This is a genomic window from Sphingomonas sp. PAMC 26617, assembly GCF_000242835.1.
Taxonomy (GTDB): domain Bacteria; phylum Pseudomonadota; class Alphaproteobacteria; order Sphingomonadales; family Sphingomonadaceae; genus Sphingomonas.
Window position 1 is genome coordinate 3,679,811 of record NZ_JH594425.1, and the last position, 54,959, is coordinate 3,734,769.

Annotated in this window: 57 protein-coding genes and 2 tRNA genes (1 of these 59 cut by a window edge); 27 read left to right on the top strand and 32 right to left on the bottom strand. The window is 66.8% G+C overall.

All coding sequences use genetic code 11. The annotated features are described in order from the left end of the window. Positions 1-55: 55 nt before the first annotated feature. From RH91_RS16145 to RH91_RS16160, 4 genes are all read right to left on the bottom strand, one after another. Complete coding sequence (locus RH91_RS16145) at positions 56-1,456, bottom strand: sensor histidine kinase (protein ID WP_010164011.1); 1,401 nt, start codon at positions 1,454-1,456, stop codon at positions 56-58. Continuing rightward, positions 1,453-2,577, bottom strand: a complete 1,125-nt coding sequence (locus RH91_RS16150) for a DUF2336 domain-containing protein (RefSeq protein ID WP_232283538.1) — start codon at positions 2,575-2,577, stop codon at positions 1,453-1,455. The genes RH91_RS16145 and RH91_RS16150 overlap by 4 nt, the downstream gene beginning before the upstream one ends. Positions 2,578-2,633: 56 nt before the next feature. Next, positions 2,634-3,794, bottom strand: coding sequence for a hypothetical protein (locus RH91_RS16155; RefSeq protein ID WP_010164013.1), 1,161 nt, complete (start codon positions 3,792-3,794; stop codon positions 2,634-2,636). 191 nt (positions 3,795-3,985) lie between these two features. Continuing rightward, on the bottom strand, positions 3,986-4,279 hold the full coding sequence (locus tag RH91_RS16160) for a hypothetical protein (protein WP_010164014.1): 294 nt from the start codon (positions 4,277-4,279) through the stop codon (positions 3,986-3,988). Between the two features lie 83 nt (positions 4,280-4,362). Here RH91_RS16160 and RH91_RS16165 point away from each other — a divergent pair, with 83 nt between their 5' ends. Then, on the top strand, positions 4,363-6,690 hold the full coding sequence (locus RH91_RS16165; RefSeq protein WP_010164015.1) for a hypothetical protein: 2,328 nt from the start codon (positions 4,363-4,365) through the stop codon (positions 6,688-6,690). A gap of 40 nt (positions 6,691-6,730) precedes the next feature. Here the strand turns inward: RH91_RS16165 and RH91_RS16170 are convergent, their stop codons facing one another. The 7 genes from RH91_RS16170 to RH91_RS16200 all read right to left on the bottom strand — a co-directional run bounded on the left by RH91_RS16170 (position 6,731) and on the right by RH91_RS16200 (position 12,146). Next, a complete protein-coding gene (locus tag RH91_RS16170) occupies positions 6,731-7,117 on the bottom strand; it encodes an Hpt domain-containing protein (RefSeq protein WP_010164017.1) in 387 nt (128 codons plus the stop codon). A gap of 263 nt (positions 7,118-7,380) precedes the next feature. Further along, positions 7,381-7,722 carry a hypothetical protein gene (locus tag RH91_RS16175; RefSeq protein ID WP_010164019.1) on the bottom strand — a complete coding sequence of 114 codons (342 nt, stop codon included), beginning with the start codon at positions 7,720-7,722 and terminating at the stop codon, positions 7,381-7,383. A 76-nt stretch (positions 7,723-7,798) separates the two neighbouring features. Continuing rightward, positions 7,799-8,617, bottom strand: a complete 819-nt coding sequence (locus RH91_RS16180; RefSeq protein WP_010164020.1) for an SDR family NAD(P)-dependent oxidoreductase — start codon at positions 8,615-8,617, stop codon at positions 7,799-7,801. After that, entirely contained in the window at positions 8,614-9,600 is a 987-nt protein-coding gene (locus RH91_RS16185; RefSeq protein WP_010164021.1) for an aldo/keto reductase, read from the bottom strand. The genes RH91_RS16180 and RH91_RS16185 overlap by 4 nt, the downstream gene beginning before the upstream one ends. Positions 9,601-9,811: 211 nt before the next feature. Further along, positions 9,812-10,087: a hypothetical protein gene (locus tag RH91_RS16190; protein ID WP_010164022.1), complete on the bottom strand. Its 276-nt coding sequence runs from the start codon at positions 10,085-10,087 to the stop codon at positions 9,812-9,814. Positions 10,088-10,176: 89 nt separating this feature from the next. Continuing rightward, positions 10,177-11,037, bottom strand: a complete 861-nt coding sequence (gene fghA, locus RH91_RS16195; protein WP_010164023.1) for an S-formylglutathione hydrolase — start codon at positions 11,035-11,037, stop codon at positions 10,177-10,179. Beyond that, positions 11,037-12,146 carry an S-(hydroxymethyl)glutathione dehydrogenase/class III alcohol dehydrogenase gene (locus RH91_RS16200; protein WP_010164026.1) on the bottom strand — a complete coding sequence of 370 codons (1,110 nt, stop codon included), beginning with the start codon at positions 12,144-12,146 and terminating at the stop codon, positions 11,037-11,039. Before RH91_RS16200 ends, fghA begins: the two co-directional genes overlap by 1 nt. A gap of 465 nt (positions 12,147-12,611) precedes the next feature. On the opposite strand from RH91_RS16200, the gene RH91_RS16205 reads away from it, so the two are divergent. Together RH91_RS16205 and RH91_RS16210 are read left to right on the top strand one after the other, a co-directional pair. Then, complete coding sequence (locus RH91_RS16205) at positions 12,612-14,366, top strand: ABC transporter permease (RefSeq protein WP_010164027.1); 1,755 nt, start codon at positions 12,612-12,614, stop codon at positions 14,364-14,366. A 34-nt stretch (positions 14,367-14,400) separates the two neighbouring features. Continuing rightward, entirely contained in the window at positions 14,401-15,720 is a 1,320-nt protein-coding gene (locus tag RH91_RS16210) for an ABC transporter ATP-binding protein (RefSeq protein ID WP_010164028.1), read from the top strand. Between the two features lie 10 nt (positions 15,721-15,730). Here RH91_RS16210 and RH91_RS16215 read toward each other — a convergent pair whose 3' ends face one another. The 5 genes from RH91_RS16215 to RH91_RS16235 all read right to left on the bottom strand — a co-directional run bounded on the left by RH91_RS16215 (position 15,731) and on the right by RH91_RS16235 (position 19,838). After that, positions 15,731-16,954 carry a glycosyltransferase family 4 protein gene (locus RH91_RS16215; RefSeq protein WP_010164029.1) on the bottom strand — a complete coding sequence of 408 codons (1,224 nt, stop codon included), beginning with the start codon at positions 16,952-16,954 and terminating at the stop codon, positions 15,731-15,733. Continuing rightward, entirely contained in the window at positions 16,951-17,997 is a 1,047-nt protein-coding gene (locus tag RH91_RS16220; RefSeq protein WP_010164030.1) for a Gfo/Idh/MocA family protein, read from the bottom strand. The genes RH91_RS16215 and RH91_RS16220 overlap by 4 nt, the downstream gene beginning before the upstream one ends. Positions 17,998-18,000: 3 nt before the next feature. Then, positions 18,001-19,140 (bottom strand): Gfo/Idh/MocA family protein, encoded by a 1,140-nt coding sequence (locus RH91_RS16225; protein ID WP_010164031.1) that lies wholly within the window; start codon positions 19,138-19,140, stop codon positions 18,001-18,003. 147 nt (positions 19,141-19,287) lie between these two features. Then, a tRNA-Ala gene (locus tag RH91_RS16230) sits at positions 19,288-19,363 on the bottom strand. A 157-nt stretch (positions 19,364-19,520) separates the two neighbouring features. Continuing rightward, on the bottom strand, positions 19,521-19,838 hold the full coding sequence (locus RH91_RS16235) for a TIGR02300 family protein (RefSeq protein WP_010217256.1): 318 nt from the start codon (positions 19,836-19,838) through the stop codon (positions 19,521-19,523). Positions 19,839-19,946: 108 nt separating this feature from the next. Here RH91_RS16235 and aroA point away from each other — a divergent pair, with 108 nt between their 5' ends. From aroA to RH91_RS16275, 8 genes are all read left to right on the top strand, one after another. Then, entirely contained in the window at positions 19,947-21,284 is a 1,338-nt protein-coding gene (gene aroA / locus RH91_RS16240; protein ID WP_010164034.1) for a 3-phosphoshikimate 1-carboxyvinyltransferase, read from the top strand. After that, positions 21,281-21,538, top strand: coding sequence for a CBU_0592 family membrane protein (locus RH91_RS16245; protein ID WP_010164036.1), 258 nt, complete (start codon positions 21,281-21,283; stop codon positions 21,536-21,538). The genes aroA and RH91_RS16245 overlap by 4 nt, the downstream gene beginning before the upstream one ends. After that, a complete protein-coding gene (gene cmk / locus RH91_RS16250) occupies positions 21,535-22,155 on the top strand; it encodes a (d)CMP kinase (protein WP_010164038.1) in 621 nt (206 codons plus the stop codon). Before RH91_RS16245 ends, cmk begins: the two co-directional genes overlap by 4 nt. Before the next feature lie 245 nt (positions 22,156-22,400). Further along, positions 22,401-24,128, top strand: a complete 1,728-nt coding sequence (rpsA, locus tag RH91_RS16255) for a 30S ribosomal protein S1 (RefSeq protein WP_010164039.1) — start codon at positions 22,401-22,403, stop codon at positions 24,126-24,128. A gap of 153 nt (positions 24,129-24,281) precedes the next feature. Next, positions 24,282-24,563, top strand: a complete 282-nt coding sequence (ihfB, locus tag RH91_RS16260) for an integration host factor subunit beta (RefSeq protein ID WP_010164040.1) — start codon at positions 24,282-24,284, stop codon at positions 24,561-24,563. 82 nt (positions 24,564-24,645) lie between these two features. Next, a tRNA-Leu gene (locus RH91_RS16265) sits at positions 24,646-24,728 on the top strand. A 105-nt stretch (positions 24,729-24,833) separates the two neighbouring features. Next, positions 24,834-26,309: an ABC transporter substrate-binding protein gene (locus RH91_RS16270; protein ID WP_029623987.1), complete on the top strand. Its 1,476-nt coding sequence runs from the start codon at positions 24,834-24,836 to the stop codon at positions 26,307-26,309. Between the two features lie 27 nt (positions 26,310-26,336). After that, the gene (locus RH91_RS16275) at positions 26,337-26,747 is read left to right on the top strand and encodes a DUF4112 domain-containing protein (protein WP_010164042.1); all 411 of its coding nucleotides are present in this window, start codon (positions 26,337-26,339) and stop codon (positions 26,745-26,747) included. Between the two features lie 15 nt (positions 26,748-26,762). Here the strand turns inward: RH91_RS16275 and RH91_RS16280 are convergent, their stop codons facing one another. The 3 genes from RH91_RS16280 to nadC form a co-directional block, all read right to left on the bottom strand. Continuing rightward, positions 26,763-27,470, bottom strand: coding sequence for a ribonuclease T2 (locus RH91_RS16280; protein WP_010164043.1), 708 nt, complete (start codon positions 27,468-27,470; stop codon positions 26,763-26,765). Continuing rightward, positions 27,467-27,892 carry a hypothetical protein gene (locus RH91_RS16285; protein ID WP_010164044.1) on the bottom strand — a complete coding sequence of 142 codons (426 nt, stop codon included), beginning with the start codon at positions 27,890-27,892 and terminating at the stop codon, positions 27,467-27,469. The genes RH91_RS16280 and RH91_RS16285 overlap by 4 nt, the downstream gene beginning before the upstream one ends. A gap of 75 nt (positions 27,893-27,967) precedes the next feature. After that, a complete protein-coding gene (nadC, locus tag RH91_RS16290) occupies positions 27,968-28,831 on the bottom strand; it encodes a carboxylating nicotinate-nucleotide diphosphorylase (RefSeq protein WP_010164046.1) in 864 nt (287 codons plus the stop codon). A 432-nt stretch (positions 28,832-29,263) separates the two neighbouring features. On the opposite strand from nadC, the gene RH91_RS16295 reads away from it, so the two are divergent. Next, positions 29,264-29,992: a Crp/Fnr family transcriptional regulator gene (locus RH91_RS16295; RefSeq protein WP_010164048.1), complete on the top strand. Its 729-nt coding sequence runs from the start codon at positions 29,264-29,266 to the stop codon at positions 29,990-29,992. Here RH91_RS16295 and RH91_RS16300 read toward each other — a convergent pair. The 7 genes from RH91_RS16300 to RH91_RS16330 form a co-directional block, all read right to left on the bottom strand. Beyond that, positions 29,958-30,254, bottom strand: a complete 297-nt coding sequence (locus RH91_RS16300) for a DUF6894 family protein (protein WP_232283540.1) — start codon at positions 30,252-30,254, stop codon at positions 29,958-29,960. The two genes, RH91_RS16295 and RH91_RS16300, sit on opposite strands and share 35 nt — an antisense overlap. Before the next feature lie 45 nt (positions 30,255-30,299). Further along, complete coding sequence (nadA, locus tag RH91_RS16305) at positions 30,300-31,310, bottom strand: quinolinate synthase NadA (protein ID WP_010164050.1); 1,011 nt, start codon at positions 31,308-31,310, stop codon at positions 30,300-30,302. 52 nt (positions 31,311-31,362) lie between these two features. Further along, positions 31,363-32,082: a hypothetical protein gene (locus RH91_RS16310; RefSeq protein WP_010164051.1), complete on the bottom strand. Its 720-nt coding sequence runs from the start codon at positions 32,080-32,082 to the stop codon at positions 31,363-31,365. A gap of 98 nt (positions 32,083-32,180) precedes the next feature. Further along, positions 32,181-32,864, bottom strand: a complete 684-nt coding sequence (locus tag RH91_RS16315; RefSeq protein ID WP_029623989.1) for a DUF4230 domain-containing protein — start codon at positions 32,862-32,864, stop codon at positions 32,181-32,183. Next, positions 32,861-33,718, bottom strand: a complete 858-nt coding sequence (locus RH91_RS16320; RefSeq protein ID WP_010164053.1) for an MBL fold metallo-hydrolase — start codon at positions 33,716-33,718, stop codon at positions 32,861-32,863. Before RH91_RS16320 ends, RH91_RS16315 begins: the two co-directional genes overlap by 4 nt. 64 nt (positions 33,719-33,782) lie before the next feature. Further along, a complete protein-coding gene (locus RH91_RS16325; RefSeq protein ID WP_010164054.1) occupies positions 33,783-35,540 on the bottom strand; it encodes a M56 family metallopeptidase in 1,758 nt (585 codons plus the stop codon). Further along, entirely contained in the window at positions 35,537-35,905 is a 369-nt protein-coding gene (locus RH91_RS16330) for a BlaI/MecI/CopY family transcriptional regulator (protein ID WP_010164056.1), read from the bottom strand. The genes RH91_RS16325 and RH91_RS16330 overlap by 4 nt, the downstream gene beginning before the upstream one ends. Positions 35,906-36,025: 120 nt before the next feature. Between RH91_RS16330 and RH91_RS16335 the strand changes: the two genes are divergently transcribed. From RH91_RS16335 to RH91_RS16380, 10 genes are all read left to right on the top strand, one after another. Then, positions 36,026-36,934, top strand: a complete 909-nt coding sequence (locus RH91_RS16335; RefSeq protein WP_010164058.1) for an SMP-30/gluconolactonase/LRE family protein — start codon at positions 36,026-36,028, stop codon at positions 36,932-36,934. A gap of 24 nt (positions 36,935-36,958) precedes the next feature. After that, positions 36,959-37,651 (top strand): VIT1/CCC1 transporter family protein, encoded by a 693-nt coding sequence (locus RH91_RS16340; protein ID WP_010164060.1) that lies wholly within the window; start codon positions 36,959-36,961, stop codon positions 37,649-37,651. A gap of 70 nt (positions 37,652-37,721) precedes the next feature. Beyond that, positions 37,722-38,423: a CoA transferase subunit A gene (locus RH91_RS16345; protein WP_010164061.1), complete on the top strand. Its 702-nt coding sequence runs from the start codon at positions 37,722-37,724 to the stop codon at positions 38,421-38,423. Positions 38,424-38,572: 149 nt separating this feature from the next. Then, positions 38,573-39,448, top strand: coding sequence for a 5'-nucleotidase, lipoprotein e(P4) family (locus RH91_RS16350; RefSeq protein ID WP_010164062.1), 876 nt, complete (start codon positions 38,573-38,575; stop codon positions 39,446-39,448). Next, the gene (locus RH91_RS16355; RefSeq protein WP_010164063.1) at positions 39,448-40,083 is read left to right on the top strand and encodes a 3-oxoacid CoA-transferase subunit B; all 636 of its coding nucleotides are present in this window, start codon (positions 39,448-39,450) and stop codon (positions 40,081-40,083) included. Before RH91_RS16350 ends, RH91_RS16355 begins: the two co-directional genes overlap by 1 nt. Continuing rightward, on the top strand, positions 40,080-40,967 hold the full coding sequence (locus RH91_RS16360) for an alpha/beta hydrolase (RefSeq protein ID WP_010164064.1): 888 nt from the start codon (positions 40,080-40,082) through the stop codon (positions 40,965-40,967). Before RH91_RS16355 ends, RH91_RS16360 begins: the two co-directional genes overlap by 4 nt. A gap of 91 nt (positions 40,968-41,058) precedes the next feature. Next, complete coding sequence (locus RH91_RS16365) at positions 41,059-41,904, top strand: c-type cytochrome (RefSeq protein WP_010164065.1); 846 nt, start codon at positions 41,059-41,061, stop codon at positions 41,902-41,904. 49 nt (positions 41,905-41,953) lie between these two features. Then, positions 41,954-43,405 carry a 3-isopropylmalate dehydratase large subunit gene (leuC, locus tag RH91_RS16370; RefSeq protein ID WP_010164066.1) on the top strand — a complete coding sequence of 484 codons (1,452 nt, stop codon included), beginning with the start codon at positions 41,954-41,956 and terminating at the stop codon, positions 43,403-43,405. Between the two features lie 133 nt (positions 43,406-43,538). Next, complete coding sequence (gene leuD, locus RH91_RS16375; protein WP_029623992.1) at positions 43,539-44,168, top strand: 3-isopropylmalate dehydratase small subunit; 630 nt, start codon at positions 43,539-43,541, stop codon at positions 44,166-44,168. Beyond that, on the top strand, positions 44,131-45,132 hold the full coding sequence (locus tag RH91_RS16380) for an NADPH:quinone oxidoreductase family protein (RefSeq protein ID WP_029623994.1): 1,002 nt from the start codon (positions 44,131-44,133) through the stop codon (positions 45,130-45,132). The genes leuD and RH91_RS16380 overlap by 38 nt, the downstream gene beginning before the upstream one ends. Before the next feature lie 63 nt (positions 45,133-45,195). Here the strand turns inward: RH91_RS16380 and RH91_RS16385 are convergent, their stop codons facing one another. Then, positions 45,196-46,644, bottom strand: coding sequence for an Nramp family divalent metal transporter (locus RH91_RS16385; protein ID WP_010164072.1), 1,449 nt, complete (start codon positions 46,642-46,644; stop codon positions 45,196-45,198). 146 nt (positions 46,645-46,790) lie between these two features. Between RH91_RS16385 and RH91_RS16390 the strand changes: the two genes are divergently transcribed. From RH91_RS16390 to RH91_RS16405, 4 genes are all read left to right on the top strand, one after another. Beyond that, entirely contained in the window at positions 46,791-47,114 is a 324-nt protein-coding gene (locus RH91_RS16390) for a DUF1476 domain-containing protein (protein WP_010164073.1), read from the top strand. After that, the gene (locus RH91_RS16395) at positions 47,114-47,353 is read left to right on the top strand and encodes a BolA/IbaG family iron-sulfur metabolism protein (RefSeq protein WP_010164074.1); all 240 of its coding nucleotides are present in this window, start codon (positions 47,114-47,116) and stop codon (positions 47,351-47,353) included. Before RH91_RS16390 ends, RH91_RS16395 begins: the two co-directional genes overlap by 1 nt. A 5-nt stretch (positions 47,354-47,358) precedes the next feature. Beyond that, complete coding sequence (gene grxD, locus RH91_RS16400; RefSeq protein WP_010164075.1) at positions 47,359-47,691, top strand: Grx4 family monothiol glutaredoxin; 333 nt, start codon at positions 47,359-47,361, stop codon at positions 47,689-47,691. 223 nt (positions 47,692-47,914) lie between these two features. Continuing rightward, positions 47,915-49,552, top strand: a complete 1,638-nt coding sequence (locus RH91_RS16405) for a thiamine pyrophosphate-binding protein (RefSeq protein WP_010164076.1) — start codon at positions 47,915-47,917, stop codon at positions 49,550-49,552. A 52-nt stretch (positions 49,553-49,604) separates the two neighbouring features. Here RH91_RS16405 and RH91_RS16410 read toward each other — a convergent pair whose 3' ends face one another. Beyond that, a complete protein-coding gene (locus RH91_RS16410; RefSeq protein ID WP_010164077.1) occupies positions 49,605-49,775 on the bottom strand; it encodes a CsbD family protein in 171 nt (56 codons plus the stop codon). A 95-nt stretch (positions 49,776-49,870) separates the two neighbouring features. Here RH91_RS16410 and RH91_RS16415 point away from each other — a divergent pair, with 95 nt between their 5' ends. After that, positions 49,871-50,422 carry a class I SAM-dependent methyltransferase gene (locus RH91_RS16415; RefSeq protein WP_010164078.1) on the top strand — a complete coding sequence of 184 codons (552 nt, stop codon included), beginning with the start codon at positions 49,871-49,873 and terminating at the stop codon, positions 50,420-50,422. A gap of 6 nt (positions 50,423-50,428) precedes the next feature. Here RH91_RS16415 and RH91_RS16420 read toward each other — a convergent pair whose 3' ends face one another. The 4 genes in view from RH91_RS16420 to ilvD are tightly spaced (at most 52 nt apart) and all read right to left on the bottom strand, a layout consistent with a single transcriptional unit that may run on beyond the window. Then, the gene (locus RH91_RS16420; protein WP_029623997.1) at positions 50,429-51,610 is read right to left on the bottom strand and encodes a class I SAM-dependent RNA methyltransferase; all 1,182 of its coding nucleotides are present in this window, start codon (positions 51,608-51,610) and stop codon (positions 50,429-50,431) included. Further along, positions 51,607-53,034, bottom strand: a complete 1,428-nt coding sequence (locus RH91_RS16425; RefSeq protein ID WP_010164081.1) for a bifunctional ADP-dependent NAD(P)H-hydrate dehydratase/NAD(P)H-hydrate epimerase — start codon at positions 53,032-53,034, stop codon at positions 51,607-51,609. The genes RH91_RS16420 and RH91_RS16425 overlap by 4 nt, the downstream gene beginning before the upstream one ends. Then, the gene (locus tag RH91_RS16430; RefSeq protein WP_232283541.1) at positions 53,031-53,336 is read right to left on the bottom strand and encodes a hypothetical protein; all 306 of its coding nucleotides are present in this window, start codon (positions 53,334-53,336) and stop codon (positions 53,031-53,033) included. Before RH91_RS16430 ends, RH91_RS16425 begins: the two co-directional genes overlap by 4 nt. A gap of 52 nt (positions 53,337-53,388) precedes the next feature. Then, positions 53,389-54,959: the 3' portion of a dihydroxy-acid dehydratase gene (gene ilvD / locus RH91_RS16435; RefSeq protein ID WP_010164085.1), read on the bottom strand. It continues 151 nt past the right edge of the window; the window shows 1,571 of its 1,722 coding nt (coding positions 152-1,722); its start codon lies off the right edge, out of view; its stop codon occupies positions 53,389-53,391.

Genomic DNA, 54,959 nt, shown 5'->3' on the forward strand with positions numbered 1-54,959 from the left:
GGGAAAGGTACGCGAAGCGTGGCGCTCGTCAATTGTCGTTTATGTCATCCCGTCGTCATCCGCGCAGCGGGAGCGAGAAGATGAAGCGCGCGCCCTGCCCCGGCGCGCTGTCGACGGTAACGTCCCCACCCATTGCGCGCGCGAGCCGTCGCGCGATGTAGAGGCCTAGCCCCGAACCGCCCGCCTCATTCTGGTCGACTCGCTCGAACTTCCCGAAAATTCGCGTCTGATCGGCAAGCGCGATTCCCTTGCCCTGATCGGCGACGATGATCGCGGCAAACTGCCCCGCGCGCTCGGCGCGGATCCATACCATCCCGTCGATCGGGGAATAGCGCACCGCATTGGCGATCAGGTTGACCAGAACCTGTAATGCGCGCCTGAATTCGCCAGTCGCCGGCAGGATTTCACCGAATGCAGGCTTGTCGATCCTGACCCGCGCGACGGTCGCACGGATCTGGAGCAGCCCTGCCGCGCGCCGCGCCACGTCGGTGAGGTCGATCGGCTCGCGCGCCACAAAAAAGTCGGGCCGTTCGATCGCCTGCAGGTCGACCAGATCGTCGACCAGGCCCATCAGGTGCCGCCCTGCGCTCGCGATGTCGGCAGCATACTCTGCATAGTCCTGTTTGAGCGGTCCGTCTGACTGGGCGTGGATGCTGTCGGCGTTGGCGATGATCCGGTCGAGCGGGGCGCGCAAGGTCTGGTCGAGCCTCGCCGCAAAGGCGGTCGCGACCGCATCGAGATCGGGGGTTGGCGGCTCGGTCGGTTTGGCAGCACCCAGTGCCGATGACCCGATCGCGTGCGCCGCACCAATGAAGCCGACGAACGCTCCCGCCGAATCGATCCGTGGCGCGGCGGACAACAGGACCGGCTGCCCGGTGGCGCGCAGCGTCGCCCGTTGATCCTCGAAGGGACGCCGCTGCGCTAGGCCGGTCAGGATCGGGAAGGTGCCGGCATCATCCTCGCCCAGCAGGAACATCCGGGTCAGCGGCAGGCCGAGCAACGCGGTGTCCACCGCGCCCGGCATACTGTCGGACGCTGCCAGAAAAGTCAGCGCCAGCGTCGAATCGGTCTCCCACATCCAGTCCGCTGCGCTGCGCAGGAAGTCCCCCGCGGTGCCCTCCGCCGTTCCCGCGGGCTGCCACGACGGCCGTTGCCGCCAGCCGCTGACGGTCAGCGCGACGCCGTCGGCCCCGGGGTTCACCAAGGTCGGCTCGGCGCGAACCCAGAGGTCGAGATCGTCCCCGCCGTCGGCGACCACGACGTTGCGCGAAACCCCGATCCCCAACCGCTTCGCCAACCGCGCGATCGTCCCGAGTTGCGGGACTGCGAGCATTTGTCCGATCGTGCCACCCGCGCGATTGTTCAGGTCCAGCAACCGTGGGTCGGCCGCGACCAGCCGGCCCTCCCGATCGAGCGTTGCGCGCGCGGGCAGCAGCGCCGCCGCGTCCGCCATCATGCCGTCCAGTCCCACGTCAGCGCCGAACGCTGCTGGCTGCGGGCAAACGCGGTCAGGGCCGCGCGATAGTCGCGGTGCAGCAGCAGCGGCGCCAACGCCTGCCGTGCGGCAAGCGGATCGATCGCGACGATCGTGTCGAGCATTTCGGCGAAACCATCGAGATCGCGCCGCGGGTCAGCCTCTCCCAGCGAGAAACCAATCCGCGCGATCGTGGCGCGATCGAGATCGAGCGCGCGCAACAGCAGCCACAGCCGCTCGCCGTTCGGATCGAGCACGATATCGCGCGTATCCGCGTGTTCCAGCCCGAGCCCTTGCGCGATGACCGCGATGAACAACGCGAGGCGGCGGTCGAACAGCGCCTCGACCAGCAACGTGGCGCGTTCGCCCGGACTGGGATCAAGCGCTGCGGCAAGACGCAAGGCCACCGCTTCCAGACGCTCCCCTTCGTCGTGCGTCGCAATGCTGCGCATCGCCGCTTCCGCAAGCGCGCGATCGAGTGCCGGCAGCGCCGCACCGGCCGCCTTCGCAAACTGGTCCCGCACTGCGGCTGCGCTCATCCAGACAAGCCGGCGATGCACCTCGACGGGAAGGTCGCTCGCGAGGGGGGCTCCGACCGGGCCGCCGATGCGGCGTCGACTTTCCGCGCCGAGCAACGCCGCCGCACTTTTGCCCACGACCGGATCGGCATGGTACAGCAGACGGGGGAGCAGACTGGACGCATCAGGATCTTCCCGCGCCATCGCTGGCAACGCTTCGGCGATCACATCCTGCCGCACGCGTCCGACGATCTCGCGCATCAGCTGCGCGTCGCGGAGCAAGCCGGCTGAAGCGAGCGCTCTGCCGGTTTCGCCACCGCCCGACACGGCTAGCCGTTCGGCGAGCGCGCTTTCGTCGCGCGCGGTTAGCAGCCGCGCGGCATGCCGTCGCACCGTCGCCGCGATCCCGTTCGCCAGATCGTCGAGCAAGAGCGTGACCCCGAGGCGGGTCCGGTCGTCGAGCCGCGCGGCATCGGGCAAGAACACATCGTCGATCGCGACCTGCAACGCCTCGTCCGCCCGCACGTCTGCGCTCGTCGCCCGAGCGAGCAACGCCGTCATCCCCCCCTGGGCCCTGTCCTCCATCTCACGATCGTTGATCGGCATTGGCTGGGCTTAGGGACTTTGTCGCTGAAGCGGGACTACGGCTTTTGCCGAAAAGCCTCGATCGCTGCCCCAAGTGTCCCAGCAGCGTACAGTGCAGCCGCCGCGAGCCCGATCAACGGCCAGCCCACGAGGACGAACGGCAGCAGAATCACCAGGTAGGAGACCGGGCTCGCCCACCAGCGGCGCAGCAGCGCCGGCAGCGCGGCGCGCTCCAGCAGCGCGCCTGCGACGACTAGCGCCCCCGCGAGCGCGCCCCCCGCAACCGGATCGGCGCGGACGCCGATCGCAAGGACGGCCAGCGCGACAAACCCGGACCGGGCATGCCCCGCAACCTCCGCAAGCCGCGTCTCCTCGCGGACCCAGGCCAGCGCGGCAGCAACGCTCGCCGAGACGATCGCAAGCCCGGCAACGCCGATCCCGATGACCGGATGCTTCGCGAGGATCGTCGCCAGGGCAACGGCCGCGAGGAGTCCGGCGACCGCCAGCGGCGCGAGCGTCGACACGAGGCGTGCCATCAGCGGCGGCAGGGCGAACCGAACCACCGGTGCAAGCAGGAAGCGCTCTGCCCAGCGGACGGGCTTGGCGACCAACGCCGCGACCGTGCTCGTCCCGCGCCGCGTCAGCGCGTCGGCGCTGCGTTCGATCGCGTGCTTGGGCGCGTCGCGCGGGTCGAGCCGGACCTGTTCCGCCCCGGCCTGTGCCGCAACCCGCAGCAAGGTCGATTGAAAATCATAGTCACGGGGCATCGCCGCGACTTCCGCGACGCGCTTGCATTCCAGCAGGGCCAGCCCGGCCCATGCCGCCTTCGACCCGACCCGTTCGTAGCGCTGGTCGTCGGGATCGCAGACGACGATCGTATCGTGCGGCGCGGCGGCGAGGCTCTGGACGATGTCGCCGCTCGTCACGACGCCATCCGCGACGATCATCACGCGCGCGAGCGGATGGAGCTTGGCGACCGCATCCTGCGCGCTGCGGACCGCATCGACCGACCCGCCGCGCTTGCCGATCCGGCCGATCACGCCAAGCAGCTCGGGCGTCATCCGCGCGACGACCAGAATGATCTGTGTCGCGCCGGCGGCCGCGAGCAGCCGCGCCTGGAACTCGACCAGCGTCAAGCCGCCGAACGGCAGCGTCGCCGCCAGCGTCCCCGGACGGTCGTCGGCGTCGTCGGTCGCGAAAATCAGTCCTGCCAGCATGGCCGGGCTGTTACGGGGTTCGGCGGTGCTTGGCAAAGGGGTGTAATACGGAGGGCCGACGCCCGTCTTCGAGGCACTCCGCGATCACGCCGGTTTTGCGCGATCCTTTCCGACCAGCGTCGTCCGGGGCCTGGCCCGTGGTAACGGAGCGCGAGCCTGCGCCGCGACCACCCCAAAGCTTTCGCCCACGATCAGAGCCGGTCGACCGCGCGCCGCAACCGTCGCATCAACGCGGGATCGTGGGCGTCGCTTTCCGCCGCTTCGGTCGCGATCGCCATCAGGCGGACCGCGCCGAAACTGGCCGCCAGCCCGCGCAACCGCCATGCGGCCTTCTCCCATTCCGCTTCGCCGGAGGCACTCTCCAACCCATGCAGCCCGCGCCGCACGCTTTCCAGGAAGGCTACGCGCAATTCCGCGATCAGCATGGGCTCGTCGCCTACCGCAGCCGCGAGCGCCGCATCGATTGCACCGGGTTCATACACCATATCGCACCCTCTACCGGGCAAGGACTTAAGGCAAAGTTTCGCTATTCGCTTTGCCTCCGGGCTTTTCGTGATAAACGAACCTGATGAACGGGGGTTCTCGCATCATCGATCTTCGGCCCAATGGTCGCCCGAAACCCGGCGACGCGCCGCGCGGGGATCTGCTGCCCGATCCGCAAGCCCTGTCGTCCGATGCGGAAACCATGCCCATGCAGACTCTCTCCCACCCCGACGACTTTACCGACGAGGAAGTGCCGCGCCGGCCTTTCCCATGGCTCATCGTGGTCGGCGTGGTGCTGTCGCTGGGCTGGATCGGTGTGATGACGGCGCTGTGCTGGTCGAGCCTGCTCGACGCCAGGCCCATCGAAGTCGTACTTTTCCTTGGCGCACTCTGTGTGCCGCCTACGCTCGTCGGCATTCTCTTGCTGCTCGCGCTGCGCACCAGCACCGCCGAAGCACGCCGCTTTGGACGGACCGCACAGGCGATGCGCGCCGAGGCCGCCAATCTCGAACGCACGGTCAACCGGCTCTCGACGCGGATCGACGATCACCGGATCCAGCTGACCGAGCAGACCGAATGGCTCGGCACGCTCGGCGATACCGCGGTGGCGCGGCTCGCAGGGGTCGGCAACGGCCTGCGCGACCATATTGCCTCGGCGGATTCGCACGCGACAACGCTCGCCAAGGCTGCCGAAAATGCGCAGACCCGGCTCGACGTCCTGCTCGCGCTGCTACCGCGCGCGCATGGCGAAACCGATGCGCTCGCGCAGGTGCTCAAGGCGACCGGGATCACCGCGAGCGAACATGCCGCAGCGCTCGATGCGCAATTGTCCGCGCTCGCCGAACGCGGTCGTGAAGCCGACGCGGTCGCCAATGGCGCTGCGCAGAAGCTCGCTGCGCACATCACGCGGATGGAAGCGACCAGCGAAACCGCCGGCGCGCGGCTCGAACAGGTGACGGGCGACATGTCGCTTGCGGTCGACGGGCTCCTCAACCGCACCGCCGACGCGATCGACGAATCCCGCCGCGGCATCGCGGCGCAGGGCGATGCGCTGCTCGCGATGCTCGGCACGAACCAGGCCGCGCTCGAGCGCGTCGCGCATGACAGCGCCGATGGCCTCGCATCGCGGATCCACGAGATCGAATCGCTGATCGAACACGTTGCCGCGCGGCTCGATGCCCAGCGCGGCACGGGTGGCGAAATCTTTGCCGAGCTCGACCACGGCATCGCGCACGTCTCCGGTCGGTTCGATGCGCTGCACGCACAAGGCATCGATCGCAGCCAGGCGTTGGCCGCATCGATCGGCGCGCTCGGCGGCTCGGCGCACGCGATGACCGAAGCCTTGCGGCTCGGCGATACCGTTGCCACCACCGCGATCGAGACGACCGAGCGACTGCTGCTCGCGCTCGACGCCGCCGCGCGTGAGATCGACGAGACGCTGCCCGATGCGCTCACACGGCTCGACACCAAGGTCGCCGATACGCGCCGCCACGTCGGTGCGACCAAGCCCGAACTGCTCGCGCTGGTCACCGCCGCGGAAAGTACGCACGATGCGATCGAGGCGATCGCGCATGTCGTCGCCAATCAGCGCGACACGGTCGACAAGCTCGCCGGCACGCTGATCGACACGCTCAGCGACGGCAAGCTCAAGGCGGATGCGCTGGGGCAGATGGTCGACGACACGATCGGGCAGACCAACCGCTTTGCCGACGAAGCCGCACCGCGGCTGGTCGAAGCGCTGCTCCGCGTCCGCGATACCGCGAGCGCCGCCGCCGATCGCGCGCGCGAAACGCTGGCGAGCGTCATCCCCGACGCGGCGCTGGCGTTTGAGCAGCATAGCGCCGCCGCGGTCGAACGCGCCGCCACGCGCGCGGTGCAGCAACAGCTCGCCGCCATCGCCGACGCCGCCGACGCCGCTGCCGATACGGCCGCGCGCGCGTCGGAGCGGCTGGAACATCGGGTCGCGGCCCTGTCCGATGCGTCCGCGATCCTCGAGACGCGGTTCGAGGACGACCGGCTCGAGCGCGAGGCAGCTGACCAGAATTCGATGGCACGCCGTGTGTCGTTGCTGATCGAGGCGCTCAACTCGGCATCGATCGACATCGCCAAGACCTTTGCGGCGGATGTCTCCGACAGCGCCTGGTCCGCCTATCTCAAGGGCGATCGCGGTGTCTTCACCCGGCGCGCGGTCCGGCTGCTCGATTCGACCGAAGCGCGCGAGATCGTCCATCTCTATGACGAAGATGACGGGTTCCGCGAGCATGTGAACCGCTACATTCACGACTTCGAATCGATGTTGCGCGCCATCCTGTCGGGCCGCGACGGGTCGCCGCTCGGCGTCACCCTGTTGTCGTCGGATATGGGGAAGCTCTACGTCGCGCTGGCGCAGGCGATCGAGCGCCTGCGGACCTGAACGCGGACACGTCCGCTTGATCCAAGACCGGCGGACTTGGTCAGCCGATCCGACGGCCGAAGCCCTGACGGCGCTGGACCACGGGATTGCCTTCAGCCTCGAGGATCGTCAGCGTCCGCTGGAACAACCCCCGCAACGCGGCGACTTCCGCGATGGCTTCGTCCGGCGTATCGCGGCTTTCGACGCAATCGCGGGCGACGACTTCGATCTTTTCGGCCAGCGCCCCGAGCGGCTCGGCACCGAACTGACGCGCCTCGCCTTTCAACGTGTGCGCTGGAATCACCAACGCCGCGGCATTCTGGGCGCGCATCGCGGCCTCGATCGCGGCGACCGACTTGACGCCGTCCTCCCGGAAATACCCGAGGATGCGGACAAATCCGGTACCAAGCTCGCTTCGCGCCTTCGCGAAGGCGACCCAGTCGATCAAGTCTCTGTCGTCGAGTGACACCGTCGTCTCCCCCGGACACGTCCACCGCGGACGTGTAGGTCATGCGTTCGATGTAGCGAGATACCGTAAACGAGGCGTTGACGCCGGTGCAGATTATTGACGCTCGCGCCTGTTTCCCGTTGAACTGCCACGAATAATCTCACGAGAGAGGATCGCCAGAAACGCGAGGGCCCCGCCCCCGAGGATCGGGAGCGGGGCCATTATTCGGTCCCGAACTGGCTTACGCCAGCGCGGTTTTCCGGTCAGCAACCGTTCTTGCGGTTCTGCGCAGCGTCATGCTTCTTGTCGAGGTGACGCCCGAGCAGCGCACCGCCGACACCGCCTGCGACCGTCCCGAGCGTACCGCCGCCAAGCACGTTGCCGAGGACCGCGCCACCGGCACCACCCGCGATCGTTCCGGTCGTGCCGCTGCTGCGCTTGCAGTCCTGATACCGGCGCGAGTCACGGCCACGGTAGTTGCGATCACGATAATCGCGGTCCCGATAGCCATCACGGTAACCGTCGCGGTCACGATCCTGCGCTGCGAGAACCGGACCGGGGAGCGCCACTGCTGCTACCATCACTGCCATCAAAAACTTCTTCATGAGCTTTTCCTCTGTCTCAAAACCTGTGGCCGGATAACTGTCCAGCCTTCCAAAAGTTCATTTGGACGCTGCTCGCTTAATCCGCCATGTATCGGTCAAACCGCTCGCGCCACGCCGGATGCCAGCGGGACAGTGCCGGACGGTTTTCCACCAGATCCCCCGCCGCCCACAGCATGCGCTTGCGATCCTGCTCGGGCGTCGTCTCGTTATCGGGGCACAGCAGATAGAAATCTCCCGCCGCAATCCCGTCGAGCATGAAGGCGACGACCTGATCGGCCGACCATGCACCCGCCGGCTGCTCGGTTGCGCCACGCGCGGTCATGCCGGTGAAGGTGTAGCCAGGGATCAGCAGGTGCGCGGTGATACGGTCGCCGCTTTCCTGCCGCAACGTATGGGCGAGTCCCTCGGTCAGCGCTTTCACGCCTGCCTTGCTGACGTTGTACGCGGTGTTTCCGGGCGGCTGGGTGATTCCCTGCTTCGACCCGGTATTGATGACGAGCCCGGGCTGGCCGTGCGCGATCATCGCGGGGACGAAGCTCTGCACCCCATGGACGACGCCCATCAGGTTGACGCCGAGCACCTGCTCCCACGCCGCCGGATCCGCGAGCACGTCGCCACCGGCGCCGACCCCGGCGTTGTTCATCAGGACCGATACCGCGCCATGCCGCTCCGCGATCGTGTCGGCGAGCGTGGTCATCGCCGCCCGATCGGCGACGTCGGTCGCCATCGCGACCGCGCCGTCGATCGCGGCCGCCGCTTCGTCCAGAGCGGCACCCGGCCGATCGACGATCACGACGCGGAGGCCAAGCCCTGCGAACGCTTTCGCCGCCGCAAGCCCGATGCCGCTCGCCCCGCCCGTGATGACCGCGAGATTGCTTGCAGAAAGCGCGCTCACAGGTTGAGTGCCGCCATCTGCGGCGCGGCGTAGCGCGTTCCCGTCGCCGCGCCGGGCGGGAGGATCGCATCGATCCGCGCCAGATCGTCCGCGCTCAGCTCGACGTCGAGCGCATCCAGATTCTGCTCGAGATACGTCCGCCGCTTGGTGCCGGGAATCGGCACGATATCGTCGCCCTGCGCGAGGACCCAGGCGAGCGCCAGCTGCGCCGGCGTGCAGCCCTTGTCGCGCGCCATGTCGGCAATCGCATCTGCCAACGCGAGGTTCTTGGCGAACGCCTCGCCGTGGAAGCGCGGGTGATTGCGGCGCGTATCGCCCTCGGGGAGGTCGTCCGGGGTCTTGAACTGGCCGGTCAGGAAACCGCGTCCAAGCGGCGAATAGGGAACGAACCCGATCCCGAGTTCGCGCACCGTCGGCAGCAAGGTTTCTTCGGGATCACGCGTCCACAGCGAATATTCGGTCTGGAGCGCGCTGATCGGGTGGACCGCATGCGCGCGGCGGATCGTCTCGGGCGCGGCTTCCGACAGGCCGAGATACTTGACCTTCCCTTCCTTCACCAGGTCGGCCATTGCGCCGACGGTCTCCTCGATCGGCACGTCGGGGTCGACACGATGCTGGTAATACAGGTCGAACAGGTCAAGCCCGGTGCGCTTCAGGCTCGCATCGCACGCCTGGCGGACGTATTCCGGGCGGCCGTTGATCCCCTGGAAGCTGCCGTCCGCACCGCGCACGTTGCCGAACTTGGTCGCGACCTTGATCCATTCGCGCCGGTCGCGGACGACCCGACCGATGAGTTCCTCGTTACGCCCGACGCCGTACATGTCGGCGGTGTCGAGGAAATCGACCCCAAGGTCGATCGCGCGGTTGATCGTCGCGGCGGATTCGACGTCATCCTGCGCGCCGTAAAAGTCCGACATGCCCATGCAGCCGAGCCCGAGCGCGGACACTTCCAGGCCTTGTGATCCGAGTTTGCGCATTTCCATCAGCGATCTCCTTGGCTGGGCATCAAGCGCCCACGCCGTCGACCGTCCAATGTTCCGCCCAGCAAAGGGTTGCAGGATGTGTTGGGGCCTTTCGTAGCCCCTCCCCTTCAGGGGAGGGGTTGGGGTGGGGCAGTCCAGCAGTGCATTACTCTCTGCGAGGCACTTCCCCACCCCCAACCCCTCCCCTGAAGGGGAGGGGCTTAAAGTTGTATCACCCCTCCACGACGCCCCGGTCAGTCGCAACAACCTCGACAATGTCCAGCGCAAACCCCCGCCACCCGCGCATCTTAGACGCCTCTCCGGCGGCCGCAGTCTTGCGCTTCGCCTCGACAAGCGACTTGGTGTGCCCCCAGAAAACCTCGCTCTTGCCGTTTTCGAGCGTCGCGACGATCCGCCAGTAATGCGTGAAGCCGCTGGTCGTCGGCCCGATCGTCTTGACGTAGCCATCGGGGAGCGTTGCGGTGAGGTACGTGCGCTTCTTGGCCATGAACTACTCGCCTAGACCTCTTGATGTTTCCCCGCGAAGGCGGGGATCCAGAGTTACAAACGGACCGCTCAGGAACCCTGGGCTCCCGCCTACGCGAGAGAACCAAAGCGCAGCCGCTCCGCATGCCAGGCGACATGGTCAGCCATGAAGGTCGAGATGAAATAATAGCTGTGGTCATACCCCGGCTGCATCCGCAACGTCAGGTCGATCCCCGCCTCCTCGCACGCCGCCCGCAGCAATTCCGGGCGAAGCTGTTCTGCGATGAAATTGTCCGCCTCCCCCTGATCGACGAGCAGCGCCGGCACCCGCGCGCCATCTTCGATCAAAGCGACCGCATCGTGCCGCCGCCACGCAGCCCGGTCATCCCCGAGATACCCGCCGAGCGCCTTCTGCCCCCACGGCACCTGCGACGGCGCGACGATCGGCGCGAAGGCCGACACGCCCGCAAAACGATCCGGGAAGGTCAGCCCGATCGTCAGCGCGCCGTGGCCGCCCATCGAATGCCCCATGATCCCCTGCCGCGTCATATCCGCCGCGAACGTCTCGCCGATCAGCGCCGGAAGTTCCTCGGTGACATAAGTCCACATCCGGTAATGCTCCGCGAACGGCGCCTCGGTCGCATCGATATAGAAGCCCGCGCCCAGCCCGAAGTCATACGCCCCGTCCAAATCGTCCGCCACGCCCTCCCCGCGCGGACTGGTATCGGGCGCGACGAGCATCATGCGGTGCTTCGCGCAAGCCGCGCGGAATTCGCCCTTTTCGGTTACGTTCGCCTGGGTGCAGGTCAGCCCCGAGAGGAACCACAGCACCGGCAGCGTTTCGCCCTCGGCATGGTCAGGGACGAACACCGAGAAGGTCATCTCGGTCCCCGTTGCGGTCGAGGCGTGGCTGTAGACGCCCTGCACCCCACCATGCGCCTTGACCGCGGAAACGGTTTTCACCGCCGCCATCAGAACAGCACAACGCTGCGGATGCTTTCGCCCGAATGCATCAGGTCGAAGCCCTTGTTGATCTCGTCGAGCGTCAGGACGTGCGTGATCATCGGGTCGATCTCGATCATCCCGTTCATGTACCAGTCGACGATCTTCGGAACGTCGGTCCGCCCCTTGGCGCCGCCAAACGCGGTCCCGCGCCAGTTGCGCCCGGTGACGAGCTGGAACGGCCGCGTGCTGATTTCCTTGCCCGCTTCCGCGACGCCGATGACGATCGACGTGCCCCAGCCGCGATGGCATGCCTCCAAAGCCTGCCGCATCACGGTCGTGTTGCCGGTGCAATCGAACGTATAGTCCGCACCGCCATCGGTCAGCGCGACCAGATGCGCGACGAGGTCGCCGCTGACGTCCTTGGGGTTGACGAAGTCGGTCATGCCGAAGCGCCGGCCCCATTCCTCGCGATCCGGGTTGATGTCGACGCCGACGATCTTCGCCGCGTCCGCGAGCCGTGCGCCCTGGAGCACGTTGAGCCCGATCCCGCCGAGCCCGAACACGATCACCGTATCGCCGACCTCGACCTTGGCGGTGTTGACCACCGCGCCGACGCCCGTCGTCACGCCGCAGCCGATGTAGCAGCTCGTCTTGAACGGCGCGTCCTCGCGGATCTTCGCGACCGCGATTTCGGGGAGGACGGTGAAGTTCGAAAAGGTCGAGCAGCCCATGTAATGGTAGATCGGCTGGCCCTTGTAGCTGAAGCGCGTCGTGCCGTCGGGCATCAGCCCCTTCCCCTGCGTCGCGCGGATCGCGGTGCACAGGTTGGTCTTGCCGCTGAGGCACGACTTACACTGGCGGCATTCCGGCGTGTAGAGCGGGATGACATGGTCGCCCGGCTTGACCGAGGTGACGCCCGGCCCGACTTCGCGGACGATTCCTGCGCCCTCATGCCCCAGCACGCTCGGGAACAGCCCCTCGCTGTCGAGCCCGTCGAGCGTATAGGCATCGGTATGGCAGATGCCGGTCGCCATGATCTCGACCAGCACTTCGCCCGCCTTGGGCCCTTCCAGGTCGAGCTCGACGATCTCGAGCGGCTTCTTGGCTTCGAAGGCTACGGCGGCGCGGGTCTTCATGGCATACTCCGGTGTCTTGGCGTGCCGCTTATAGGGGAGCGGGGCGTGCCATAAAGCGCGGAGTTGGGCTGGGGTTGCAACCTTCCTCTGCGGCGCTTCCCGATCTGCCTTTCTATCCCCTTCCCCGGCGAAGGCCGGGGCCCAGAAGCGGGCCATCGGCACTTCACGTGCTGCGCTTAGTTACCGCGACCTCCACTCCTGGGCCCCGGCCTCCGCCGGGGAAGCAGAGACAGAAACAGAAGCGCAAGCAGGCAACCCGAGCCTTGTATCATTTGACAACCCTCCGCCCCCGTCCCTATCGGCGCAGACCGGCCGAAGGGCCGTAGATCAGGACTCGAAACAGCAAATGCCAAGCGACAGTAGTCGAATGTACGCGCCGTCGGAGGCGTTCGGCCGAGCCTGATACGATCAGTCTCGCCCCGGGCGTCGTCGACGGCGTCCGAACGAGGTGAGACCATGCGTGAAATGCCCCAGATTGCCCGGGCCAACACCGCCTGGATCGGCCGTCCCTTCTCGCGCTACTGGCGCGCGACGACGCCGAGCTGGGCCGATGCGATTGCGTTCCTGTTGCTGGCAGCCCTTGCGGTGCTCGTCGCCAAGGGCGCGGCGGGGGTCGCGCAGCCGCTGTCCGAGCTCAACATCGATCCCGTCGCGCTCGACCCGTGGAACCTGCCCGGCTATGCGCTGCGCACCACGCTGCGCATGTTCGCCGCACTCGGCGCGTCGCTTCTGTTCACCTTCGTCGTCGCGACGCTCGCCGCCAAGAGCAAGCGCGCCGAGATGATCATCGTCCCCGCGCTCGACATCCTCCAATCGGTGCCGATCCTCGGGTTCCTGACCTTCACCGTCACCTTCTTCATGGGGCTGTTCCCGGGGCAGCAGCTCGGCGTCGAACTCGCGGCGATCTTCGCGATCTTCACCAGCCAGGCGTGGAACATGGCGTTCAGCTTCTACCAGTCGCTGCGTTCGGTCCCGAGCGATCTGGCCGAGGTGTCGCAAGGCTTCGCTTTGTCACCGTGGCGCCGGTTCCTGCGGCTCGAGCTGCCCCTCGCGACGCCGTCGCTGGTGTGGAACGCGATGATGTCGATGTCGGGCGGCTGGTTCTTCGTGGTCGCGTCGGAAGCGATCAGCGTCGGCAATACGCGGATCATGCTGCCGGGGATCGGCTCGTGGCTCGCGCTCGCGATCGACCGGCAGGATTTCCGCGCGGTCGGCTGGGCGGTGGCGGCGATGGCGGTGGTGATCCTGCTGTACGACCAGCTCGTCTTCCGTCCGGTCGTTGCCTGGGCGGACCGCTTCCGCTTCGAACAGACCGCGTCGCAGGATGCGCCGGGGAGCTGGGCGTATGACGTGTTCCGCAAGGCGCGGCTGCTGCCGGTGCTGTTCGCGCCGCTGACGGGGCTGGTGCGGCTGCTGAGCGCGCTCGACCGCGCGCCGACGCGCGCACAGCGCAGCGTTCGCGCCACCCCGCGCAGTCCGGTCGGGCAAGCGGTATGGATCGCGGTCGTCGCGGTCACGCTCGCCGCCGCGGCGTGGCTCGTGCTCGGCTATGTCGCGCGGCATCTGGCGTGGCAGGATGCGTTCACCGCGTTCGGGCTAGGGATGATCACCATGGCGCGTGTCCTCGTGCTGATCGCGCTGGCGAGCCTGGTGTGGGTGCCGATCGGCGTGTGGATCGGCTTGCGCCCGCGCTGGGCCGAGCGGCTCCAGCCGGTCGCGCAATTCCTCGCCGCCTTTCCCGCCAACGTGCTGTTCCCGTTCGCGGTGATCGCAATCGTCCACTGGCACCTGAACGTCGACGTCTGGCTGTCGCCGCTGATGGTTCTCGGCACGCAGTGGTACATCCTGTTCAACGTCATCGCCGGCGCGAGCGCGATCCCCAACGATCTGCGCGAGGCGGCGGGGATGTTCGGCGTGCGGCGCTGGCAATGGTGGCGGCAGCTCGGCATCCCCGGGATCTTCCCGTATTATGTCACCGGCGCGCTGACCGCCTCGGGCGGATCGTGGAACGCGAGCATCGTCGCCGAAGCGGTCTCGTGGGGGAGCGAACGGCTCGAGGCGCACGGGCTCGGCAGCTATATCGCCAAGGCCACCACCGCGGGCGATTTCCCGCGCGTGACGCTCGGCATCGCGGTGATGTCGGTCTTCGTGATCGGCTTCAACCGGCTGCTGTGGCGCCCACTCTACGCCTATGCCGACCGCCGCCTGCGCCTCGCCTGACACCGTTTCCCGCGTATTCTAGGAGCCGATCACCATGGCCACCCTCGCCTCGCTTGCCCCCGCCCGCCCTCTCGTCGAAATCGAGCATCTGACGCATCGCTACGGCAAGGGCGGGACAAGCGGCGCGCTGCTCGTGCTCGACGATGTCGCGCTGACGTTGGTGGAGAATGAAGTCGTCGGGCTGCTCGGCCGCTCGGGCTCGGGCAAGTCGACCCTGCTGCGCTCGATCGCGGGGCTGATCCAGCCCGATGAGGGAGCGATCGCGTTCGTTCCGGACGAAGCTGGCGAAGCCCCGAGCGTCAGCATGGTGTTCCAGACCTTCGCGCTGTTCCCGTGGCTGACGGTGCTGCAGAACGTCGAACTCGGCCTAGAGGCGCAGCGCGTGCCCGCGGAGGAACGCCGCACCCGCGCGCTTGCCGCGATCGACCTGATCGGGCTCGACGGGTTTGAGAACGCGTATCCCAAGGAATTGTCGGGCGGGATGCGCCAACGCGTGGGCCTCGCGCGCGCGATCGTCGTCAATCCGTCGCTGTTGCTGATGGACGAGCCCTTCTCCGCACTCGACGTGCTGACCGCGGAGACGCTGCGCACCGACCTGCTCGACCTGTGGGCGGAGGGGCGGATGCCGATCAAGGCGATCCTGATCGTCACGCACAATATCGAGGAGGCGGTGCTGATGTGCGACCGTATCCTCGTCTTCTCGTCCAACCCCGGCCGCGTCGCCGCCGAGATCACGGTCGACCTGCCGCAACCGCGCGACAGGCTCGACCCGGCGTTCCGTGCGCTGGTCGACGACATTTACGCGCGCATGACCGCGCGGCCCGCGCCCGAGCCAGCGCATGACGGCGTGTTCCCCGGCTCCGGGATCCAGATGGTCCTGCCCCGCGTGTCGACCAACGCGCTGGCCGGGCTGATGGAGGAAGTCGACTCTGCGCCGTTCGATGGCCGCGCGGCGCTGCCCGATCTCGCGGACCAGCTCCAGCTCGAGATCGACGAGCTGTTCCCCATGGCGGAAACGCTTCAATTGCTCCGCTTCGCCGATCTGCAGGGCGCGGACATCCAGCTTACCGCCGCCGCTCGCCGCTATGTCGAGGCGGACGTCGACGACCGCAAGGCGATGTTCGCCCGCGCGTTGCTCGCGCACGTGCCGCTCGCGCAGCACATCCGCCGTATCCTCGACGAACGCGCGGGGCATGTCGCACCCGCACGGCGGTTCCGCGATGAACTGGAGGATCACATGTCCCCAGACTATGCCGACGAGACGCTCCGCACGGTGACGCACTGGGGCCGCTATGCCGAGGTCTTCGCCTATGACGAGGACGACGATCGCTTCTCGCTGGAAGACGCGGTGTAAGCGCCGTGCTTCAGGTGGTCGGGGCGGCGGGCGCGGGCAATTGCGCCACTGCCTGGAAATTCTGCTGCAATGCCTGCGCGGACTTGGTCGCATCGTGCCGCGCCTCGATCCGTCGACGGCCTTCCGCGCCCAGCGCCATCAACGCCTCGGGCGAGGACCGCAGCGCCGATCGAAGCGCGTCGGCGATCGCTTCGACCGACCCCGACGGGAAGATCCAGCCGCATCCGCCGTCGACCAGTTCGGGGATTCCCGCGATCGTCGTCGTCAACACCGGGCGTCCCAGCGCGAACGACTCCATCAACACGATCGGCAGCCCCTCGGCGTAGCTCGGCAGCAACAGCGCCGAGGACCGCGCGATCGCGCTGCGCACGCCAGCCGCATCTGCCCAGCCGAGAATGCGGACATGGTCCTGCACGCCGTGCCGCGCGATCTCGGCTTCGATTTTCGGACGATCTTCGCCGTCGCCGATCAGGTCGACCATGACGTGGGGGAATTCCTCGCGGACCAGCGCGACTGCGGCCGGAATCAGCGTCTGCGCCTTGTTCGGGCAGAGCCGCCCGACGCACACGAAGCGGCCGGCCTCGCCGGGTTCGCGTAACGGCGTGAATCGGGTCAGATCGATGCCGCACGGGATGATCTCGACCTTGTCGGCATCCCGAGCCGCTTCTTCCAGGATACGGCCACGGCAATAGCGCGTGATCGCGACCGTGAAGGCGGAGTCCGCAACCTTCCGGCCAAGCGCATTCTGTTTTGGCTCGACCAGTTCGTCGGGGCCGTGGACGGTGAAGCTATACGTCGGCCCGCCCAGATGCCGCGCGAGTAGCGCGACCGTCGTGGCATTGGTCGAGAAATGGGTGTGGACATGGTCGATGCCGAGCGCGCGGGCGCGCCGCCGCAGGTAGATCGCCTGCAGCAGGTAATTGACGTTCTTCGCCAGCCCGCCGCTCGACTGCCCAAGCACGTGGCGAAACACGGGCAACGCTCGCATCATCCCCGGAAGATTGACCAGCGGCTCGAGCAGCGCCGCGCCGATGAGCCGAGCGACGTTCCCGGTCAGCAGATATTCGGTCCGATGTTGTTCCGCGATATCGTCCGGATCGAGCAACTGCCCTTCCCAATGCCGCACCGCGAATCGCTTCACCGGCTGGCCGAGCGCCTCGAGCTGTTCGATCTCGCCCCGGATGAACGTCGTGCTCGTCATCGGATAGGAATTGAGCAGATAGGCAAGCTTCATCGACGATCGTCCCGGGCCGCGTCCAATACCCGCATCACGTCCAGCGACAGCTGCAACGGCAGGACCGGGCTCTCCTGTGCACCGGCGCGGTAAAGATCCCGGAAATGCTCGAGTTCGGGGACGTACGGGCTACGCCCGAACGGAACGAAGCGGTTTTTCCGTAGTCGCGCCAGACTGGCGAGACGCCGCACCAACGGGCGCTCCTTGAGCGCGTTGCGAGTCCCGGCCGACGCCGCAGGGCGCTCCGGCAGGCCGGCGGTTTCCGCCATGACCTGCTCGGCCGACAGTAACGGTGCCGACACCGTCACCGCGCCGCGGTCGCCCGAGATCGTCATGCTGTTGCCAAGCAACGTCGTCAGCGAGGCGGCAAGCTGGGACGTCGCGCCCCCGGCATGCGTCAGCAGCAGCGCCGCCTCGGTATCGATCCCGGCGGCATCGCGCGTGATCGTTGCGCGGCTATGCTCGATCGGGCCGAGCGCAAGCCGGGCGAGCGTGACCAGATAGATCGCGCGATCGAGCAGCACGCCGCCACCGGCTTCGGCATACAGGCCCGGATGGCTGGTCGCCGAGGCGGGATAGCCGAAACTGGCGGAGAGATGCCGTACCGTTCCAAGGCCACCCGACGCTGCCTGGTCGAGCGCAACGCGAACGGCCGGCAGGAACGGCGTAGCGACCGCCTCCATGAACAGCTTCCCGGTCCGTCGGGCCGCCGCAGCCACCCGCTCGGCCTCTCGCACATCGACCGCGAACGGCTTCTCGCCGAGCACCGCCTTGCCCGCTTCTAGCGCGCGGATCGCGACATCGGCATGGTCCGCGGTGCTGTTGCCGATATAGACCATGTCCACCGCCGGATCTGCGAGCACGGCGTCGAGCGTGCCGTACGCGGTCGCCACCCCCAACGAATCCGCAACCATTCGCGCGCGTTCGGCGGTGCGGGAGCAGACCCCGACGACCTGCATCCCGGAAACATGCCCGATCGCCGCGATCATCGTATGCGCGATATAGCCGGTGCCGATGACCGCGACGCGAATATCATGGGCCATCGCTTATTGACCGGTCCGCTGGCCCGACCACCGTGTCAGGGGCGGTTGGACGAAGCTGGTCGTCATGTGCTGCGCGCCGGTGTTCTCCCCCGCCGACTGGATCGCGAGCGAGACCTCGGTCAGGTGCAGCGCGAAATCGCCCGCCTGCACCGCCTCGCGACCAGCTGCGATCGCATCGAGCATCTCCGCCGGTCCGAGCATGAAGTTCATAGCGGCGGCACCGCGCCGTTTGACCGACGGATGCCGCGTGAACGCCGCGGGCGGCACCTTGCGCGCGACCGGGCTGTTGATCATCCGCCGCCGGATGACGTGTCGCGTGCGAATCCGCACCGGCGCGCGGTTGTTCCAGGCTTCGGTGACGCTCGCGACGCCACGATCGCCGATCACGCGAATGTGGTGGTCATGCGGCGCGAGGATGCTGCACGTCAGCCGCGCGACCACGCCGCTCTCGAAGAACAACGTTGCAGAAGAATAATCCGGCGCGGTCGGCGCACTGGTCAGCGCCGAGACATCCGCCAGCCCGGCCGAGGCGGAAACGGTCGTCCGCACCGGCCCGAACATCGCCATAAGCCACGTCAGATAATAGCCCGCATGTTCGAGCGTGCAGCCGACGACCAGCTCGTCCTCGACCGGCCACGGCGTTCCCGACTCGCTCTTCCACTTGGTCAGCGGTGCCTGCGAGATGTAATCGTCGTCGAGTTCGGCATAGATCAGCTTGGGCACGCCGATCCGCCCCTGCTCGACCGCCATCCGCAACGTCTGCGCCGCCTCGCTCAGCAGGCTGCACGGGGCCGAGGCGATCTGCAGGCCGCGCTCCTTCGCCAGGTGATGGAGCGTGACGGCATCGGCGAAGTCCGTGCTGAGCGGCTTTTCGGAATAGACGTGCTTGCCCGCCTCGAGCGCCAGACGGCTAACCTCGAAATGCGCGTGCGGGTTGGTCAGATTGAGCACCAGCGTCGCCGCACTGCCGAGCGCTGCATCGAGGCTGTCGACTGCGGGCAGATGCCAATAGGTGCAGAACCGCTGCAACCGCTCGGCGTCCTTGTCATAACAGGCGACGACGGTGATGTCGGGAAAGGTGCGCAGCGAGGCCGCGTAGAGATCGGCGACGAAGCCGGTCCCGATGATCGCCACTGTGCCCATGGTATCCCAACTTCGATTAGCATTGGACCGGACGGCCGATGACCGCGGCGTCTACAGCAGCGATTCCGGCTTCGCAATGCAGTGCCGGGCGGGCTGGACAAGGTGTTTCGGAGATCGGTCGGGTCGTTGCAAGACCCGGAAATCGAATGGTGGAGCCGAGGGGGATCGAACCCCTGACCTTTCGCATGCCATGCGAACGCTCTCCCAGCTGAGCTACGGCCCCATCGATGTGCGCGGTCCTGGGCGGGTCCGCGGCGGGAAGGCGTCGCCCCTACCGAGGCCCGACGCGGTTGGCAAGCGCGGAACGACCGCTTGCCCGAAAATCGTTCAAATTTTTCGCCCCGGCCCGTGCACGATCGCACACGGGCCGGGACATCGGATCAATGCTCGTCGTCGACGGCCGGCGCTTCCACGCCGAGATCGTCGTCGCCACCCAGGTCGACTTCGTCGTCGGGCGAGGGCTCCTCGTCTTCACCGGTGTCGATATCCTCGTCGTCGCCGGCGAGATCGTCGTCCTTCTTGACCTGCTCGGGCTTGGCCTGCTCGAACGGCAGCGGCTGCTTCGACTTCAGGATGGGCTCGGGCTCCCAATGCGCACCGCAATTGATGCACGTGACGGGATCGTCCTTGCCCAGATCATAGAAACGGGTGGCGCATTTCGGACACGTACGCTTCGTGCCCCATTCCGGCTGTATCATGGGCCGCTTGACCTTCTTCAAAATTGAATTTGAGAGCTTGCAACGCGAACGTCGCAAAGTGGGGCGCGCCTTGCCATAGCGCAAGCGCACTGTCAAAGCGCAGGGCCGATGCAGCACTCCGCCCCCACCCCGCTCGAATTGGTTCCCTCCGGCCCGCTGGCGGGACGCGTCCGCGTTCCCGGCGACAAGTCGATCAGCCACCGCGCGCTGATGTTCTCCGCGCTCGCGGTCGGCACCAGCCGCGTCGAGGGACTGCTCGAGGGCGAGGACGTGCTCGCCACTGCGGCAGCGCTGCGCGCGATGGGCGCGACGATCGAGCGCGGCGACGATGGCGTATGGACGATCGACGGCGTCGGGGTCGGCGGGCTGCTGCAACCCGCGGGCGCTCTCGAGATGGGCAATAGCGGCACCTCGACGCGGCTGCTGATGGGGCTGGTCGCCAGCCACCCGATCACCGTGACGTTCACCGGCGACGCGTCGCTGTCCAAGCGCCCGATGGGGCGGGTCATCACCCCGCTGTCCCAAATGGGTGCGGAATTCACCGCCAGCCCCGGCGGACGGTTGCCGTTGATGGTGCGGGGCATGTGCCCGGCGATCCCGATCACCTACACCCTCCCCGTCGCCTCCGCACAGGTCAAGTCGGCGGTGCTGCTCGCCGGGCTCAACACCCCCGGGATCACGCGCGTGATCGAACCCGTCGCGACGCGCGACCATAGCGAGCGAATGCTGCGCGGGTTCGGGGCCGATGTCACTGTCGAGCAAACGCCCGAAGGCAAGATCATCTCGCTCCGCGGCGAGGCCGAGCTCAAGCCGCAGCAGATCGTCGTTCCCGGCGATCCGTCGTCCGCCGCGTTCCTCGTCGTCGCCGCGACGCTGGTGCCGGGATCGGACATCGTGGTCGAGAACGTCGGTCTCAATCCGACTCGCGCCGGACTGTTCACCGCGCTGCGGATGATGGGCGCGAGCATCGAGGAATGCGACGCGCGCGACGTCGGCGGCGAACCGGTCGCCGACTTGCGCGTCCGCTATGCGCCGCTGTCGGGGATCGAGATTCCGCCCGCGCTCGCCCCCAGCATGATAGACGAATATCCCGTGCTGTTCGTCGCCGCCGCCTTCGCGTCGGGCACGACGATCGCACGCGGCGCGGAGGAACTTCGCGTCAAGGAATCGGACCGCATCGCCGCGATGGCCGCAGCACTCGGCGCGATCGGCGCGCGGGTCGAAGAGGTCGCGGACGGGATGATCATCCACGGCAGCGGCGGCACCCCCCTCCCCGGCGGCGCGACGATCGCGACGCTGCTCGACCACCGGATCGCGATGAGCCTGGCGGTTGCTGCGCTCGCCTGCGACAAGCCCGTGACGCTCGACGACATGTCGCCCGTCGCCACCAGCTACCCCGCGTTCTTTACCCAGATCGCGCAACTTCAGGGTGCCAAAGACCAATGACTGCTTCGACCGCCGACCTGATCGGCTTCGTCGGCGCGCTGACGATCCTGACCGGCTATGCCTATCAGACGCTGCGCAACGCCGCGCCCGACCTGCTTTCGACCCTGCTCAACTTCGCGGGGGCGTCGCTGCTCGCGTTGTCGCTGACCGTGAATTACAATCTGCCCGCACTGGCGCTGGAGCTCGCCTGGGCGGCGATCGCTGCGTTCGGGCTGGTGCGGATGATGGTCGCACGCCAGGGAGCCAGCGCATGATCATCGCCGTCGATGGACCCGCCGCCTCGGGCAAGGGCACGATCGCGCGTGCATTGGCACGGCATTTCGACCTGCCGTATCTCGACACCGGCCTGCTGTACCGCGCGGTGGCCGCCAATGTCGCCAGCCTCGAACTCGACCCCGCCATCGAGGCGGACGCCGTCGCCGCCTGCGATTTCGACGATTCGCTGCTCGACGACCTCATCCTGCGCAGCGACGAGATCGGGTCGCTCGCCTCGGTCGTCTCGGCGCACCCGCTGGTGCGCGCAGCCCTCTTCCACCGGCAGAAGCGCTTCGCCTATCAGGAGGGCGGCGCGGTGCTCGACGGGCGCGATATCGGCACGGTGATCGCGCCCGACGCGAACGCCAAGCTGTTCGTCCGCGCGACCCCCAACATCCGCGCGAAACGCCGCCACGCCGAGCTGCGCGAGCGCGGATCGACGTTGAGCCTCGACCGCGTTCTGGCGGACATTCGCGCGCGCGACCTGCGGGATTCGACCCGCACAACCGCGCCGCTCGTGCCCGCGCATGATGCTGCCCTCCTCGACACCAGTTTCCTCTCGATCGAGGCCTCGGTGCAGCGCGCGATCGCCATCGTCGAGGCGAGGACCGCCTAGGACCAGTCGTCTTGCCTGAAAGCGCGGTTTGCGCTAAAGGCGTCCGGTCCGGCGGGCGGTGCCCGCGGAGGTCGGCGCGACAGGCATGCCCTCTCGCGCCCTTTTCGCATTACAGCGACTTGCCCACCTCCGCGCAATCCATAACGGCGGATGTCGCGTTCGGCATTCGGCCGTCGCGGCAATATTGGCCAAGACCGCCGGAGACAACCGGCTGGCCGGAACATGATTTAGGAACGCAACACTTTATGGCCACTCAGCCAAACCCGACCCGCGACGATTTCGCCGCCCTTCTCGAAATGACCCTCGGCGGTGCCGACAGTTTCGAAGGCCGCGTCGTCAAGGGCACCGTCACCGGAATTGAAAACGACCTCGCCGTCATCGACGTCGGCCTCAAGTCGGAAGGCCGCGTGCCGCTTCGCGAATTCGCGATGCCCGGCCAGAAGGCAGACCTCAAGGTCGGTGACGAAGTCGAAGTGTTCGTCGACCGCGTCGAAAACGTCCACGGCGAAGCGATGCTGTCGCGCGACCGCGCACGCCGCGAAGCCGCATGGGACACGCTCGAAACCGAATTCGCCAAGTCGGCTCGCGTCGAGGGCGTCATCTTCGGTCGCGTCAAGGGCGGCTTCACGGTCGACCTCAACGGTGCCGTGGCCTTCCTGCCGGGTTCGCAGGTCGACATCCGCCCAGTACGCGACGTCACCCCGCTGATGGATATCCCGCAGCCGTTCCAGATCCTGAAGATGGACCGCAAGCGCGGCAACATCGTCGTGTCGCGTCGTGCGATCCTGGAAGAGACCCGCGCCGAACAGCGTTCGGGCCTCATCCTGTCGCTCGCCGAGGGCCAGATCATTGACGGCGTCGTCAAGAACATCACCGATTACGGTGCGTTCGTTGACCTGGGCGGCATCGACGGCCTGCTGCACGTCACCGATCTGTCGTACAAGCGCGTCGGCCATCCGTCGGAAGTCCTCAACATCGGCGACACCGTCCGTGTTCAGATCATCCGTATCAACAAGGACACGCAGCGCATCTCGCTCGGCATGAAGCAGCTCGAGAGCGATCCGTGGGAGGGTGCAGCCGCCAAGTACCCGGTTGGTGCCAAGCTCACCGGCCGCGTCACGAACATCACCGAATATGGTGCGTTCGTCGAGCTGGAGCCGGGCATCGAAGGCCTCGTTCACGTGTCCGAAATGTCCTGGACCAAGAAGAACGTCCACCCGGGCAAGATCGTCTCGACGTCGCAGGAAGTCGACGTCGTGGTCATCGAGGTCGATCCCGACAAGCGTCGTATCTCGCTTGGTCTCAAGCAGGCGATCAACAACCCGTGGGAGGCCTTCGCTGAGGCGCATCCGATCGGTTCGACCGTCGAAGGCGAAGTCAAGAACGCGACCGAATTCGGTCTGTTCATCGGCCTCGACAATGACGTCGACGGCATGGTCCACATGTCGGACATCGCCTGGGGCGTGTCGGGCGAGGACGCGCTCAACCTGCATCGCAAGGGCGAGGTCGTTCAGGCGATCGTGCTCGACATCGATGCCGAGAAGGAGCGTATCTCGCTTGGCATGAAGCAGCTCGAGCGTGGCGCCCCGGCGGCAGGCACGGTTGCAGCAGGCGGCAATGCATCGTCGGGCCTCAACAAGAACGCGATCGTCACCGTCACGGTGCTCGAAGTGCGTGATGCCGGTCTCGAAGTGCAGGTCGGTGACGACGGCGCGACGGGCTTCATCAAGCGGACCGATCTGGGCCGCGATCGTGACGAGCAGCGTCCGGAGCGTTTCCAGGTCGCACAGAAGTTCGATGCGATGGTGACCGGCTTCGATCGTTCGAAGAAGCCGACCTTCTCGATCAAGGCGATGCAGATCTCCGAAGAGAAGCAGGCCGTGGCACAGTATGGCTCGTCCGACTCGGGCGCGTCGCTGGGCGACATCTTGGGCGCAGCGCTGAAGGCGCAGAACAGCGATACCAAGAAGTAAGACTATTGGGGGATCGTTCTAACGGACGATCCCCCTTAACTTTTGACGTCGTAATTTGCCTTTGTACGTTGGCCGAGTTGCGGTAAATCAAGACCGATGCGGCCTTTCTTCATTCCACAGTGGATATGAAGGTCTTGGGTAAGGGAAGACGATATGATCCGGTCCGAGCTGGTGGAAATGCTGGCGAGCGAGAATCCCGATCTGTCCGCGCGCGATGTCGAAGCGCTGGTGACGACCTTTTTCGATGAAATCAGCAAACGGCTCGCCCTTGGCGGTCGTGTAGAGCTTCGCGGCTTCGGTGCCTTTTCGACCCGTCCGCGAGATGCGCGCACCGGGCGCAACCCCCGCACTGGCGAACTTGTCGCGGTCGAGGCGAAACGCGTGCCGTATTTCAAGCCCGGCAAGGAAATGCGCGTTCGGCTCAACGTCGCCTGACTCGGCTTGACGGCGGTTCTCAAGGAATTGCCGTCTCCGCACGCTTGACGTGGCCCGCGACATCGGCTTGTCGTCTCCGCACGCGGACGTGGCGAAATCGGTAGACGCAGGGGACTTAAAATCCCCCTCTTCGGAGTGCGGGTTCGAGTCCCGCCGTCCGCACCATCCTTTTACGGCATAAGGCCTGGATCGTGGTTCCCCGGCGCGACGGCGGTTGCTCCACGCCGATCGCGGGTAGCGCGATATCGCCGTGAGTGGCACAGTCGCATGATGCCGCCTGTTCCGTTCCGTCCCAGCGTTCGCGCCATATGTGTTCTCCTGCCCGCGTTGCTTGCCGCCTGTTCCGAACGGACCGACGACGGGCCCGTCGTCGTCAGCGCGATCGGCGGCGCGCCAGGCATGGCCGATCCCGCCAGGTCGGTGCTGGATCCCCCTGCCCGCGTCCTGCTCGATGCGACCGCACAGGGTCTCGTCCGATTTGATGCCGCCGGCCAGATCGAACCGGGCGTTGCCGAGCGGTGGAGCGTGATCGACAACGGGATGAGCTACATCTTCCGGCTCCGCGACAGCGAATGGCCCGATGGACGGACCGTCTCCGCGGGTGAGGTCGTGCGCCTCCTGCGGCGGCAGCTCGGCCCGACGTCGCGCAATCCGCTTGCCCCGTTCCTGACTGCGATCGACGAAATCGTCGAGATGACGCCCGAGGTCATCGAGATCCGCCTGAAGCGCCCGCGCCCCGATCTCCTGAAGCTGTTCGCGCAGCCCGAGCTCGCCATTTTCCGCCTCACGGCACCCGGCGGAAGCGGCCCCTACCGGATCGTCGCGCAACGCGGTCCCGTCACCCGCTTGCGTCCGGCGTTCGATCCCTCCCGCGCCGCGGACAATGACGTTGCGGAACCGCCGGCGGATGCCACGATCAAGCTGATCGGCGAGCGGGCCGCGATGGCGATCGCGCGCTTCCGCGCCGAACTGTCCGACGGGGTGCTGGGCGGCGGTTTTTCCGACTGGCCGATCGTGCTCGAAACGCGGATCCCGCCGATCAGCCGCCGGTTCGATCCCGCCGCCGGGTTGTTCGGGCTTGCGATCACCAGTCGCGACGGGGTGCTCGCCGACCCCGCGAACCGTGCCGCGATCGCGCGCAGCGTCGACCGCGCAGGGTTCACCGCCTCGATTTCTCCCGAATGGGCCACGACGACGCAATTGCTTCCCGAGCAGCTCGATTCCGCGGCACCACCGGCGCTCGCGCCCTGGACGCAAGCGCTCGGGCCGAACGACAAGACCCCGCGGGCGACGATCGACGCATGGCGGGCGGCCAACCCGGGGGACATCCGGGTTCGCGTCGCGTTGCCGGCGGGACCCGGCGCGACGATCCTTTACGGCTATGTCGGCGCCGCGCTGCAGTCGCTCGGGATCACCCCCGAACGCGTCGGCCCGGACGCACCTGCCGAGCTCCGCCTGGTCGACGAGGTCGCGCCCTATGACAGCGCACGCTGGTACGTCGCGCGCGCCTGCCAGCCGTGCGGCGGGGTCGCGCAGATCGCGATCGAAGCGGCGCGCGATGCCGATTCCCCGCGGTTGCGGTCGCAACAGATTGCGGCAGCGGATGCGGCGCTCGCCAGCGACGTGGCGTTCATCCCGATCGCCCGTCCGCTCCGCTGGTCGCTGGTATCGACCCGCCTCAAGGCATGGACCGGGAACACCCGCGCGTGGCACCCGTTGAATCATCTCCGCGGCGATACCAATTGAGGTAACATGGTACAGAATACGACACGCATGAGCCCTCCGCCGCTAGGCGACTTCGCCGCGCGCTATGCCGGCAAGGATCCGGCAGCGGTCCGCCAGCGGATCGAGGCGATGGAGCATCTGCTCGAAGGCCTTTTCACGATTCCCGGGATCAACCGCAAGGTCGGCCTCGACGTTCTGCTCGATCTCCTGCCGATCGGCGGCGACATCGTCGGCGCGGCGATGGGAAGCTGGATGGTGTGGGAAGCCCGCAATCTCGGTATGTCCAAAGGCCAGATGGCGCGGATGTTCGGCAATGTCGGGATCGACTTTGCGCTTGGATTGATTCCGTTCATCGGGGCGGTACCCGATTTCCTGTTCCGCTCGAACACCCGCAACCTCAAGATCATCAAGCGCCACCTCGACAAGCACCACCCAGCGCTTGCCGTGATCGACCAGTAGGGCGAGCGATCTAGCTCAGCGCTTTCCCCGCCAGATCTGCACTGGCGTCTCGGGCGAAACGCCGCCCGACCCGGGATGGCACGGCGCGTAGGCAAAGCGCGTGTCGAGGCACAGCCAGAGTTCGTCGAGCCAGCCACGCTTGTTCACGGTGACGCGAATGGCTTCGGCCGGCAGACCCGGGTTGGCGCGTGCGATCGCGCCCGCCACCTGCCCTGCGTTCACCAGGCGGCGCGATAACGCGCGGACATCGGGAAAACGCAACCGGTTGTACAGGCCGGTCGAACGCGCGAAATAGGCATCCGCCGTAATGCCCATGCAGGTGCCATGCTTGGCCCATTCGTGCTGGATCAACTGCGGCGACGGCGTTGCGCACACCGCCCGGCGGATCGTCGCGTCGGGCAGAATGGGCGTAGCAGCGCAATATTGCGGCCATTCCTTGCCAACGCCATCGGGCCAGAGACCGTGGAGCGTGAACCCGAACCGATTGCCGCTGCGGCATTCGAACCGGGCGTTCGGGTCGCGGGCGTTGCTGTGGCAATATTCCGGGGCCCAGGTGAGCGCGAGCGTGTAGCTGCCGATCGGCAGGACCCGTCGGGGCTGGCTTTCCGAGGGAAGATCGGGGTGCGGACGGGCAAGCTGCGCCGGGATGCTGCATTGCTCGCTCTGCGCGGCAGCGACGCCGGGCACCGTGATCATCGCAAGGGCGGTCAGGGCGTGCTTCATGCGACCACCTCGTCGAACCAAAGCGCCGCATCCGGGCGAAACAATTGCCACACGGCAAGGGCGTTGAGCACGAACGCGACAATCATCAGCACCCCGCCGATCCCCGGCTGGGTCGTGCCGGTCCTGAGGCTCGTCACGATGCCGAGGACTCCCAGACCGAAAAACGCGGTGATGATCCATTTCGTCACGACCGAGCGTCGCCGCGCGGTGAAATACCAGAGCGTCAACGTGAGGACGATCGCGATCGCCGTTCCGAACAGGAGGATGTTGCCCCCGAAGGCAGGACCGAACTGCGCCGCGCCCGGGTTTTCCGCCATCCGCTGCAGCGACGAGTTCCACGACAGCGCGGTGTTGACGAGACCCACCGCAGTCGCGCCAAGATAACAGCGTTCGAACCAGATGATCGACACCGGACGTTCCATGATTCGCTTCCCCCCAAAGGCGATGATCGCGGAAGCTTAGCGGCGATCCCGCCAAGCGCAACGCGACGACAGTGGTCAGCGCGAAGGAGCGAAATCGAGCCCGAGGTCGGCGGCGGGGGCGGACTGGGTCAGCCGTCCGACGCTGACGTAGGTCACGCCGGTTTCGGCAATCGCGCGGATCGTGTCGAGCCGCACGCCCCCCGATGCCTCGGTCGGAACGCGCCCGCCGACAATCGCGACCGCCGCACGCAACGTCGTCACGTCCATATTGTCGAGCAGCAGGTGCGTCGCGCCGGCATCCAGGGCTTCCGCAATCTGGTCCAGGGAGTCGACCTCGACGATGATCCGCGCAATCCCGGCCGAAACTGCGCGCGCGACGGCAGGACCGATCCCGCCTGCCACCGCGACATGGTTGTCCTTGATCATCGCGGCATCCCACAGCCCAAGCCGATGATTGGTCGCGCCGCCCATGCGCGTCGCATATTTTTCCAGCCGTCGAAGCCCCGGGATCGTCTTGCGCGTATCGAGCAGTACCGCGCCTGTGCCGGCAATGGCATCGACATAGGTGCGGGTGAGCGTCGCGATCCCCGACAGATGCTGGACGGTGTTGAGCGCGGAGCGCTCCGCGGTGAGCAACGCGCGGGCCTTGCCCGACAGTCGCAGAACGTCGGTTCCGGGAAGGATCCGGTCGCCATCCGCAACCAGCCGTTCGATCACCGCCTCCGGGTCGAGTGCGCGAAAGAACGCCTCGGCGATTGGCAGGCCTGCGACGACGATCGCTTCGCGGCTGTCCATCACGCCAGTGAAACGGGCGGTTTCGGGAATCACGGCCTGCGAGGTGATATCGCCGACGTCGCCAAGATCTTCCGCCAGCGTTGCGGAAACGAAGGCCGGGAGATCGAAGCCCTCCAGGGCGAACGCGGTGGTCTGATCAGTCATGCCTCGCTTTAGCGGCCGAAGCCTCGCGGTGCAGCCACAATTTCGTCAGGACCGTCGGGCCGGCCCGGTTCTTGGCCGAAGCGGCGCGCGAGTGGGTTCCGCGATCGGTTCGACCGCGCACGCGTCGACCATCCCGCGGGGACCCCGGTGGCGGAACTCCGCCCGGACCGCGGACTGACCCGCCGTTTGAACGAAACGCCCCACAGGGGTATGGGATCGTTTCGGACCAAATCCTTTCGAAATGGGCTTCGGACGTTAACCTTGTGCTGACAGTTACTTACAGGCCGAAGCTTAACCTACGTTGCTATTATATTTGATAAATGTTGATAAGGTTTTTTGCCACCTGTGTTAGAGCAAGGACATCGCCGGAACGCTACAAGGGCTTCGGGGACAGAGAGATGCGACATGCTCCCGCCCTTTAGCGGGAAGCCAATGCAGCGAAATTCTATACACGATTCCATTATCGCCAGCCTCACGCGCCATGCAGCGCTCGACGAGGACGATTATGCCGCACTTCGCGGTCTCCAGCTTTCCCCCCGCCAGATCGAACCGTCCACCTATCTCGTTCGCGAGGGGGAGAAACCGGCTCGTTGCGCCTTCATCCTGTCGGGATTCACATATCGCCAGAAACTGACCAGCAACGGCGCGCGGCAGATCGTCTCGTTGCAAATTCCCGGTGAGTTCGTCGATCTGCAGAATTTGTGGCTCAACGAATCCGATCATAACGTCCAGGCCCTCACGCGAACCCAGATCGCCGACATCGATATCGGCGCCCTGCGCACGGTCGTCACCACGCGGCCCGCGATCGCGACCGCGATGTGGCGGACGTCACTGATCGATTCCTCGATCTTTCGCGAATGGATCGTCAACATCGGCCGTCGCGACGCCCATACCCGGGTCGGGCATCTGCTGTGCGAATTCTCGCTCCGGTTGGAGGCCGCCGGGATCGCTACGACGGGGGCCTATGATTTGCCGATGACTCAGGAGCAGCTGGGCGACACGGTCGGGTTGACCCCGGTGCACGTCAATCGGGTACTCAAGGCACTGGCCCAACGCGGACTGATCGAGCGCGACAGGCGCCAGATCCGTATCGTCGACTGGGTCGGCCTGCGCGACGCGAGCGACTTCAATCCGCGCTATCTTCATCTCGGTCAGAGCTGACCTCACGCTGGCCTGAAGCGCTCCGGGATTGTGCGGCGACCGCTCCGGTAACGACAAGCGTCATCACGCGCTTGTCGTTACCGTCCTCGACCTGGATCTGGAAAACCACGTTGGTCTTGCCCGCGCGCAAGTCGGACGTCAGAATTTCGCCCGCCGCGTCGGACGCTTCGTTGCGGGCGCGTTCGAGACTGTCGAACTCCATCCCGTTCTCGTCCCGGGTGTAGGACTCCTGGTTCTCGACATGGAAATAGTAGCGCGACATGCGGGGGAGTGTCGCCCTTTCCCACGTGCGCTGCATTATCCTGCGTTAGTCGCCCGAAACGCGTAACGGGCCAAGGTCCCCCATCCCGACCGTACCGCTCGCCATAGCGAGCATCGCGTCGAGGCTCTTCTTCGCCCGAAGTCGCAGATCTTCCTCGATTTCGATCCGCGGGCTGAGATCGCGCAAGGCGACGTAGAGCTTTTCCATCGTGTTGAGCGCCATGTACGGACAGATGTTGCAGTTGCAATTTCCGTCCGCGCCGGGAGCCCCGATGAAGCTCTTGTGCGGCGCGGCTTTCTCCATTTGATGGATGATGTGCGGCTCGGTTGCGACGATCAGCGTGTCGCCCGGCATCGAGTCGGCGAACGCGAGGATCCCGCTGGTTGACCCGACGTAATCCGCGTGATCCAGAATATAGGGCGGGCATTCGGGGTGTGCCGCGATCGGCGCGCCGGGGTGCCGAAGCTGGAGCTTGAGCAGTTCGGTTTCGCTGAAGGCCTCGTGCACGATGCACACGCCCGGCCACAGCAGCATCTTCCGCCCGGTCTTGCGCGCGAGATAGCCCCCCAGATTCTTGTCCGGACCGAAGATGATCTTCTGATCGAGCGGGATCTGGCTGAGGATCTTTTCGGCGGAGGACGAGGTGACGATCACGTCGCTGAGCGCCTTCACCTCGGTCGAGCAATTGATGTAGGTCAGCGCGATGTGATCGGGATGCGCAGCGCGGAACGCGGCGAACTGGTCGGGTGGGCAGCTATCCTCGAGGCTGCATCCGGCGTCGAGATCGGGCAGAACGACGATCTTGTCGGGGCTGAGGATCTTCGCGGTCTCCGCCATGAAGCGCACGCCGCAGAACGCGATGACGTCGGCGTCGGTCGCGGCCGCCTTCTTCGACAGGTCGAGGCTGTCGCCGACGAAATCGGCGAGGTCCTGGATCTCTGGCTTCTGATAATAATGCGCGAGGATTACCGCGTTGCGGTCCTTGCGCAAACGGTCGATCTCCGCCCGCAGGTCGAGCCCCGTCAGCGTTCCGCCGATACCACCGCGTGCGTCCATGACCATCCTCCCGCCTTGTCTGCGGCCCACATGGCCCCAGCGGCGACGGTGATCAACCCATCAACGCTTTTGTCAGCGCCAGGACCGGCGGCGAGAAAGCGAGCGGGCGCATCAACGCCGTGTCGAGCGTGATCGCGCCGAAGCCCCAGAAATAAGCGGGATGAATCCTGCCGCGCGTCATCACGTCGAACGTCATCGCGATGCCGACATAGACCGTCATGACCAGCCAGATCGACCACAGGATCCACGTCCCCATCAGCGGCAGCGGGAGTAACCGCCCTACCCCGGGCGTCATCACCAGGATCGCGCCGCACAGCATCAGGCGCCGGTGCCAGTCGGTCCGGGCGCGGAGCGCCACGCCGGCGAGGGTCAGCCCGGCGAACATCAGGACGGTGAGATAATCCATCACCAGGAAGACGTTGGGTTCGAAAAAGAACGGAATGCGGTGCGCCGCCGCAGCGAACGTCGTCGTCGACAGCCCGACCGCCACCATCCAGCCGAGATACCAACTGGCCACCCAGCCGAGCCGCCGATGCGTTGCCAGCGACCCGTGGAAGACCAGATAGTTCTGCATCGCATACAGCGCGAGCCAACCGACCGAGGTCATTCCATGGAGATGCACCCACCATGGCGATGCGATGCTCGACCGACCCATGACGAATTGCAGCACGAACCCCGATACGGTCGTAAGCACGATCGCGATCGCCATCGCGAAAAAGAACGCGCGTTCGCGCTCGATCGGAACCCCGATCTGTGATGCCTGTGTCGCCACCCGCGATTCTCCCCCGAAAATCTCGATACGCAGGCGTTATCACATTTTCGGAGGACAGGCGATATCGATCCCACGTCGGGAAGCGTTTCGCCCCCTGCCTATTGCCGATTGCCGAGGACGTCGGCGATCGACCGGGTCGTGTCCCAGACGTCACTCGAATCATGCGCTTCGTCGGCAAAGCGCACCTTCACGGTCGCATCGAGCCCCGCGGCCTTCAAGGGCAAGGCAAAGCTGTGCTCGACCGCGCGGCGAGTCGCATCCCGCGCGAGGTTCATCGGCACCGTCTCGTGCGCCTGCCGAATCAGCTCACGTTGCCCGGCGGCGCGGTTGGCCGCCTGGAGCTTCGAATCAGCGTCGCTGATCGCAGAGAGCAGCCCGCCCTCGCCATATTCACGGATCTGCGTCAGGTCGATCTGCGGCGGCGACACCTCGATCGGCGGCAGTACGACACCAAGCGTTCGGGTCTTTGCATCCCAGGTGACATCGCGCGCGGTCAGCTTCGCCATGTCGACGCGATAGTCGACGTTGCCGGGCATAATCAGCGTCTTCTTGCTGGTCAGCCCATATTGCGACTGAGTCGAGGTCGACACCGCGACGAACCGCGCGGCGAACGCCGACAACCGGTTCTGCTCGCGCAACCCCTGCAACGATCCGCTCGCGATCGTCACCGGATCGGGCCCGGCGAGCCGCTTCTCCACCAGCGCGCCGATGCCCCAGAACAGGGCTAGGATGAACAGCGCGATCAGCGCGAGCGCGCCTGCGAACTTGCCGAGGAACGTCATGCCGCTGCCCTCCACGCATCGCCGTCTTCGCGCACCAGCCCGCGCTGCGCCAGGTCGATCAGATGCGCGAGCACCGAGCGTTCCGCCGCCGGGAACAGGCGCGGATCGATCCCGACATACATGCGCGAGACCATCGCCGGGACGCTCGCGGGGGCGGCGCGGAGCAACCGCAGGATCTGCCCCTCGCGCTGCTTGCGATGCCCGAGCATCCCGCGCACCAGCCGCTGCGGGTTCTCGACCGGGTCGCCATGCCCTGGGTAATAAATGCGGTCGTCACGCCCCATCAGTTTCTCGAGGCTCGTCATATAGGCCGCCATGTCGCCATCGGGGGGTGAGACGATGCTGGTCGACCAGCCCATCACATGATCGCCCGAGAACAGTGCCTTGCTCTCGGGAAGCGCGAAGGCGAGATGGTTGGAGGTGTGCCCCGGCGTCGCGATCGCCGTGAGCGTCCACCCCTCCCCGCCGACACTGTCGCCCTCGCGCAGCACCCGGTCTGGCGCATAATCCGCGTCGAAGGACGCATCCGCGCGCGGCCCGAGATCGTCGAGCGCGAGCGGCGCGCAACCGACGATCGGCGCGCCGGTGATCGCGGCGAGCGGGCGTGTTCCCGGGCTGTGGTCGCGGTGGGTATGCGTCACGACGATCGCGGTGACGGGGCGCCCCGCGATCGCCGTGACCAGCGCGTCGATATGCGCCAGCGTGTCCGGCCCTGGATCGATCACCGCGAGGTCGCGCGTGCCGACCAGATGCACTTGCGTGCCGGTATGGGTGAAGGGCGACGGATTGGGTGCGAGCACCCGGGCGACGAGGCGTTCGCGCTGCTCGGGCACGCCGGTCTGTTGCTCGGTCATAGCCCCGAGATGGCGGCTTGCCGCGCGCGACGCAACCCTTGGCAGGGGTCCGTCGCGCGCAGCTTCAGCGAACCCGCGCCAGATTCGCCTGGAGGTCCGCGATCGCCGAGTCCATGCCCTGCAGCGCGTGAGTCCGCGCGTCCGACGGCATATCGCGGTTGAGCGTCATCCGCGCACGCGCGGTGCGAAGGTTCGTCAGCGCGTGGAGATAGGCGTTGCGCTCGGTATCCCGGCCGTTCGCGGCAAGCTGTGCCCCCCGCGCCGCCGCTGCCGCGCCGCGTGCCTGCGCGGCCGCGATCCGGTCCTCGCAGATCACAATCCGGCGACGCCCGTCATGCCGATCCTCGATCGTCAGGCGCTTGCCGTCACCCCGGTTGCCGCACTTGCGCGAGCGCACGTCGGGCACCGCGGGCGGGCGCGAAACCGATGCGACCGCCCCGTCTTCCCCTACGACCGTCACCGCACCATTCTTGCCGAGCTTTACGTAACGGCCATGCCGGACGACCCGCTTGCCATCGGTCGTGGTGCTGACGACCCAGGTTCCGTCGGCACCGGGCGATGTCTCCGGTCGTTCAGCCAGTTCGGGCGCTTCCGGCGCGACCGGGGGTTCCGGCGCGGTCGGTGCGACGGGCGCGACGGGGGCAACAGGCGGAACGGGCGCGACGGGTGGAACGGGCGCTACGGGGGCGACCGCTGCCGAGGTCCGCGTGTGGCGCTCGTGATACGGTTCCGCGCCCTCTTCCACCGTGCCGGACGTCGCAGTTGCGACCGGGGCGACGGGTGCGTCGTCTTCGGCGGGCACCGGCGGCGGGACGAGTGCGGCGATATCGACGCCGGTCGCCTTTGCCACACCCGACCGGACCTTCTCCGCCGCCGCGCTTCCCGACGCGGTCAGCCCGAGCCCACCAAGCGTCAGCGCCGCGATCACCAGGCCACCGGTCGCCAGCCGCAGTTTCGAGATGCGCTGCGTCGTCAGCACGCGCAGCCGCCGCTTGAGATCGTCGATCGTGTTGAGATGGCACGTCGCCGCCACCGAACCGTACAGCGCGGGATGCGCCGCCTTGACGATCGCGCAGGCATAGGTGTGCCGCCGCATCGGGTTCATGCCCGCCAGCACGCGCGCATCGTTGGCGATTTCCTGGTCGGCGCGGAAGGCACGGAAGGCGCGCCACGCGATCGGGTTGAACCAGTGCAGCGCAAGCACCCCGAGCGCGATCCAGTTCGCGATCAGATCGCCGCGTTCATGGTGCCCCATCTCATGCGCAAGCGCGAGGTCGCGTTCCTCCGGCTCGTACCGCTCGGCGAAATCGGGCGGGAAGGCGACATAGCGGCGCACGATCCCGAACGCGAGCGGGCCACTCGCCGCATCGCTCTCGATCACGCTGACGCCATCGAGTTCGACCCGCTGTCCCACGCTCGCGAGCATCCGCGCGCAGAACCGCCGATGCGCGGCTGCGTGCCAGACGAAGAACGCGCCCGCCCCGACCAGCCAGAGCAAACCGATGACCGGGACGACCCACGTCCATCCCGCCACAGGATCCGCCTCAAGCGCGGGCGATGCCAGCAGCACCGTCACCGGCTCCGCTGCCCGCAATACCGGGTCGACCGCCGCCGCATGGAACGACGCCACCGTCGCGTCGCGCCACGGCGCGGAGAGCGGCGGCAGCGCGAGGCGCAACACCGGCAGCGCCCACAAGGCATAAGCGACATGCGCCCCGAACGCGCGCCGCACGGGGCCGCGCAACAGCAGCACCAGCACCATCAGCAGGCTCGATGCGACCAGCGCCTCGATCGCCCAGCTTGTTCCGACCGGCCCGATCATCCCTTCAGCCCCTTCAGCAATGCCTCGATTTCCGAAATATCCTGCGCGGTCAGTTCGTCGCGTTCGGCGAGATGCGCGACCAGCGGGGTCAGCTTGCCCCCGAACAGCCGGTCGATCAGGCGCTTCGATTCGCCTGCGACATAATCTGTACGCTCGACCAGTGGCCGGTACAAATACCGACGCCCATCGGCTTCGTGCGCGATGATGTTCTTGGCAAGGAGACGACCCAGTAACGTCTTGACGGTATTGGCCGTCCAGTCTCGCGTCGCCGGAATCCGCTCAGCCACGTCTTGCGCGGTCAGGGGGCTTTCATCCCACAGCACCTCCATCACCGCGTGTTCGGCATCACTGATCTTGTCGGCCATTCGAGTCACCTCCGTACTGACTACGCGTGTAATCATACCGTTTACGGCTGTAGTCAAGAGCGGTCTTGCCGGGTTGCAGACGCTCGGTAAACTCCGCCGAAAAGGAGAGGACTGGTGACATTGATCCCCGTCGCGCAAGGACTGCGCTTCCCCGAAGGACCGGTCGCGCTGCCCGACGGCAGCGTGGTGCTGGTCGAGATCGCAGCCGGGCGGATCAGCCGGGTGGCCCCCGACGGAACGGTCTCGACCGTCGCCGAACCTGGCGGGGGTCCGAACGGCCTCGCGCTCGGGCCCGACGGCAAGCTGTATTGCTGCAACAACGGCGGATTCGAATATCTGGAACACCCCAGCGGGTTGCTGATCCCACACGGTCAGGCACGCGATTATTCGGGGGGCAGGATCGAGCGGATCGACCTCGTGACCGGCGCGGTCGAGACGGTGTACCGCGACGGCGATTTCGGCTGCGTGCTGCGCGGGCCGAACGATATCGTGTTCGACGCGCATGGCGGCTTCTGGTTCACCGACCACGGCAAGACCCGCGAGCGCGAACGCGACGTCACGGGGATCTTCTATGCCAAGGCCGACGGTAGCCATCTCGAGGAGGTCATCTTCCCGAGCGAAAACCCGAACGGCATCGGTCTCTCGCCCGACGGCAAGCGGCTGTATGTCGCGGAGACCTATACCTGTCGGCTGATGGCCTTCGATATCACCGCGCCGGGCAAGGTCGATCAGACGGCGGGGCTCGGCGGCGCAGGCATCCCGGTGTATCGCCCGGCGGGGTACAAGTTCTTCGATTCACTCGGGGTCGAGGAAGGCGGCAACATCTGCGTCGCGACGATCGGCGAGAGCGGCATATCGGTCATTTCGCCCGCCGGCGACCTGGTCGAGTTCATCCCCACGCCCGATCCGTTCACCACCAACATCTGCTGGGGCGGCGCGGACCGGCGGACCGCGTACATCACCTTGTCGGGCACCGGGCAGCTCGTCCGAATGGACTGGCCGCGCGCCGGGCTCGCGCTGGCGTATTGAGCCCGGTCCGGCTAGGACAAAGCGATGATAAGACATGGTGAAAAACATCTCGTCCAGCGGATCGGCTGGCTCCGCGCGGCGGTCCTCGGGGCGAACGACGGAATCCTCTCGACCGCGAGCCTGATCGTCGGCGTGGCGGCGGCGTCGCGCGCACCGGCCGAGATCGTGCTGACCGGGATCGCCGGGCTCGTCGCCGGCGCGATGTCGATGGCCGCGGGCGAATATGTCTCGGTCAGCTCGCAAGCCGATACCGAAGCAGCCGACCGCGCGCGCGAGGCCGCGGAACTCGAAGAGGACCCCAAGGCCGAGACGCACGAGCTCGCCGCGATCTATCGGCACCGCGGGCTGGACTCCGCGCTCGCGCTTCAGGTCGCCCAGCAGCTGATGGCACACGACGCGCTCGGCGCGCACATGCGCGACGAACTCGGAATTCACGAGGCTCTCGAAGCCCGCCCGGTCCAGGCCGCGCTTGCGTCGGCGGCGAGTTTTTCGGTGGGGGCCATCTTCCCGGTGATGATGGCGGCGCTGTTCCGCGGCACCGCGCTGATCGAGGCGGTGGTCATCGCGACACTCGTGTTGCTCGCGGCGCTTGGCGCGACCGGGGCGAAGATCGGCGGTGCGTCCCTGTGGCGCGGCGCGGTGCGGGTACTGTTCTGGGGGGCGCTGGCGATGGCGGTGACGGCCGGAATCGGGCATTTGTTCGGCGCGCAGGTCTGACCGTGGCGGCGGCTTGACCCGCCGCCCTCCCCCGCCCTAATCGGGCGGCAACATCCGAAAGGACCAGCCAATGCGTAAGATCTACCCCGACGCCGCCGCCGCCCTGGAGGGCGTGCTTTTCGACGGTATGACGATCTGCGCGGGCGGGTTTGGGCTGGCCGGGGTTCCCGAACGGCTCATCGCCGCGATCCTCGCCGCGGGCACCCGGGACCTGACGATCGCGAGCAACAATGCCGGGATCGACGGCGAAGGGCTCGGCAAGCTGTTGCGCAGCCGCCAGATCAAGAAGATGATCTCGAGCTATGTCGGCGAGAACAAGGAATTCGAGCGGCAATATCTGGCAGGCGAGCTCGAGGTCGAATTCTGTCCCCAGGGCACGCTCGCCGAGCGCTGCCGCGCGGGCGGCGCTGGCATTCCCGGATTCTATACCAAGACCGGGGTCGGCACGCTGGTCGCCGAGGGCAAGGAAGTGAAGACCTTCGACGGCGAGGACTTCATCCTCGAACGCGGCATCCGCGCCGATCTCGCGATCATCAAGGGCTGGAAGGCGGACGAAAGCGGCAACCTCATCTTCCGCAAGACCGCACGCAACTTCAACCAGCCGATGGCGACCGCCGGGAAGATCTGCGTCGCGGAAGTCGAGGAGATCGTCCCGGTCGGGTCGCTCGATCCGGACTGCATCCATCTGCCGGGCATTTACGTCCAGCGGCTGATTCTCGGCGCGCCCTACGAGAAAAAGATCGAGTTCCGCACGGTGCGCGAGGCGGCGTGACGGGGGAAGACGTTATTAGCCCCTCCCCTTCAGGGGAGGGGTTGGGGGTGGGGCCGTGCCTCGCAGAGAGCGAAGTGCTGCTGGACTGCCCCACCCCAACCCAGTGTCGGGTGAAGGATGCCCTGCATCCCTCAGGCCATGCCGGGGGCATGGCCGACCCGACACTCCTGAAGAAGAGTGGCTTTTTGGTTTTGGCGCTGGCTCTCTCCGCGTGCACCACGACGCAGGCGGTTCCGCTCGCCAGCACCCCCGCCGTCCCGCCCGGAATGCAATATCTGTACGGCTCCGGCGAAGCGGCGGCGCAGGCGCTGCAGACATGGCGGCAGCTGACCGGCTTCGTCGCGCAAAAAGTCGCGGCATCGCCGGCCGAATCCGTGATCCTCGCTGAAGGCGCGTCGCTCGCCGCGCCGCGCTGGGTGCCGTGCGGCACGAAACCGAAAGCGGTCGTGTTCGACGTCGACGAAACCGTGCTGCTCAACCTCGGGTTCGAAGCGAACGACGCAGCGCATCCCGCGCCCTATGACCAGAAAGTCTGGAACGCCTGGGAGCGCAGCGACCTCGACAAGGTCGCCGCACAGCCCGGCGCGGTCGCCGCCCTGGCGGAGCTTCGCCGCATGGGCGTGACGGTCATCTTCAATACCAATCGTTCCATCGCCAATGCCGACATCACCCGCGCCACCATCGAAGCCGCTGGTCTCGGCCCCGCGGTCCATGGCGAGACGCTGTACCTGTCCGGCGACGACGCGATGGGAAGCCGCAAGGACGGGCGCCGCGCGACGATCGCCGCGAAGTTCTGCGTCGTCGCTATGGGTGGCGACCAGCTCGGCGATTTCAGCGACCTGTTCAACGCCGGGCTCGCCCCCGCGCCCCGCCGTGCGACGGTCCTGTCGGGTCCGATCGCCGCGCACTTCGGCGCGGGCTGGTTCGTATGGCCCAACCCCGTCTATGGCACCGCGCTCAAGGGCGGGCTCGACGATATCTTCCCGCAAGACAAACGCTGGGCACCGCCCGCAGGAGACAAGTGATGGTCTGGACTCGCGACCAAATGGCAGCCCGCGCCGCGCGTGAGTTGCAGGACGGCTTCTACGTCAACCTCGGCATCGGCATCCCGACGCTCGTCGCCAATCACATCCCGGCGGGGGTCGAAGTGACGCTCCAGTCCGAGAACGGAATGTTGGGGATCGGCCCCTTCCCGCTCGCGGGTGAAGAAGATGCGGACCTGATCAACGCGGGCAAGCAGACGATCAGCGAACTGCCGCAATCCTCCTATTTCAGCTCTTCCGACAGTTTCGCGATGATCCGCGGCGGACATATCGACCTGACCGTGCTCGGCGCGATGGAAGTCGCCGAGAATGGCGACATCGCCAACTGGATGATCCCGGGCAAGATGATCAAGGGCATGGGCGGCGCGATGGATCTGGTCGCTGGCGTCAAGAAGATCATCGTCGTGATGGAGCATACCTCCAAGAACGGCGACCCCAAGTTCATCCCCGCATGCACACTGCCGCTGACCGGCAAGAACGTCGTCGACATGATCGTCACCGATCTCGCGGTGTTCCAGCGACCCGATCACCAGTCGCCGTTCAGGCTCGTCGAGATGGCCCCCGGCGTGACCGCGGACGAGATCGCCGCCAAGACCACGGCAAAGTATGTAATGTGAGGCGCTGGCTGCTCGGCACCGCGCTGGCGTTCGGGCTGCTGGTGGCTTTGATTGCCGTGTTCATGTCGCCCCCCGGCATCCTGAGCCTCATCGATGCGCTCGCGGGCGGCGGGATCGGGGTCGAGCGGCCGGGGAATGCGATTGCGTTCGGAAGCCACGGTCAGACGCTCGACGTCTGGCGGCCGGCCGATGCCGGTAACGCCAAACGCCCGGTCGTCATCTTCTGGTATGGCGGCGGCTGGGTGAAGGGCGATCGCGCGGCCTACGCCTTCGCCGCGCGCGCGTTTGCCAGGGCGGGGTTCGTCGTCGTCGTTCCCGATTATCGCAAGGTCCCCGCGATCCGCTTCCCGGCGATGCTGCAGGACGGCGCACAAGCGGTCCGCTGGACCCGCGATCATATTGCTGCATTTGGCGGCGATCCCGCGCGGATCGCGCTGTCGGGGCATTCGGCAGGCGCTTACACGGTCGCGATGCTCGCGCTCGACCGGCGCTGGCTGCAGGCGGAAGGAGTCGATCCGCGGATCGTCCGCGCGGCGGTCCCCTTATGCGGTCCGTATGACTTCTACCCCTGGACCTCGAGTCGCGCTCGCGAGGCGTTCAAAGGCGTTGCCGATCCGCGGATGACGCAGCCGATTACCTTCGCGCGTGGCGATGCCCCGCCGATGTTGCTCATCACCGGCACCGCTGACACCACCGTCCGCCCGCGCAACGCGCTTCGGCTCGCCGCGGCGCTGCACGCGCACGGGGCAGCGGTTTCGGTGAAAAACTATCCCGGCCAGACACATGAGGCAATCGTGATGGCGCTGTCCCGCCCGTTCCGCGCGCGCTCCAGCGTGCTCGCCAATAGCGTTGCCTTCCTCGACACGACACTCGGTCCTCGCTGACCCTTCACTGCCCCGGCACGCTCGCGCTTTTGACGGTTTTCTGGTAGGTAAACCGCGATAGCGCTTGGGCCCGAGGGAGCTGGGGGGCGTCATGATCTGGGTGAAACGAACGGCGTTTGCGCTTGTCGGCACGATCGTGCTGGCGGTCGTTCTGCTGTACGTCGCGTCGGAATGGGTGCTCCGCCAAACCCATGCCACGCTTGTCGAGCCGATCGTCGCGGACCGATCGCCTGCGGGGCTGGTGGAGGGCGGCCGGCTGGCGCGAATCGTGGGGTGCCGAGGGTGCCACTCGCCGGATGGAACAGGACGCGTTCTTGCCGATGGCCTCATGATCGGGCGGATTGCCGCGCCAGCGCTCGCGCGGCGCGTGGCGGACTATTCGGATATGGATCTCGTGCGGTTGATCCGCCACGGCGTCAAACGCGATGGCACCGCACTGCATGTCATGCCGACGCAGGCGTTGACGCATCTCTCGGACGATGACGTCGCGCGGATCATGGGGTGGGTTCGCACGCTGCGGCCAAGCCCGAACGACGTTGCCGGCACCGTCTCCTACGGCCCGCTCGCTCGGTTGCTGGTCCTGACCGGGGCGCTCGACAGCAAGGTCCAGCCGATCGACCTTGCCCCGCCCCGCAGACCGACCGGGACCGGTCGGTACTTCGCACACGTATCCTGTCTCGCCTGCCACGACCTGCATCAGGCCAAGCCGGAAGAAGGCGCGCCCGCGACGATCATCCCTGCCCTCGCGGAGGTGGGTGCCGCCTACGACCCCAAGGCTTTTCACACGCTGCTGCGAACGGGCGTGGGAATGACACCGCGCGATCTGGGACTGATGAGCCGCGTCGCGAAAGGTGATCTCAAGATGCTGACCGACGACGAGATCGCGGCGATCCAGGCGTATCTGGTGCGCGAGCAGAACCACCCCTCCACGCAATAAAGCGACGTTTGGAATTGCGTTCACGCAGTTTTCCGCTAGAGCGCGGCGGATGGCAAGCCGTCCTTTAACCCTGTACGAGAAGATCTGGGCCGACCACGTCGTCGAGCGTCGCGACGATGGCACCTGCCTGATCTATATCGACCGCCACCTTGTTCACGAAGTGACCAGCCCGCAAGCGTTCGCCGGGCTTCGGGCTAATGGCCGCACCGTCCGTCGGCCCGACCTGACGCTCGCGGTCCCCGATCACAACCTTCCAACCACTGCGCGGCGCGATGCGCAGGGTGTCCGCCTGCCGATCACCGATCCGGAAAGCGCAGCGCAGCTCGACGCGCTCGAGCGCAACACGCGCGACTTCGGGATCGATTATATCGACGCGGTCGCGGCGGCGCAGGGGATCGTCCATGTCGTCGGGCCCGAACAGGGCTTCACCCTCCCCGGCACGACCCTGGTCTGCGGCGACAGCCACACCTCCGCGCATGGCGCACTGGGGGCGCTCGCGTTCGGGATCGGGACGAGTGAGGTCGAGCATGTGCTCGCGACCCAGACGCTGCTGCTCGGCCAGTCCAGGACGATGGAAATCCGCGTCGACGGGACGTTGGGCTTCGGGATCACGCCCAAGGACGTGATCCTCGCGATCATCGGCAAGATCGGGGCTGCGGGCGGGACCGGCCATGTGCTCGAATATACCGGTTCGGTCATCCGCGGCATGTCGATCGAGGGGCGGCTGACGGTCGCCAACATGTCGATCGAGGCCGGCGCGCGTTCCGGACTGGTCGCGCCGGACGAGACGACCTTCGCCTATCTCAAGGGCAAGCCGATGGCACCCAGGGGCGATGCCTGGGATCGGGCGGTTGCCTATTGGCGGACGCTGCCGAGCGACCCCGGCGCGCGCTACGACCGTGTCGTCACGCTCGACGCGACCGACATCGCGCCGCTGCTGACCTGGGGCACCAGCCCAGAGGATGTCGTCGCGATCACGGGCCACGTCCCCGACCCCGACAGCTTCGCCGATCCGGCCAAGCGCGACGCCGCGCGAAAGTCGCTCGACTATATGGGGCTGACCGCGGGCACCGCGATGCAGGACGTCGGGATCGACTATGTCTTCATCGGCAGTTGCGCCAACAGCCGGATCGAGGACCTCCGCGCCGCCGCATCGGTCGCGAACGGTCGGCGCGTCGCCGATGGCGTCCATGCGCTGGTCGTGCCCGGCTCGGGGCTGGTCAAGCGGCAGGCCGAGGCCGAGGGCCTCGACCGCATCTTCGTCGAGGCCGGTTTCGACTGGCGCGAGCCGGGTTGCTCGATGTGCCTGGCAATGAACCCCGATAAAGTACCGCCCGGTCTCCGCTGTGCTTCCACATCGAATCGGAATTTCGTAGGACGACAAGGCCCGGGTGCGCGCACGCACCTGGTCTCGCCCGCAATGGCGGCGGCTGCTGCCGTCACCGGGCGCCTGAGTGACGTGCGTGACCTCGTAACACTGTCCGGGGGGGACGATCGATGAAGCGTGTTCTGGTTCTGCTGGTAATGGGAACCCTGTTGAGCGGGATCGCGGCCTATGCCGCGACCGCGCGTACCGCCGCCAACGATGCGATCACCGCCACGCCGCGCTGATCCCGCCTGAACTGGACCCCATGATGCAGCCTGTCACCCAAGTTTCCGGCACCGCTTACCCATGGGGCCAGAAGAACGTCGATACCGACGTCATCATCCCCGCGCACTGGCTCAAGACCGTGACGCGCGACGGCCTCGGCAAGGGCGCGTTCGAGACCGTGCGCGCCAAGCCCGGCAACATCTTCGACGATCCACGCTACAGTGGCGCGCCAATCCTGATCGCGGGCGACAATTTCGGCTGCGGGTCGAGCCGCGAGCATGCCGCCTGGGCGCTTGCGGACATGGGGATCACTGCGGTGATCGCGCCGAGCTTCTCCGACATCTTCTCGGGCAATGCCTTCAAGAACGGCATTGTCACCGTCGTGCTCCCGCAGGAACAAATCGATCGCCTGCTCGAGGTCGCGCAGGACCAGCCCGTCACGGTCGATCTCGAGACGATGACCGTCACCACCCCGTTCCAGGACCGCTTCGCCTTCGACCTCGACGCCTTCCGTCGCCAGTGTTTGATGGAAGGGCTGGACGAGATCGGCCTGACACTGGCAAGAGATACCGCGATTTCGAAATACGAAGCCGGGGTAAGCGAACACCGGCCGTGGATGAGCGGAGAACGGGCGGATGCGAGCACTCTTGTCGAAAGCGCCGGGCGGACCTGAAACGCTAACGCTCGATACGCTGCCGGATCCGGTGGCGGCACCGGGGCAGGTCGTGGTCGCGGTGAAGGCGTGCTCGATCAATTATCCCGACGTCCTGATCATCGAGGACAAATATCAGTTCAAGCCGCCGCGCCCGTTCGCGCCGGGGAGCGAAATCTCGGGCGTCGTCGAAAGCGTCGGAGACGGCGTCACCGACTGGAAACCCGGCGACCGCGTGATCGCGACGACCGGATCGGGCGGGCTGGTGGAGAAGATCGCCCTCCCCGCCACCAGCCTGTTCGCGCTGCCTGAAGGGCGCAGTTTCGCCGAGGGCGCGTCGCTGCTGCTGACCTATGGCACGACGATCCACGCGCTGCTCGACCGCGGGCATCTGGCCGAGGGGCAATGCCTGCTCGTGCTCGGCGCGGCGGGCGGGGTCGGGCTTGCGGCGATCGAACTCGGCAAGGCGTTCGGCGCGCGCGTGGTCGCCGCCGTCTCGTCCGAGGAAAAGGCGCAGGCCGCGCGCGATGCCGGTGCCGACGCGACGATCGTCTACGCGCGCGCACCGTTCGACAAGGATCAATCCAAAGCACTCGCCGAGCAGTTCAAGGCGGCGGGCGGCAAGAGCGGCTATGACGTGATCTACGATCCGGTGGGTGGCGATTACGCCGAGCCTGCGCTGCGCTCGATCGGCTGGGAGGGGCGCTATCTCGTCGTCGGCTTCCCGGCGGGGATCCCACGGCTTCCGCTCAACCTGACGTTGCTCAAGAGCTGCGACGTCTGCGGGGTGTTCTGGGGCGCGTTTGCCGCGCGCGATCCGGAGGCAAACCGGGCGCATATCGATCGATTGTTCCGGCTTTGGGCGGGCGGCCAGATCAGCCCGCGCGTCACCGAAACCTTCGCGTTCGAGGATGGCGGCAAGGCGATCGCCAAGATGGCGGCACGCGGCGCGATCGGGAAGCTGGTGGTGACGGTCGCGCCGTGAGCGCCATAGAATGTGCCGGATAGCGGGCATCGCCCCGGCTGCGTGCCGGGGTGATGCACTCGGTCAGTCACGTACCGCTCTCGGCCGTGGCGCATATCCAAACCGGACATAGCCGGCGAACCCCAGCATCGCTGCCGCCATCACCCCGACCCATAATGGCCCGATCGTTTCCCACAGCAGATACACGTTCAACCCTGCGATCACGCTGCAGATCGCGAAGCCGAGCAGTTTTACCCACAAGGGGTTCGCATATTCCCCCATCCGTGCCCGGCTGCTCGTCACCATCATCAACGGGAAGATCGCGAACGGCAGCTGCATCGACAGCACGACCTGACTGACCACGAGCAATTCGACCGTATCCTTCCCCCCGGTCGCCGAAATAACGATCAACGCGGGGATGATCGCAAGCCCGCGCGTCACCATTCGCCGCAGCCAGGGCCGGACGCGGATCCGCAGGAACCCCTCCATCACGATCTGCCCGGCAAGCGTCCCCGTGATCGTGCTGGATTGCCCCGAAGCGAGCAACGCGAGCGCAAACGCCGTCGCCGCCACCCCGCCCAGCGCGGGTCGCAGCAACTGGTGAGCGTCCTGCAGCTCGGTGACGACCATGCCGTTGCGCCAGAACACCGCCGCCGCGAGCACCAGGATCGCCGCGTTGACGAAGAACGCCATGCCGAGCGCGACGACGGTATCGATCGTGTTGAAGGTAAGTGCCGCCTTGATATCGCGCTTGCCGCGGCCGAACGCCCTGGTCTGCACGATCGAGGAGTGGAGATAGAGGTTGTGCGGCATCACCGTCGCGCCGAGGATCCCGAGCGCGATCAGCAGGGCGGCGGTGTTGGGAATGTCCGGCGTCACCGCGCCGAGCGCGACCGCACTCCAGTCGGGCTTCGCCAGCACGATCGTATAGGCAAAGCACAGCCCGATCGTCGCGACCAGCGCGATCACCACCGCCTCGATCTTGCGGAACCCGCGGTTGATCAGCAGCAGCAACAGCAACACGTCGAGCCCGGTGATCACCACGCCCCACACCAGCGGCAGGCCGAGCAACAGGTTGAGCGCGACCGCCGAACCGACGACTTCGGCGAGATCGCACGCGATGATCGCGATTTCGCACAGCAGCCAGAGCGCGACAGAGACGGGTTTGGAATAATAGGCCCGGCACGATTGCGCGAGATCGCGTCCCGTGACGATCCCAAGCCGCGCGCACAACACCTGCAGGAAAATCGCCATCAGGTTCGACGCGAGGATGACCCACAGCAGCGTGTAGCCGAACTGGCTCCCGCCCGCGAGATCGGTCCCCCAATTGCCCGGGTCCATATACCCGACCGAAACGAGGAACCCGGGCCCCGCGAACCCGAGCCACTGCCGCCAGTTCGAGCGTCGCGGATCGCCGCTTTCCCAGACTTTGACGCTGCGATGCGCCTCCGGCAGCGATCGCGCGAAATCGGGAGAATCCGCCGGGGCCATCGTGCGCTCGAACAGCGCGCGCTTTTTCTGTGACGAAGCCATGAAGGTGATGCCCTACCCGAAGTCCCGCTATTTGCCGACGCGGAATCGAGAGTCGAACGGTTGCGACAGCGATGCGTTGCACCATCCCCCCGCTGTCCCTATCTCCGGTGCATCCTTTCCTACCGTTATCCGGGGACCAACGGCACATGACCAGCTTCGACGATCGCGAACGCGCCTTCGAGACCAAATATGCGCGCGACGAGGAAATGGCGTTCCGCATCGTCGCCCGGCGCAACCGCCTGCTCGGCCATTGGGCGGCGACCGAGATGCGTCTGACCAAGGAAGAGGCGGATGCCTATGCGACTGCCGTGGTCCAGGCCGACTTCGAGGAAGCCGGCGACGAGGACGTGATCCGCAAGCTGGGCAGCGATCTCACCGCCGCAAACGTCGCGATCGACGAACCGACGATCCGTCGCACAATCGAGGAAAAGACGGTCGAGGCGCGCCGCCAGTTGATGGGCAGCGAATAATGCCCATGTCTGCGGCCGAGATCGAGGCGTTGATCGTCGCGGGCATTCCCGATGCCCATGTCGAGATGACCGATCTGGCGGGGGACGGCGACCATTGGGCCGCACGGGTCACCGCCGAGAGTTTCCGCGGGCAACCGCGGTTGAAGCAACAGCGCGCCGTTTATGCCGCGCTGGGCGACCGGATGGGCAGCGTACTCCATGCGCTGCAACTCACCACCGCCGTCCCTGTTCAGGAGTGATGACTATGACCGACGAATCCCAGACCCGTATCGCCGACCTCGTCGGCAAGTCCGACGTCGTGCTGTTCATGAAGGGCAGCCCGCTATTCCCGCAGTGCGGCTTTTCGAGCCGTGCGATTGCGATTCTCAACCACATCGGCGTCGAATTCGACAGCGTCGACGTGCTTCAGGACCAAGGTATCCGCCAGGGAATCAAGACCTTTTCGGACTGGCCGACGATCCCGCAGCTGTATGTGAAGGGCGAATTCGTCGGTGGCTCGGACATCATGATGGAAATGTACGAGAGCGGTGAGCTTGCCACGCTGCTCGAGGAACAGGGCGTCGCGAAGGCGAACTGACGGCCGGGTCGGGCGGGTCGCACTGGAGTAGCGCTGACCCGCCCTGCTGAAGCGTAACCGCTCGGCATATCGATCTAGTAGCATGCGGCGTGCCAGAACGCCACAAGCGCGGTTTTGCAGAGTTCGCGGTGGTTAACGGTACAGCGTCCACCCTGACGAGTGTAAAGTTTTCCGACATTTTATCGCGGTTTCCTTGCCCCGCATCCCTCGCTAGAACCCGGGCATGACGACCCAATCCCCCCGCACCGGCGGCCAGATCCTTGTCGACAATCTGCTGGCGCAGGGATGCGACCGCATCTTTACGGTGCCGGGGGAGAGCTTCCTCGCGGTGCTCGACGCGCTGCATGACACGCCCGAAATCGATCTCGTCATCTGCCGACAGGAAGGCGGCGTCGGCTTCATGGCGTGCGCGGATGGCGCGCTGACCGGGCGGCCCGGCGTTGCCTTCGTCACGCGCGGTCCCGGCGCAACCAACGCGTCGATCGGCGTTCATGTCGCGATGCAGGATTCGCAGCCGATGGTCCTGTTCATCGGCGACGTCGATCGCGGCACGCGCGATCGCGAGGCGTTCCAGGAAATCGATTTCCCGGCAATGTTCGGCCCGATCGCGAAATGGGCGGCGAAGATCGACGATGCGCGTCGCATTCCCGAATATGTCGCGCGCGCGTGGAGCGTGGCGATGTCGGGCCGGCCCGGCCCGGTCGTCCTAGCCTTGCCCGAGGACATGCTGCTCGACCGCGTCGACGCGGTTGACCGGCCGCGCGTCGATCCTGCGGTGCAGGCGTGCGATCCGTTCCAGCTCCACGCCCTCGCCGAACTGCTCGAGGCGGCGGAAAACCCGCTCGCGATCATCGGTGGCGCGGGCTGGAGCACGCGCGCGGCGGAATCGTTTGGGGCATGGGCGGAGCGGTGTGGCCTGCCCGTCGCCGCCGCGTTCCGGCGCCAGGACGCTCTCCCCAACACCAGCCCGGTATGGGCGGGTAACCTCGGCTATGGCCCAAACCCCAAGCTCGTCCAGCGAGTCCGCGAGGCCGACCTGCTGCTGGTGGTCGGTCCCCGGCTTGGCGAGGCGACGACCGACGGCTACACCCTCGTCACCCCCGATCATCCGGGCCAGCGGCTGGTCCACGTCCATCCCGATCCCGCCGAACTCGGCAGGACTTATCGCACCGACCTCGCGATCTGCGCGGACATGGGGTCGTTCGGAGACTCGCTCCATTCGATCGCATGCCGACCGCGCGATGCGGACGCGGCGCATGCCGCCTATATCGACTGGTCGACCCCTGCCCCGCGCGACGGCCTGACGCTCGATCTCGGGCCGTGCGTCGCCGCAATGCGCGGTCACCTTCCGGCGGACAGCATCATCTGCAACGGCGCGGGAAATTATTCGGGCTGGTGGCATCGCTACTGGCGCTACGCCGGACCGGGTACGCAACTTGCCCCGACCGCAGGTGCCATGGGCTATGGCGTGCCCGCGGCGACCGCTGCCGCGTTACGCTATCCGGGGCGAACCGTCGTGGCGCTTGCGGGCGACGGGTGTTTCCTGATGAACGGACAGGAACTCGCGACCGCGGTCGCCCATGGCGCGGACATGCTCGTGCTTGTGATCGACAACGGCGGCTACGGCACGATCCGAATGCACCAGGAGCGAGACTATCCAGGCAGGATCAGCGGCACCGTGCTTGGCAATCCCGACTTTGCAGCGCTTGCCCGTGCCTATGGCTGCTGGGCGGAAACGGTCGATGCGACCGAAGGCTTCACCCCGGCGCTGGCGCGGGCGATGGCAGAAGGCGGCGTGCGGCTGCTGCACCTCAAGACCGAGATGCGTGCGATCACCGCTGGTGCCATGCTCAAGACATAAAAAAGCCGCTCCGGTTTCCCGGAGCGGCCTCTCTATCATCAGTCAGCGCAGGTCAGATGTCGTCGCCGAGCGCGCCCTTGACCTTGCCACCGAGCTGCTGGGCCTTGCCCTTGGCTTCCTGCGCGGCGCCGTCGGCCTGCGTCTCAGGATTATTGCTTTCCTGCTTCGCCTTACCAATGGCTTCGTTGACGTTGCCTTTGATCTTGTCGATGAATTCGCCCATGGCTTTTATCCTTTCGGTCCTAAGCGATGTCGCAAGCCGACATCCGCTACTCCCAGGTAATAAACGGCCAATGTCCCAAGCGGTTCCTTTGTACAATGACTGATCGTTCGCGGGACGCCGGCTTCGTCGGCAAGGCCTGGATCGACCGACTTGTCGCCCCCCTGCCCGCCGGTGCCACAGTGCTCGATCTTGGATGCGGCGATGGCCAGCCGATCCCGCGCTACCTGCTCGATCGCGGGTTCGCAGTCACGGGTGTCGATGCTGCGACTTCCATCATCGAACTCCTCAGGACCCGGCTGGCGCGCGGGCGCTGGATCAAGGGAGACATGCGCGTTGTCCAGGTTGAAGGGCCGTTCGACGCCGTGATCGCGTGGAACTCGCTGACGTGGCTCAGCCACGACGACCGCGCGCTGATGGCGCGGCGTGCGGCCGAATGGCTCAAGCCAGAGGGCCGAATGCTGTTCAATGCCCCGGCCGATCAGGATCCCAGCCGCAAGGATTATCGCGATGGTTCGCCATACCGCTTCGACCTCGAGGCGACCGATTATGCTGCCGCGATCGCGGGCAGCGGTCTCCGTCTGATCGCGCATATGGACGTCGATCCAGCGTGCGACGATGCGGGGATATGGCTCGCCGAGAAACTGTAGCGCGTCCTACCGCCGGAATACCGCCGCCAGTTCGGCATGCGTCGACCAGCGGAACTGCCCGACCGGTTGCACCCAGTCGAGCTGGTATCCACCCTTGCTCAGCATCTCCGCATCGCGCGCGAAGCTACTGGGATTGCACGAAACATACGCGATGACCGGGACCGTTGACATCGCCAGTTGCGCAATCTGCTCGCGCGCGCCGGCCCGCGGCGGATCGAGCACGACCGCGGCAAAACGCGAGCATTCCGCGCTCGTCAGCGGCCGCCGGAACAGATCGCGGTGTTCCGTGAACAGCGATCGTCCAGCTCGACTCGCGCCCGACTGCAGCGCGAGGATCGCGTCGCGCCCGGCCTCGGCGGCGTAGACCTTGCCCGACAGCGCCAGCGCGAACGTCCCGAGACCGGCAAACAGATCGGCGACAGCGCCGCGTGGGGACCCCACTGCCTCCCGGACCGCAGCGATAAGGCTCGCCTCACCCTCACGCGTCGCCTGCAGGAAGGATGCGGGCGGGAACGGCACCGCGACGCCGCCAAGCGTAATCGTCACGCCCTCGGGCTCCCACCGTGTTTCCGGCCCGAGCCCGTCATCCACCGCCAGTCGCGCAATCGCGTGATCGCCGCAGAACTGCGTCAACGCCTCTGCGATGGCGAGCCCCTCCGTCAACGCCCCGTCGATCAGCACGTCGGTGCCTTGGTCGACCTCGGTCAGATGGATTCGGGCCCGACCCTTGAGCGTCCGCGCGAGCAGCTTGCGCAACGGTGCCAGCAGCCCGAACAGGGCAGGCGTCAGGACGTGGCATTCCTTGAGATCGACGATCTCATGGCTCCCCGCCGCGCTGAAACCGAGCCGTACCGCGCCGCCCTTTACTTCCGCGTGCAGCGTCGCGCGTCGGCGTGTGCGCGGCGGTGAGAGCAGCGGCGCGCGGATGTCGGTGGTCAAATGCTGCGCCGCCAGCGCCCCCGCGATCCGATCGACCAGAAACGCGGCATAGCTTGCGTCGTCGAGATGCTGGAGCTGGCATCCGCCGCATTCGGGAAAGTGGCGGCACGGCGGAGTCTGGTGATGCGGACCGGGAACGACGACGTCGTCGGCGGTCAGCGTGTCCCCTGGCGCGGCGAAGGCGGCGTGGCGGCCGTTCGCAGTGACGCCATCGCCGCGCGCGGCCACTCTTACGATCGTGTCATTCATACGGCGGCCCTAGCGCCGCTCAGCGCGTGCGCAAGATCATCCGCAAGAAACGCACCGCCCAGCCGTCGTGCGGCCTCGCTGTGGAGCCAAACCCCCGCGGCGACGCGGTCGAGCAACGCGACGCTCGCGGTGGCATGCGCCGCGACGACTGCTGCGATCGCGCCGGTCAGGACGTCCCCGGTCCCGGCGGTCGACAGCCACGGATTGGCGGGGGGTGTGACGATCCCCGACCTATCCGGGGCCGCCACGATCGTGCTCGATCCCTTGAACACGACAATCGCATCGGCGCTCTGCGCGGCGGATCGCGCGCGGTCGATCCGGGGATCGTCGCTCTTGCCGAACAGCTTGTCGAACTCGCCTTCGTGCGGGGTGAGGATCGTCGGCGCGGTGCGGGCGCGCACCGCGGCGAGACGAGGTTCGTCGAGAAGGTGAAGCGCGTCACCGTCGATGAGCAGCGCGGCGTTGGTTGCAAGCACGGCATCGAGCCGTTCGCGCCCCGCCGCATCGCGACCGAGCCCCGGCCCGATCACGATGACGCCGATCCGTTCATCCGCCAGCGCCTCCGCCGAAAAAGGCCGCCGCACGATCGCATGGGGCACGGTGGTCCGCGTCTCCCCGAGGAGCAACACATAGCCCGCCCCCGCACGCAACGCCGCCTCGGCGGAAAGCTCGGCCGCGCCGGGCATCGCCCCTGCCACTACCGCGACCATCCCGCGGGTATATTTATGCGCGGCGAAGCTGGGCGCGGCCAGAAACGACGGTCGTGCTGCAGCGCGCAAGGACCCGTCGACGTCGACGGCCGCCGCCAGGCCGATATCGAGCAGGCGCACCGCCCCGCATCGTTCCGCGGCGGGGACCAGCAAATGCGCAGGTTTCAGACGTCCAAGCGCAAGCGTCACGTCGGCGGCGACGGCGGCGTGCGGCCCTTCCCCGAGAATGAGGCCGGTGTCGGTCGCGACCCCGCTCGGCAGGTCGACCGCGATCGTGAGGCGTGCGGAAGCGGCGAGACGTGCCAGCGTGGCCGCAAGATCGGGTGCCAGCGCCCGCGCAAGGCCCGTCCCGAACACCGCATCGACCAAAACCGCCGCTGGTGGCGCATCGTGCAGTGCCTCGACCGGACCGGTCCACGCCGTGCAGGCCGCCCTCGCCGCGTCGCTCCGCGGTTCGCTGAGCGCCGCGACCCTTACCGCGCGCCCCATCGCGGCAAGCACGGTTGCCGCGACATAGCCGTCGCCGCCATTGTTTCCGGGTCCACACGCGATCAGAATGTCCGCGTCCCCCGCCAGTCGCGCAACCGCCGTGGCAACGGCGCGACCCGCGGTGCGCATCAAGCTGTTGACGCTTGCCCCTGACGCCATCGCGCGCGCCTCCGCCGCCCGCATCTGGTCTGCGGTCAGGATCGTGGTTCCGTCGATCGGGGTCATGCGGCTGGCTTCGCGCCCTTGATCGTCGCGGGGATGCGGTAGCGATCCGCGCCGAGCGCGACTTCGATTTCGTCGCTGCCGAACGCGCGGACCACCGCTTGCTGCGCGCCGTCCGCGGCGATCACGCCGCGCCCGTCGCGCGGGACGAGCAACCGGCGGAACGCGCCGTCGGGGTGGCGCACGGTAAGCAGGAGACCGTCGCGCGCCTGCACCTGCTCGATGGTGCAGGTGCGCGTATAGGACGCCTGTCCGTGCGCGCAGGGGATCGTCGCGCGCGGTTCATCCGGCTGGTCGGCTTGCACGATCCGTTGTCCGCCGCAGGCCGCGAGAGGCAATGCAAATAAGATGGTGCGCCTAAATATCCGCGTAGACATGACGTTCGGTGGCCGCTCCGGGGTGCGTGACCGCGCCCTTATAGGCAGGACCGACCGTCTGCGCATAACGCCACAGCGCGCCCGACTGGTAATCGTTGACCCGCGCGACCCACTGCGCCTTGCGCGCGGCCAGCGTTTCGGGCGCGACGTCGAGGTCGATCATCCCCGCCTCGGCGTCGATCCGGATCGTGTCGCCATCCTCGATCAGCGCGATCGGCCCGCCATCGGCGGCTTCTGGGCCGACGTGACCGATGCAGAATCCCCGCGTCCCGCCCGAGAAGCGTCCGTCAGTGATCAACGCGACCTTCTCGCCGAGCCCGAGGCCATAGAGCGCCGCCGTGGTCGACAGCATCTCGCGCATGCCCGGGCCACCCTTCGGCCCTTCGTAACGGATGACGATCACCTCACCCTCGTTGATCGCCCGCGCCTCGACGGCGGCAAAGCAATCCTCCTCGCAATCGAACACCCGTGCTGGGCCTTCGAACTGGAGCCGATGCATCCCGGCGACCTTGACGATCGCGCCGTCGGGCGCGAGCGACCCGCGCAGGCCGACCACGCCGCCGGTCGGCGACAGCGGCGTCTTCACGTCGTAGATGACCTTCTGGTCGGGGTTCCACGTCACCTGCTCGATGTTCTCGCCGAGCGTCTTGCCGGTAACCGTCAGGCAGTTGCCGTCGAGGAAACCGCCCGCCAGCATCGTCTTCATCAGCATGTAGACGCCGCCCGCCTCATACATGTCCTTCGCGACATACTTCCCGCCCGGCTTAAGGTCGGCGATGTAAGGTGTTGATTTGAAAGCCTCGGCCACGTCGAACAGATCGAACGCGATCCCCGCTTCGCTCGCCATCGCGGGCAGGTGCAGGGCGGCATTGGTCGACCCGCCGGTCGCCGCGACGACGCGTGCCGCGTTGATAAACGCCTCGCGCGTGCAAATGTCGCGCGGGCGGATGTTCGCCGCGATCAGCGCCATGACCTGCTCGCCCGCCGCGATCGCGATCTCGTCGCGGCCGCGATACGGGGCGGGCATCATGTTGGAATTGGGGAGCGACAGACCGATTGCCTCGCCGACGCACGCCATCGTGTTCGCGGTGAACTGGCCGCCGCACGCGCCATGACCGGGGCACGCGACCTTCTCGAGCTCGATTAGCTCCTGCAACGGGCAACCACCCGCGGCATATTTGCCGACCGCCTCGAACACGTCGACGACGGTCACGTCCTTGTCGTGGAAGCGGCCCGGCAGGATCGACCCGCCATAGACGAAGATGCTCGGCACGTTGAGCCGTAGCATCGCCATCATCATTCCCGGCAGCGACTTGTCGCACCCGGCAAAGCCGACCAGCGCGTCATAGCAATGCCCGCGGACGGAAAGCTCGACCGAATCGGCGATCACTTCGCGGCTGACGAGCGAGGACTTCATCCCCTGGTGCCCCATCGCGATCCCGTCGGTGACGGTGATCGTGTTGAAGCGGCGCGGCATGCCGCCGCCGGTGATGACGCCCGCCTGCGCGGCATCGGCCTGCGCATCGAGCGTGGTGTTGCACGGCGCGGAGT

What these genes read in the sequence shown, in the direction of transcription:
- RH91_RS16330 (WP_010164056.1), bottom strand. Translation starts at nt 35,905, where the DNA reads ATGGCCGACAAGATCAGTGATGCCGAACACGCGGTGATGGAGGTGCTG.
- aroA (WP_010164034.1), top strand. Translation starts at nt 19,947, where the DNA reads ATGCAGCACTCCGCCCCCACCCCGCTCGAATTGGTTCCCTCCGGCCCG.
- RH91_RS16295 (WP_010164048.1), top strand. Translation starts at nt 29,264, where the DNA reads ATGCAGCGAAATTCTATACACGATTCCATTATCGCCAGCCTCACGCGC.
- ihfB (WP_010164040.1), top strand. Translation starts at nt 24,282, where the DNA reads ATGATCCGGTCCGAGCTGGTGGAAATGCTGGCGAGCGAGAATCCCGAT.
- RH91_RS16325 (WP_010164054.1), bottom strand. Translation starts at nt 35,540, where the DNA reads ATGATCGGGCCGGTCGGAACAAGCTGGGCGATCGAGGCGCTGGTCGCA.
- RH91_RS16190 (WP_010164022.1), bottom strand. Translation starts at nt 10,087, where the DNA reads ATGGCCAAGAAGCGCACGTACCTCACCGCAACGCTCCCCGATGGCTAC.
- RH91_RS16155 (WP_010164013.1), bottom strand. Translation starts at nt 3,794, where the DNA reads ATGCTGGCAGGACTGATTTTCGCGACCGACGACGCCGACGACCGTCCG.
- leuD (WP_029623992.1), top strand. Translation starts at nt 43,539, where the DNA reads ATGCAGCCTGTCACCCAAGTTTCCGGCACCGCTTACCCATGGGGCCAG.
- nadC (WP_010164046.1), bottom strand. Translation starts at nt 28,831, where the DNA reads ATGACTGATCAGACCACCGCGTTCGCCCTGGAGGGCTTCGATCTCCCG.
- RH91_RS16205 (WP_010164027.1), top strand. Translation starts at nt 12,612, where the DNA reads ATGCCCCAGATTGCCCGGGCCAACACCGCCTGGATCGGCCGTCCCTTC.
- cmk (WP_010164038.1), top strand. Translation starts at nt 21,535, where the DNA reads ATGATCATCGCCGTCGATGGACCCGCCGCCTCGGGCAAGGGCACGATC.
- RH91_RS16210 (WP_010164028.1), top strand. Translation starts at nt 14,401, where the DNA reads ATGGCCACCCTCGCCTCGCTTGCCCCCGCCCGCCCTCTCGTCGAAATC.
- RH91_RS16245 (WP_010164036.1), top strand. Translation starts at nt 21,281, where the DNA reads ATGACTGCTTCGACCGCCGACCTGATCGGCTTCGTCGGCGCGCTGACG.
- rpsA (WP_010164039.1), top strand. Translation starts at nt 22,401, where the DNA reads ATGGCCACTCAGCCAAACCCGACCCGCGACGATTTCGCCGCCCTTCTC.
- RH91_RS16160 (WP_010164014.1), bottom strand. Translation starts at nt 4,279, where the DNA reads ATGGTGTATGAACCCGGTGCAATCGATGCGGCGCTCGCGGCTGCGGTA.
- RH91_RS16345 (WP_010164061.1), top strand. Translation starts at nt 37,722, where the DNA reads ATGCGTAAGATCTACCCCGACGCCGCCGCCGCCCTGGAGGGCGTGCTT.
- RH91_RS16415 (WP_010164078.1), top strand. Translation starts at nt 49,871, where the DNA reads ATGACTGATCGTTCGCGGGACGCCGGCTTCGTCGGCAAGGCCTGGATC.
- RH91_RS16425 (WP_010164081.1), bottom strand. Translation starts at nt 53,034, where the DNA reads ATGACCCCGATCGACGGAACCACGATCCTGACCGCAGACCAGATGCGG.
- RH91_RS16350 (WP_010164062.1), top strand. Translation starts at nt 38,573, where the DNA reads ATGGCCGACCCGACACTCCTGAAGAAGAGTGGCTTTTTGGTTTTGGCG.
- RH91_RS16385 (WP_010164072.1), bottom strand. Translation starts at nt 46,644, where the DNA reads ATGGCTTCGTCACAGAAAAAGCGCGCGCTGTTCGAGCGCACGATGGCC.
- RH91_RS16285 (WP_010164044.1), bottom strand. Translation starts at nt 27,892, where the DNA reads ATGGAACGTCCGGTGTCGATCATCTGGTTCGAACGCTGTTATCTTGGC.
- RH91_RS16320 (WP_010164053.1), bottom strand. Translation starts at nt 33,718, where the DNA reads ATGACCGAGCAACAGACCGGCGTGCCCGAGCAGCGCGAACGCCTCGTC.
- nadA (WP_010164050.1), bottom strand. Translation starts at nt 31,310, where the DNA reads ATGGACGCACGCGGTGGTATCGGCGGAACGCTGACGGGGCTCGACCTG.
- RH91_RS16175 (WP_010164019.1), bottom strand. Translation starts at nt 7,722, where the DNA reads ATGAAGAAGTTTTTGATGGCAGTGATGGTAGCAGCAGTGGCGCTCCCC.
- fghA (WP_010164023.1), bottom strand. Translation starts at nt 11,037, where the DNA reads ATGGCGGCGGTGAAAACCGTTTCCGCGGTCAAGGCGCATGGTGGGGTG.
- RH91_RS16275 (WP_010164042.1), top strand. Translation starts at nt 26,337, where the DNA reads ATGAGCCCTCCGCCGCTAGGCGACTTCGCCGCGCGCTATGCCGGCAAG.
- RH91_RS16215 (WP_010164029.1), bottom strand. Translation starts at nt 16,954, where the DNA reads ATGAAGCTTGCCTATCTGCTCAATTCCTATCCGATGACGAGCACGACG.
- RH91_RS16410 (WP_010164077.1), bottom strand. Translation starts at nt 49,775, where the DNA reads ATGGGCGAATTCATCGACAAGATCAAAGGCAACGTCAACGAAGCCATT.
- RH91_RS16270 (WP_029623987.1), top strand. Translation starts at nt 24,834, where the DNA reads ATGCCGCCTGTTCCGTTCCGTCCCAGCGTTCGCGCCATATGTGTTCTC.
- RH91_RS16220 (WP_010164030.1), bottom strand. Translation starts at nt 17,997, where the DNA reads ATGGCCCATGATATTCGCGTCGCGGTCATCGGCACCGGCTATATCGCG.
- RH91_RS16200 (WP_010164026.1), bottom strand. Translation starts at nt 12,146, where the DNA reads ATGAAGACCCGCGCCGCCGTAGCCTTCGAAGCCAAGAAGCCGCTCGAG.
- RH91_RS16340 (WP_010164060.1), top strand. Translation starts at nt 36,959, where the DNA reads ATGATAAGACATGGTGAAAAACATCTCGTCCAGCGGATCGGCTGGCTC.
- RH91_RS16235 (WP_010217256.1), bottom strand. Translation starts at nt 19,838, where the DNA reads ATGATACAGCCGGAATGGGGCACGAAGCGTACGTGTCCGAAATGCGCC.
- RH91_RS16380 (WP_029623994.1), top strand. Translation starts at nt 44,131, where the DNA reads ATGCGAGCACTCTTGTCGAAAGCGCCGGGCGGACCTGAAACGCTAACG.
- RH91_RS16390 (WP_010164073.1), top strand. Translation starts at nt 46,791, where the DNA reads ATGACCAGCTTCGACGATCGCGAACGCGCCTTCGAGACCAAATATGCG.
- RH91_RS16280 (WP_010164043.1), bottom strand. Translation starts at nt 27,470, where the DNA reads ATGAAGCACGCCCTGACCGCCCTTGCGATGATCACGGTGCCCGGCGTC.
- RH91_RS16165 (WP_010164015.1), top strand. Translation starts at nt 4,363, where the DNA reads ATGAACGGGGGTTCTCGCATCATCGATCTTCGGCCCAATGGTCGCCCG.
- leuC (WP_010164066.1), top strand. Translation starts at nt 41,954, where the DNA reads ATGGCAAGCCGTCCTTTAACCCTGTACGAGAAGATCTGGGCCGACCAC.
- RH91_RS16365 (WP_010164065.1), top strand. Translation starts at nt 41,059, where the DNA reads ATGATCTGGGTGAAACGAACGGCGTTTGCGCTTGTCGGCACGATCGTG.
- RH91_RS16405 (WP_010164076.1), top strand. Translation starts at nt 47,915, where the DNA reads ATGACGACCCAATCCCCCCGCACCGGCGGCCAGATCCTTGTCGACAAT.
- RH91_RS16145 (WP_010164011.1), bottom strand. Translation starts at nt 1,456, where the DNA reads ATGATGGCGGACGCGGCGGCGCTGCTGCCCGCGCGCGCAACGCTCGAT.
- grxD (WP_010164075.1), top strand. Translation starts at nt 47,359, where the DNA reads ATGACCGACGAATCCCAGACCCGTATCGCCGACCTCGTCGGCAAGTCC.
- RH91_RS16420 (WP_029623997.1), bottom strand. Translation starts at nt 51,610, where the DNA reads ATGAATGACACGATCGTAAGAGTGGCCGCGCGCGGCGATGGCGTCACT.
- RH91_RS16395 (WP_010164074.1), top strand. Translation starts at nt 47,114, where the DNA reads ATGCCCATGTCTGCGGCCGAGATCGAGGCGTTGATCGTCGCGGGCATT.
- RH91_RS16300 (WP_232283540.1), bottom strand. Translation starts at nt 30,254, where the DNA reads ATGTCGCGCTACTATTTCCATGTCGAGAACCAGGAGTCCTACACCCGG.
- RH91_RS16355 (WP_010164063.1), top strand. Translation starts at nt 39,448, where the DNA reads ATGGTCTGGACTCGCGACCAAATGGCAGCCCGCGCCGCGCGTGAGTTG.
- RH91_RS16150 (WP_232283538.1), bottom strand. Translation starts at nt 2,577, where the DNA reads ATGGAGGACAGGGCCCAGGGGGGGATGACGGCGTTGCTCGCTCGGGCG.
- RH91_RS16225 (WP_010164031.1), bottom strand. Translation starts at nt 19,140, where the DNA reads ATGGGCACAGTGGCGATCATCGGGACCGGCTTCGTCGCCGATCTCTAC.
- RH91_RS16315 (WP_029623989.1), bottom strand. Translation starts at nt 32,864, where the DNA reads ATGACGTTCCTCGGCAAGTTCGCAGGCGCGCTCGCGCTGATCGCGCTG.
- RH91_RS16185 (WP_010164021.1), bottom strand. Translation starts at nt 9,600, where the DNA reads ATGGAAATGCGCAAACTCGGATCACAAGGCCTGGAAGTGTCCGCGCTC.